At 64.8% G+C, this 43,894-nt stretch carries 43 protein-coding genes and 1 pseudogene (1 of these 44 only partly in view); 21 read left to right on the forward strand and 23 right to left on the reverse strand.

Annotated features, from left to right (window positions below; translation table 11 throughout):
- From F4U95_RS10395 to F4U95_RS10410, 4 genes are all read right to left on the reverse strand, one after another.
- Window positions 1–306, reverse strand: partial view of a MipA/OmpV family protein gene (locus F4U95_RS10395; protein WP_246171554.1) — the beginning only. Its footprint begins 519 nt before the window's first position; the window shows 306 of its 825 coding nt (coding positions 1–306); the start codon lies at window positions 304–306; the stop codon falls past the left edge of the window.
- 107 nt (window positions 307–413) lie between these two features.
- Complete coding sequence (locus F4U95_RS10400) at window positions 414–767, reverse strand: DUF2141 domain-containing protein (RefSeq protein WP_150425652.1); 354 nt, start codon at window positions 765–767, stop codon at window positions 414–416.
- 80 nt (window positions 768–847) lie between these two features.
- A complete protein-coding gene (locus F4U95_RS10405) occupies window positions 848–1,576 on the reverse strand; it encodes a sterol desaturase family protein (RefSeq protein ID WP_150425617.1) in 729 nt (242 codons plus the stop codon).
- Window positions 1,577–1,670: 94 nt separating this feature from the next.
- Window positions 1,671–2,561 (reverse strand): prephenate dehydratase, encoded by an 891-nt coding sequence (locus F4U95_RS10410; RefSeq protein ID WP_120250863.1) that lies wholly within the window; start codon window positions 2,559–2,561, stop codon window positions 1,671–1,673.
- A 173-nt stretch (window positions 2,562–2,734) separates the two neighbouring features.
- Between F4U95_RS10410 and F4U95_RS10415 the strand changes: the two genes are divergently transcribed.
- Together F4U95_RS10415 and F4U95_RS10420 are read left to right on the forward strand one after the other, a co-directional pair.
- On the forward strand, window positions 2,735–3,361 hold the full coding sequence (locus F4U95_RS10415) for a c-type cytochrome (RefSeq protein ID WP_120250864.1): 627 nt from the start codon (window positions 2,735–2,737) through the stop codon (window positions 3,359–3,361).
- Window positions 3,362–3,394: 33 nt separating this feature from the next.
- A complete protein-coding gene (locus F4U95_RS10420) occupies window positions 3,395–3,973 on the forward strand; it encodes a GNAT family N-acetyltransferase (RefSeq protein WP_150425618.1) in 579 nt (192 codons plus the stop codon).
- Window positions 3,974–4,132: 159 nt separating this feature from the next.
- On the opposite strand, the gene F4U95_RS10425 is transcribed toward F4U95_RS10420, so the two are convergent.
- Window positions 4,133–5,449: a hemolysin family protein gene (locus F4U95_RS10425; protein ID WP_120252169.1), complete on the reverse strand. Its 1,317-nt coding sequence runs from the start codon at window positions 5,447–5,449 to the stop codon at window positions 4,133–4,135.
- A 152-nt stretch (window positions 5,450–5,601) separates the two neighbouring features.
- On the opposite strand from F4U95_RS10425, the gene F4U95_RS10430 reads away from it, so the two are divergent.
- Window positions 5,602–6,282, forward strand: coding sequence for a YiaD family glycine zipper/OmpA-like lipoprotein (locus F4U95_RS10430; protein WP_150425619.1), 681 nt, complete (start codon window positions 5,602–5,604; stop codon window positions 6,280–6,282).
- 77 nt (window positions 6,283–6,359) lie between these two features.
- Here the strand turns inward: F4U95_RS10430 and F4U95_RS10435 are convergent, their stop codons facing one another.
- From F4U95_RS10435 to F4U95_RS10470, 8 genes are all read right to left on the reverse strand, one after another.
- The gene (locus tag F4U95_RS10435; RefSeq protein WP_120250867.1) at window positions 6,360–6,977 is read right to left on the reverse strand and encodes a MarC family protein; all 618 of its coding nucleotides are present in this window, start codon (window positions 6,975–6,977) and stop codon (window positions 6,360–6,362) included.
- Entirely contained in the window at window positions 6,974–7,648 is a 675-nt protein-coding gene (locus tag F4U95_RS10440) for a YybH family protein (protein ID WP_170267486.1), read from the reverse strand. The genes F4U95_RS10435 and F4U95_RS10440 overlap by 4 nt, the downstream gene beginning before the upstream one ends.
- A complete protein-coding gene (gene folD / locus F4U95_RS10445) occupies window positions 7,645–8,538 on the reverse strand; it encodes a bifunctional methylenetetrahydrofolate dehydrogenase/methenyltetrahydrofolate cyclohydrolase FolD (RefSeq protein WP_150425620.1) in 894 nt (297 codons plus the stop codon). The genes F4U95_RS10440 and folD overlap by 4 nt, the downstream gene beginning before the upstream one ends.
- Complete coding sequence (locus tag F4U95_RS10450; protein ID WP_150425621.1) at window positions 8,535–8,861, reverse strand: DUF167 domain-containing protein; 327 nt, start codon at window positions 8,859–8,861, stop codon at window positions 8,535–8,537. The genes folD and F4U95_RS10450 overlap by 4 nt, the downstream gene beginning before the upstream one ends.
- Before the next feature lie 12 nt (window positions 8,862–8,873).
- Window positions 8,874–9,188, reverse strand: coding sequence for a YggT family protein (locus tag F4U95_RS10455; RefSeq protein WP_120250870.1), 315 nt, complete (start codon window positions 9,186–9,188; stop codon window positions 8,874–8,876).
- A gap of 105 nt (window positions 9,189–9,293) precedes the next feature.
- Window positions 9,294–9,860, reverse strand: a complete 567-nt coding sequence (locus tag F4U95_RS10460; RefSeq protein ID WP_150425622.1) for a DUF1993 domain-containing protein — start codon at window positions 9,858–9,860, stop codon at window positions 9,294–9,296.
- A gap of 9 nt (window positions 9,861–9,869) precedes the next feature.
- On the reverse strand, window positions 9,870–10,787 hold the full coding sequence (gene argB / locus F4U95_RS10465) for an acetylglutamate kinase (RefSeq protein ID WP_120250872.1): 918 nt from the start codon (window positions 10,785–10,787) through the stop codon (window positions 9,870–9,872).
- Between the two features lie 25 nt (window positions 10,788–10,812).
- Window positions 10,813–11,445: a queuosine precursor transporter gene (locus F4U95_RS10470; protein WP_120250873.1), complete on the reverse strand. Its 633-nt coding sequence runs from the start codon at window positions 11,443–11,445 to the stop codon at window positions 10,813–10,815.
- A gap of 114 nt (window positions 11,446–11,559) precedes the next feature.
- Here F4U95_RS10470 and F4U95_RS10475 point away from each other — a divergent pair, with 114 nt between their 5' ends.
- On the forward strand, window positions 11,560–13,689 hold the full coding sequence (locus F4U95_RS10475; RefSeq protein WP_150425654.1) for a prolyl oligopeptidase family serine peptidase: 2,130 nt from the start codon (window positions 11,560–11,562) through the stop codon (window positions 13,687–13,689).
- 36 nt (window positions 13,690–13,725) lie between these two features.
- Here the strand turns inward: F4U95_RS10475 and F4U95_RS10480 are convergent, their stop codons facing one another.
- From F4U95_RS10480 to F4U95_RS10495, 4 genes are read right to left on the reverse strand one after another with little or no spacing between them, the layout of a single operon-like run.
- Entirely contained in the window at window positions 13,726–15,249 is a 1,524-nt protein-coding gene (locus F4U95_RS10480; RefSeq protein WP_150425623.1) for a Ppx/GppA family phosphatase, read from the reverse strand.
- Window positions 15,246–17,387: an RNA degradosome polyphosphate kinase gene (locus F4U95_RS10485; protein WP_120250875.1), complete on the reverse strand. Its 2,142-nt coding sequence runs from the start codon at window positions 17,385–17,387 to the stop codon at window positions 15,246–15,248. Before F4U95_RS10485 ends, F4U95_RS10480 begins: the two co-directional genes overlap by 4 nt.
- Before the next feature lie 3 nt (window positions 17,388–17,390).
- Complete coding sequence (locus tag F4U95_RS10490; protein ID WP_150425624.1) at window positions 17,391–18,029, reverse strand: P-loop NTPase family protein; 639 nt, start codon at window positions 18,027–18,029, stop codon at window positions 17,391–17,393.
- Window positions 18,026–19,291 (reverse strand): heavy-metal-associated domain-containing protein, encoded by a 1,266-nt coding sequence (locus F4U95_RS10495; RefSeq protein ID WP_150425625.1) that lies wholly within the window; start codon window positions 19,289–19,291, stop codon window positions 18,026–18,028. The genes F4U95_RS10490 and F4U95_RS10495 overlap by 4 nt, the downstream gene beginning before the upstream one ends.
- Window positions 19,292–19,484: 193 nt before the next feature.
- On the opposite strand from F4U95_RS10495, the gene purM reads away from it, so the two are divergent.
- The 6 genes from purM to nadB all read left to right on the forward strand — a co-directional run bounded on the left by purM (window position 19,485) and on the right by nadB (window position 25,176).
- Window positions 19,485–20,579, forward strand: a complete 1,095-nt coding sequence (gene purM, locus F4U95_RS10500; protein ID WP_150425626.1) for a phosphoribosylformylglycinamidine cyclo-ligase — start codon at window positions 19,485–19,487, stop codon at window positions 20,577–20,579.
- Between the two features lie 102 nt (window positions 20,580–20,681).
- On the forward strand, window positions 20,682–21,632 hold the full coding sequence (gene purN, locus F4U95_RS10505) for a phosphoribosylglycinamide formyltransferase (RefSeq protein WP_150425627.1): 951 nt from the start codon (window positions 20,682–20,684) through the stop codon (window positions 21,630–21,632).
- Window positions 21,633–21,716: 84 nt separating this feature from the next.
- Complete coding sequence (locus F4U95_RS10510) at window positions 21,717–21,950, forward strand: hypothetical protein (protein ID WP_150425628.1); 234 nt, start codon at window positions 21,717–21,719, stop codon at window positions 21,948–21,950.
- 63 nt (window positions 21,951–22,013) lie between these two features.
- Window positions 22,014–22,304 carry a terminase small subunit gene (locus tag F4U95_RS10515; RefSeq protein ID WP_150425629.1) on the forward strand — a complete coding sequence of 97 codons (291 nt, stop codon included), beginning with the start codon at window positions 22,014–22,016 and terminating at the stop codon, window positions 22,302–22,304.
- A gap of 234 nt (window positions 22,305–22,538) precedes the next feature.
- Window positions 22,539–23,468, forward strand: a complete 930-nt coding sequence (locus F4U95_RS10520; RefSeq protein ID WP_150425630.1) for an ABC transporter ATP-binding protein — start codon at window positions 22,539–22,541, stop codon at window positions 23,466–23,468.
- Between the two features lie 103 nt (window positions 23,469–23,571).
- The gene (gene nadB / locus F4U95_RS10525; RefSeq protein ID WP_120250881.1) at window positions 23,572–25,176 is read left to right on the forward strand and encodes an L-aspartate oxidase; all 1,605 of its coding nucleotides are present in this window, start codon (window positions 23,572–23,574) and stop codon (window positions 25,174–25,176) included.
- A 116-nt stretch (window positions 25,177–25,292) separates the two neighbouring features.
- Here nadB and F4U95_RS10530 read toward each other — a convergent pair whose 3' ends face one another.
- Complete coding sequence (locus tag F4U95_RS10530) at window positions 25,293–26,135, reverse strand: alpha/beta fold hydrolase (protein ID WP_150425631.1); 843 nt, start codon at window positions 26,133–26,135, stop codon at window positions 25,293–25,295.
- A gap of 191 nt (window positions 26,136–26,326) precedes the next feature.
- Here F4U95_RS10530 and F4U95_RS10535 point away from each other — a divergent pair, with 191 nt between their 5' ends.
- Window positions 26,327–27,478, forward strand: coding sequence for a serine hydrolase (locus tag F4U95_RS10535; RefSeq protein ID WP_150425632.1), 1,152 nt, complete (start codon window positions 26,327–26,329; stop codon window positions 27,476–27,478).
- A gap of 1 nt (window position 27,479) precedes the next feature.
- On the opposite strand, the gene F4U95_RS10540 is transcribed toward F4U95_RS10535, so the two are convergent.
- A complete protein-coding gene (locus F4U95_RS10540) occupies window positions 27,480–28,280 on the reverse strand; it encodes a transporter (RefSeq protein WP_150425633.1) in 801 nt (266 codons plus the stop codon).
- A gap of 137 nt (window positions 28,281–28,417) precedes the next feature.
- On the opposite strand from F4U95_RS10540, the gene F4U95_RS10545 reads away from it, so the two are divergent.
- Genes F4U95_RS10545 through polA form a run of 4 tightly spaced genes read left to right on the forward strand, consistent with a single transcriptional unit; the run spans window position 28,418 to window position 33,752 of the window.
- A complete protein-coding gene (locus F4U95_RS10545) occupies window positions 28,418–29,683 on the forward strand; it encodes a glycosyltransferase family 4 protein (RefSeq protein WP_246171556.1) in 1,266 nt (421 codons plus the stop codon).
- 7 nt (window positions 29,684–29,690) lie between these two features.
- On the forward strand, window positions 29,691–30,212 hold the full coding sequence (locus F4U95_RS10550; RefSeq protein WP_150425635.1) for a sigma-70 family RNA polymerase sigma factor: 522 nt from the start codon (window positions 29,691–29,693) through the stop codon (window positions 30,210–30,212).
- Window positions 30,199–30,927 (forward strand): anti-sigma factor family protein, encoded by a 729-nt coding sequence (locus F4U95_RS10555; protein ID WP_246171557.1) that lies wholly within the window; start codon window positions 30,199–30,201, stop codon window positions 30,925–30,927. Before F4U95_RS10550 ends, F4U95_RS10555 begins: the two co-directional genes overlap by 14 nt.
- Window positions 30,928–30,968: 41 nt before the next feature.
- Window positions 30,969–33,752 carry a DNA polymerase I gene (polA, locus tag F4U95_RS10560; RefSeq protein WP_150425636.1) on the forward strand — a complete coding sequence of 928 codons (2,784 nt, stop codon included), beginning with the start codon at window positions 30,969–30,971 and terminating at the stop codon, window positions 33,750–33,752.
- A 148-nt stretch (window positions 33,753–33,900) separates the two neighbouring features.
- Here polA and F4U95_RS10565 read toward each other — a convergent pair whose 3' ends face one another.
- The 3 genes from F4U95_RS10565 to F4U95_RS10575 form a co-directional block, all read right to left on the reverse strand.
- The gene (locus tag F4U95_RS10565) at window positions 33,901–34,194 is read right to left on the reverse strand and encodes a TFIIB-type zinc ribbon-containing protein (protein ID WP_150425637.1); all 294 of its coding nucleotides are present in this window, start codon (window positions 34,192–34,194) and stop codon (window positions 33,901–33,903) included.
- Window positions 34,194–34,904, reverse strand: a complete 711-nt coding sequence (locus F4U95_RS10570) for a Bax inhibitor-1/YccA family protein (RefSeq protein WP_150411911.1) — start codon at window positions 34,902–34,904, stop codon at window positions 34,194–34,196. Before F4U95_RS10570 ends, F4U95_RS10565 begins: the two co-directional genes overlap by 1 nt.
- Window positions 34,905–35,170: 266 nt before the next feature.
- Entirely contained in the window at window positions 35,171–35,935 is a 765-nt protein-coding gene (locus F4U95_RS10575; RefSeq protein WP_150425638.1) for a MerR family transcriptional regulator, read from the reverse strand.
- Between the two features lie 99 nt (window positions 35,936–36,034).
- Between F4U95_RS10575 and cysS the strand changes: the two genes are divergently transcribed.
- The 4 genes from cysS to F4U95_RS10590 all read left to right on the forward strand — a co-directional run bounded on the left by cysS (window position 36,035) and on the right by F4U95_RS10590 (window position 40,858).
- Window positions 36,035–37,537: a cysteine--tRNA ligase gene (cysS, locus tag F4U95_RS10580; RefSeq protein WP_150425639.1), complete on the forward strand. Its 1,503-nt coding sequence runs from the start codon at window positions 36,035–36,037 to the stop codon at window positions 37,535–37,537.
- A 20-nt stretch (window positions 37,538–37,557) separates the two neighbouring features.
- A complete protein-coding gene (locus F4U95_RS25115) occupies window positions 37,558–38,124 on the forward strand; it encodes a hypothetical protein (protein ID WP_246171558.1) in 567 nt (188 codons plus the stop codon).
- Window positions 38,125–38,178: 54 nt separating this feature from the next.
- Complete coding sequence (locus tag F4U95_RS10585; RefSeq protein WP_246171559.1) at window positions 38,179–40,452, forward strand: CHAT domain-containing protein; 2,274 nt, start codon at window positions 38,179–38,181, stop codon at window positions 40,450–40,452.
- Between the two features lie 76 nt (window positions 40,453–40,528).
- Window positions 40,529–40,858 carry a GNAT family N-acetyltransferase gene (locus tag F4U95_RS10590; RefSeq protein WP_150425640.1) on the forward strand — a complete coding sequence of 110 codons (330 nt, stop codon included), beginning with the start codon at window positions 40,529–40,531 and terminating at the stop codon, window positions 40,856–40,858.
- Window positions 40,859–40,955: 97 nt separating this feature from the next.
- Here F4U95_RS10590 and F4U95_RS10595 read toward each other — a convergent pair whose 3' ends face one another.
- Window positions 40,956–42,824, reverse strand: a complete 1,869-nt coding sequence (locus F4U95_RS10595; RefSeq protein WP_150425641.1) for an ABC-F family ATP-binding cassette domain-containing protein — start codon at window positions 42,822–42,824, stop codon at window positions 40,956–40,958.
- Window positions 42,825–43,257: 433 nt separating this feature from the next.
- Here F4U95_RS10595 and F4U95_RS10600 point away from each other — a divergent pair, with 433 nt between their 5' ends.
- Window positions 43,258–43,767 carry a hypothetical protein gene (locus F4U95_RS10600; RefSeq protein ID WP_150425642.1) on the forward strand — a complete coding sequence of 170 codons (510 nt, stop codon included), beginning with the start codon at window positions 43,258–43,260 and terminating at the stop codon, window positions 43,765–43,767.
- 44 nt (window positions 43,768–43,811) lie between these two features.
- Window positions 43,812–43,894 (forward strand): annotated as a pseudogene (locus F4U95_RS10605) (IS5/IS1182 family transposase); the annotation flags it as partial.

Consider the following 43,894-nt stretch of genomic DNA (forward strand, 5'->3'; position numbering starts at 1 on the left):
GCGGATCGCCTTGCGGCTCGTGCGGTCCAGCCGGACGTTGACCACCGGCCCCAGTTCGAAATCGACGCCCGTACCGGTCGGATCGGGAATGGCATCGACATAGAGCGCCGTGCCGCGCGTCCAGAAGGCGAAATCATGCACCTTGCCGCGTGCCTGCACCAACGGCATCACACGATAATCGTCGGACCCTTCATAGCTGGGGATGGCGGCGATCCCGGCGCCGATGGTCAGCGTGCTATGCTGCTCCTCTTCCTGCGCCATGGCGGGCGCGACAAGCAGTTGGGCCACGACGAATGTCGCGGCCAATCGGCAGCGGAAATGATCCATAATAGCCCTGTTTATGAAGATGCGTTCAGGGCCTAGAATGTTTCGAGGGGCTTAGCGGTTCCCCCGCCCCACAAGACGGCGGCGCATCACAGGAAATATTTCAGCGTGATCGCCTGCTCCACCGGCGCGCCCACGACCGGAAAACTGGCCGATTTGAAGCTGGGCGCGCCAAAGCGCAGCACAGGATTGCGGGAGAAACCCACGCCCTCGCGCGGAATGCCGGCAAAAGTATCCAGCTTCCCATTGCCATTTTCGTCATGGATGATCGCGATGGCATAGTCGCCCGGCGCCAGCGCGCCGAGCGGGATCGGCCCGTTTTTCACCGGCACGGCGAAATGGCGCTTCTCCGGATCCTTGGTGCAGTCGGGAAAGAAGGCCGCCGTGCGGGTCACGCACACCAATATCTGCCCCTTGGCCGATCGCAGCCCGTCCAGCGTCATGCCGATCGGCTGCGACTGCCCCGCCGGCGCCGCCGCCGTCAACCCTGCCAGCGCCACCACAGGCACCCAAAATCCAGCCTTCACCCGCGCCCCTTCCTGAAATCGCCCAGACCTTTATCGGTGCCGCACAGCCGGTCCCAGACGCGGAAATAAAGCCCGTAATTGCAATTATACTGATCATGATGCCGCTGATGATGGGTCGCGGTGATCAGCCACCCACCCAGCGGCCCGCGCACCATCCAGCGCGGGAACATCTCCCACCCCATATGATTGCTCACCCCCATGACGGTCATGATCGTCAGCACAGCGCCCAGCACGCCGACATGGATCGGGATCAGCAGCACCAGCACGGGAATCACGAACGCCCCGGTCAGTGCCTCCCAGGGATGGAAACTCATCGCCGCCCACGCCGTCGGCGGCCGGCTGGCATGATGCACCGCATGGGCGACACGAAACAGGCGCGGCCGGTGCATCCAACGATGCGTCCAGTAAAACCAGGTGTCATGCAGCGCGAGATAGAGCAGCAGCGACACCGGCAACCACCAGAGCGGATAATCGCCAACATCCTCATAGATGCGCGTCCATCCCCGCGCCTGCCAGCCCCAGGCGACCACGCCCGCCGGCACGCCATAGATCAGCGCGGACAGCAGCGACCAGCCGATCTCCCGCCCCATCTGCTTTTCCAGCCCGCGATACAGGCCCGGCTGTTTGATCCGCGTCGCCAGCGCAAAACCCCCGCTCGCCAACAGATAGCGCCCGCCGACAATGGCACTCATCGCAAGAGCGGACAGGATGATGGCTGCGACCATGGCAGGGGCTATAGGCGCGGTTACGCCACTGCGAAAGAAGAAGAAGCCCGCAAATCACACTCTGGACCCCGGCCTTCGCCGGGGAACGGACATATCAGGTCCGCGGTCGCGCCTGCCGATAGCTGCCCAGCTGCCGTACCCATTTCGTATGGAATTCCAGCTCCGCCAGCGCGCGGTCGACCGCCGGGTCGCCCGGCATCCCCTCGATATCGCAGAAGAATTCGGTCGCGGCGAAACTCGCCCCGCGCTGATAGCTTTCCAGCTTGGTCATGTTGACCCCGTTGGTCGCAAAGCCGCCCATCGCCTTGTAGAGCGCGGCCGGGATATTCTTCACTTCGAACAGGAATGTCGTCATGACCGGCCCGACATTGGCGGTCGGCAGCTTGGGATCGCGCGCCAGCACCAGGAAGCGCGTCATATTGTCGTCGCTATCCTCGATATTCTCGGCAATCAGGCGCAGGCCATAAAGCTCCGCCGCCAGATAGGGCGCGATCGCCCCTTCGCCGGGCGTGCGCGTCTCCGCCACCAGCGCCGCCGCGCCCGCCGTGTCGGCATAGGCGACCGGCTGGATGCCCCGCTCGCGCAGATAATGGCGGCACTGGCCCAGCGCCTGCGGATGGCTGATCGCGCTCTTCACCGGGCTGTTGTCCGGCGCCATCAGGCAATGGCGGATGCGCAGAAAATATTCGTCGATGATCGACAGGCCCGATTCGGGCAGCAGGAAATGCATGTCCGCCACGCGCCCGTGCAGGCTGTTTTCGATCGGGATGATCGCCCGCGCCGCCAGGCCGCTGCGCACCGCGTCGATCGCATCTTCGAACGCGAAACAGGGCAGCGGCACGCAATCGGGGGCGTAGCCGAGCGCCGCCAGATGCGAATTGGCGCCGGGCGCGCCCTGATAGGCGACGGCGCGGGTCGGATCGATCGCGGCCTTGGCGGCAAGGTCGGCGACGATCGCGCGGGCGGGGGCGGGATAATTTTCCATGATTGGCTGCGCGCTTAGGATTTCCCCCGTCCCCGCGCAAGTATTGGCACACCCTTCCATGACAATAGGGATGAACCCGGCTTGCGCCTGCGCGTATCCCCCATTATGGCAACCCACAAGAGGGGGCGCGGAAGACAGCCGCCATAACAATAAGGCAAGGGAAGTCTGGCGAGATGAGCGATCGTTTCAATACCGCAGCGGGTTGGGCGTTGTTTGCAGGGATCGTAGCGCTAGGCGGCGCGATCGTAAGCTCCAAGATTTTCCACGAAGAACGGCCCGAAAAGATGGGCTATGCCATCGAAGGCGTCGAAGCAGAGGGTGAAGCCGGCGCGGCCAGCGGCCCCGGCCTCAACACCCTGCTCGCCAGCGCGGACGTCGCCGCCGGTGAGAAGGTCTTCGCCAAATGCGCCGCCTGCCACACCGTCAACCAGGGCGGCGCCAACGGCATCGGTCCCAATCTCTACGCCACGGTCGGTGAGGAAATCGGCCATGGCAAGGCCGGCTTCGCCTTCTCCGAAGCACTCAAGGGCAAGGGCGGCAGCTGGACCTTCGAAGCGCTGGATCACTGGCTGAAAAGCCCGCGCGAATTTGCCCCCGGCACCAAGATGACCTTCGCCGGCCTCGGCAATCCGGCCGATCGCGCCAACCTCATCGCCTGGCTGAATACGCAGGGTTCCAACCTGCCCCTGCCGGCCGCCGATGCGGCCCCGGCCGCTGCGGAAGGCGCGAATGCCGCCGAAGCCGGCAACGCAGCCAATGCTGCCGCCCCGGCCGAAAACGCCGCCAACGCCAGCGAGTAAGCAGCGATTTCTCATTCGATCGAGATACGCGATCTGACGGGCGCGGCACTGGTTGCCGCGCTCGATTCATTGGCGCAACTGCGCATCGCCGTCTTCCGCGACTATCCCTATCTCTACGAAGGCAGCGGCGGCTATGAGCGCGGCTATCTGACCGCCTATGCGGAAAGTCCGGGCGCGCTGATCGCCGGCGCCTTCGCGCAGGTGGACGGGCGCGAACAGCTGGTCGGCGCCGCCACCGCCGCCCCCATGGCCGATCACGCCGCCGCCTTCGCCGAACCCTTCCGCGCGCGCGGCATGGACATCGGCAATATCTATTATTTCGGGGAATCGGTGCTGCTGCCGCAATGGCGCGGCCATGGCGTCGGCCACGCCTTTTTCGACCGCCGCGAAGCCAAGGCCCGCGAACTGGGCTTTGCCATGGCCAGCTTCTGCGCCGTGATCCGCCCCACCGACCACCCGGCCCGCCCTGCGGACTACAGCCCGCTCGACTCCTTCTGGCACAAACGCGGCTATGCGCCCGTCGATGGCCTGATCGGCCATTTCAACTGGAAGGAACCGGGCGAAGAGGCCGCCAGCGACCACGCCATGCAATTCTGGGTGAAGACGCTTTAGAATCTTCGAAAGGCCCCACGGCCTTCACGCTAGACTTTTTTGGCGGCATGGAATTGGCTCAGAGCGGCGTCACTCCCGCCAAGCCTTACACGAACCAGCATTGGCTTGTCCGTTCCCCGGCCTGTGCCGGGGAACGATTCATATCATGGCATCTTGCTATTACCGCTCCGCCACCAGCAGCTTGTCGATCTTGCGCCCGTCCATGTCGACGATTTCGAATCGCCATCCCTGATCGTCGATATAGTCGCCGACCTCCGGCAATCGCCGCATCAGCCACAGCGCATGGCCCGCCACGGTCGCATAGTCGCGGTCCTCCGACAGGTCGATGCCGATCCGCTCGGCCAGCTGGTCGATCGGCATCTGCCCCGACACCAGCAGGCTGCCATCCTCCCGCTCGACCATGTCCGGCTCGTCATAGGCGTCGCGGTCCGACGCGAAATGGCCGGCGATCGCCGACAGCAGATCCGCCGGGGTCACGATCCCTTCGAAATGGCCATATTCGTCATGCACCATCACCATCGGCACGTCGGACCGGCGCAACACTTCCAGCGCGTCCATTGCATCGACCTGATCGGGCACGACCTCCGCCCGGCGCATCAGGCTTTCCAGATTGAGCGCCTCGCCCCGGAACAGCGCGGTCATGATGTCGCGCGCCTGGACGATGCCGATAATATCCTCCACCGACCCGCGCCCCACCGGCAGGCGGGTGTGCGGCGTTTCCAGCAAGCGGCTGCGGATGGTGGCTTCGTCGGCGGCGATATCGATCCAGTCGACATCCATGCGCTGCGTCATCACCTCGCGCACCGGCCGGTCGGCCAGCCGCACGACGCCCGAAATGATCGCCCGCTCGCTTTCCTCGATCACGCCGGACTTGCTTGCCTCGGCGACGATCAGGTGCAGCTCTTCGGCGGTGACATGGCTTTCCGATTCGCGGTCCAGTCGCAACAGCTTGAAGATCAGGCTGCTCGACCCGTCCAATATCCACACGATCGGGGCGGTCAGCTTCGCCAGCCATTGCATCGGCACGGCGACCAACACCGCGATCGGCTCCGGCGCGCGCAGCGCGAACTGCTTGGGCACCAATTCGCCCACGATCAGCGACGCATAGGTGGTCAGGCCGATCACCAGCGCGAAACCGGCATTTTCCGCCAGATTGGGCGCCAGGCCCAGCATCTGCATGCGTTCGCCCACCGGCCCGCCCAGGCTGGCACCCGAATAGGCGCCCGTGCCGATGCCGATCAGGGTAATGCCGATCTGCACCGTGGACAGGAACCGCCCAGGATCGGCCGCCAGCGCCAGTGCAGCCTTCGCCCCGCTACGCCCCGCCTTCTCCATCGCCTGCAAGCGCGGCTTGCGCGCCGATACGATGGCCAGTTCAGACATGGCAAAGACACCATTGAGCGCAACAAGCGCCAGGATGATGACAAGGTCTGCCCATGGGAAGGGCGTCGGATTGAGGGGGGGGATCGTGGCCATGGTGGTCAACTACCTCCTATAACCGCTATTCTTTCAATTTCACAACATCGCCATCATCATCGGTTCAGTTCGCATGTGGAACAAACGCTTTCGTTCGGCCATTAAGGGTTAGATTCGGCCCCGAACGGACGAAAAGACAAGGGAACAGGACCATGAGGATTTCTCACCACATCATCGGCGCTGCCAGCCTGGCCGCCATGCTCGCCACCACCGCCTGCACCACCGACCCCGAAACCGGTCAGCGCAGCATATCGAAGGCGGCGATCGGCGGCATCGGCGGCGCGCTGGGCGGCTATCTGCTGGGCGATCTGGTCGGCGGCCGCAACGACCGTACGGAGAAGATTCTGGGCGCGGGCATCGGCGCGGTCGCTGGCGCGGGCATCGGCGCCTATATGGACGCCCAGGAACGCAAGCTGCGCGAAGAAACCGCCGGCAGCGGCGTGGACGTGATTCGCGACGGCGACAATCTGCTGCTGCGCATGCCCTCGGGCATCACCTTCGCCTACAATAAGTCGGACGTTCAGCCGCAATTCCAGCCGACGCTGAACGACGTCGCCTCGGTTCTGTCGCAATATCCCAAAACCTATATCGACGTGTACGGCCATACCGACAGCGATGGCGCCGACGCCTATAACCAGACCCTGTCCGAACGCCGCGCCCAGTCGGTCGCTACCTATCTGGTGAGCAAGGGCGTCCAGTCCGCCCGCATCGGCACCCGCGGCTTTGGCGAGACGCAGCCGATCGCATCCAACGCGACCGAAGAAGGCAAGGCCGCCAACCGCCGCGTCGAAATCAAGATCGCCCCGGTAACGGAAGCCGATGTGAAGGGGTAATGCTCCTTGATTAGCCCCTCCCCTTCAGGGGAGGGGTTGGGGTGGGGGCGAGTGAAACGAGCGCTAGGCCCACCCCATCAAAAACTCGCCTTCAACCCGTCGATCACGAACTGCGCCGCCAGCGCCGCCAGCAGCACGCCCAGCAGCCGGGTAATCACCGCCTCGATCTTGCGCCCCAGCAGCGCCATCAGCGGCCCCGCCGCCAGCAGCGACCCCAGCATCAGCAACAACGTCACCAGCATCGCGCCCAGCACCACCATGCGCTGCGCCATGCCATCGGCGCGCGACATCAGCAGCATGACCGTCGCGATCGATCCCGGCCCGGCAATCATCGGCATCGCCATCGGGAACACGGAGACATCCTCCACCTCCGGCGTTTCGGCGATCTTCTGCGCCCGGTCCTCGCGCCGTTCGGTCCGCTTCTCGAACACCATGTCCATCGCGATCAGGAACAGCATGATGCCGCCCGCGATGCGGAAACTGTCGAGCGCGATGCCCAGCGTGCCGAGCAGCTGCTTGCCCCACAGGGCGAACACGAACAGGATCGCGGCGGCGATGCAGACGGCCCGGATCGCCATCGCGCGCCGCTGCACCGCATTGGCGCCCGTGGTCAGGCTGGCATAGATGGGCGCGCAGCCCGGCGGGTCGATCACCACGAACAGCGTGATGAACGCGGAAATGAACAGTTCGATCATGATCCGGCCTTCACTCTATCGTCGATCACGGTTTGATAATCATTGCCCGTCCACATCCGCACGCTGACATGGCGGCTGCCGTCGGTCGCCACATCGGCGCTCCAGACCAGGCTTTCGTCGGGCGGCGGTGGAGGCGCATCGCCCTTCTTGGGTTTGCCAGCGGGCGGCGACGCTATCGGCGCGCTCTCCGACCGCTTGCAGGTCGCGACCTTGCCGGTCAGAAACTCCGGCGCCTCCCGCGCGACGCTCAGCGTGTCGCCATGGTCCATGATCCACTGCCAGCGCCCCTTCTTGTCGCGCCGCCAGATGGTCGTGAAATAGCCGACCGATCCGTCCGGCCGCTTCCAATTGCCGGTGCTGGCGGCCAGATCGCCACCGCACGACACATAGACGATGGACGGTGCCCAGCTGACCGATGCCGCCGGGTTGGCCTGTTTCCTCAGCCAATCCTTCGCCACCACCTTCTGCGGCACGAACATCACGGCGTCGTCTGCGGCGGTCTGGGCGAAGGCGGTCCATTGCCCCTTGTCCTGCGCCAGCCGGTTGAAGGCGATCTCCGCCGCGATCACGCTGCTGGGATCGGGCTGGAAGCGCAGTGGTGGGCGCGCGGAAACGGGCGCGGCGATCAACATCGCCGCACCGAAAATCAGCAGCGTCCGCCGCGCCTTCACAGGTCCGCCGGCTTGGCCAGGCCAGCGCGCGCATGCGCCGCGACCAGCGTGTTGCGCAGCAGCACGGCGATGGTCATCGGCCCGACGCCGCCCGGCACCGGGGTGATGGCGCGGACATGGGCCAGCGCTTCGGCGGTAGCGACATCGCCCACGATCCGGCTCTTGCCATCCTCGCCATCGGCGATGCGGTTGATGCCGACGTCGATCACCGTCGCGCCCGGCTTGATCCATTCGCCCTTCACCATTTCGGCGCGACCCACGGCAGCGACGACGATGTCGGCGCGATGCACGACGCTGGCCAGGTCGCGGGTACGGCTGTGCGCGATCGTCACCGTCGCGCTTTCGGCCAGCAACAGCTGCGCCATCGGCTTGCCGACGATGTTCGACCGGCCCACCACCACGGCTTCCAGCCCCGACAGGTCGCCCAGTTCATCCTTCAACAGCATGATGCAGCCCAGCGGCGTGCAGGGCACCAGCGCCTCCTGCCCCGTCGCCAACAGCCCCGAATTGACGACATGGAAGCCATCGACATCCTTGGCCGGGTCGATCGCCCCGATCACGGCGGCCTCATCGATATGCTTGGGCAGCGGCAGCTGAACCAAGATGCCGTCGACCCGCTCGTCCTGGTTCAACTCCTCGATCAGGTCGAGCAGATCCTCTTCGCCGATGCTGTCCGGGCGCTTGAACTCGAAGCTTTCCATGCCGACAGCGACCGTCATCTTGCCCTTGGACCGGACATAGACGCTGCTCGCCGGATCTTCGCCCACCAGCACAACCGCCAGCCCCGGCTTGCGACCCGTCGCCTCGACGAAGCCGGCGACGCCGTCGGCCACCTTGTCGCGCAGGGTTGCGGCAAAGGCCTTGCCGTCGATGATCTTGCCGATGGTCATGTCTGTTCTACCCATGTTGCAATAAGGGCGGTCAGGCGCGCCTGTGCCCCGCCGCCGCCGATAATCCGCAACCGCTTTAGCCGGTTGGTATCGCCCGATTCCAGCAAAATCGCGCTGCGCGGCCAATCCAGCCGTTTCGCCAGCAACGCGATCAGCGCATCATTGGCCCTGCCTTTTTCGGGCACCGCCCGCACGCGAGCGGACAGCCATCGCGTACCCTGCGCATCGGTCCAGTCACCGCCGACAGCCTCTTTCGCCGATCCCGGCGTCAACCGGACACTCAGCAGCAGGTCGTCACCACCCGCACTCCAGACAGCGTTCAGGCCAGACAGCGCTCAGGCCACCGCCCGCATCAGCGCCGCGAACAGATTCTCACGCACCGGCCCTTGCAGGATGATGATCGCCAGCAGCACCACCATCGGCGCCAGATCCAGCGCGCCCAGATCCGGCATGAACTTGCGCACGGGGCGATAGAGCGGCTCGGTCATCCGATCGAGCGCATAGAGGCCGTTGCGGACATATTCGTTGGAGGTGTTGATCACGTTGAACACGATCAGCCAGCTCAGCACCGCCTGCACGATGATGATCCACCAGATCGCTTCCAGCACGATATAGACGATGCCGTTCAGGGCGTTGAGAAATTCGAACAAGCTACCGGCCTTCCATGCTGCGCTGCCGCGAATGTGATGCTGTATCTAGCGGTGGGGCGCCGCCGGGACAAGCATCCGACGCACGCTTATTCTACCAACGACAGGTCAGCCCGTCGGCATCGTACCGGGACGGATATGGCCGAACATATGCGCGACATAATCCGCCTTGCCCAGCGACACGCCCTGCGCGCGCAGGATCGCATAAGCGGTCATGACATGGAAATAGAATTGGGACAGCGTCCAGTCCCGCGCATATTCTTCCGCGGTCAGGTCCAGGATGATGCCGTTGGGCAGCGCATGCGCGATCGCCGTACCGGCAGCCCCGTCCAGCGCATCGCCCGACAGGCTTTGCAGCAAGGCGACGGCCTCATCGATCCGCGCCTTCGCCGTCGCGATCGATCCGGGATACTCCCCCGCATCGCGCCCTTCGTTCAACAGCGCGTCCAGATAGGCGGGAAACGCCTTGCCCTGCAATCGATGCACCGCCTCATGCGCCTGCACGCAGGCGAAGCGGATTTGCGTCGCCAACGGATACATGTCGGGCGCCAGCCGCGCCGACAGCAACACCTCGGCGTCGGCGGCGGACAATTGCCCCTGCGCCTTGTCCAGCCAGCCCGACAGCGAACCCAGCATCTGGATATAGGTCGGAACGATCAGCGCGGTCAGCGTCATATGCAGCCCTTATTTCCGCACCAGCGTACCGGCACCCTGATCGGTAAAGATTTCCAGCAGCATCGCATGCGGCACCCGGCCGTCCAGGATGACGGCGGCGTCCACCCCGCCTTCGACCGCGCGGACGCAGGTTTCCAGCTTGGGGATCATGCCGCCGCTGATCGTGCCGTCATTCTGCAATATCTCGATCGCGGCCGGGTCCAGGTCGCTCAGCAACTGGCCCTGCTTGTCCAGCACGCCCGCCACATCGGTCAGCAGGAAGAAGCGCGACGCCTTCAGCTCCGCCGCGATCGCACCCGCCATCGTGTCCGCATTCACATTATAGGTATGGCCATCGATGCCGATCCCCACCGGCGCGACCACCGGAATGATGCCAGCCTGCGCCAGCGTATCCAGGATACGGCGATCGACCGCCACCGGATCGCCGACGAAGCCCAGGTCGACATTGCGCTCGATCCCCGAATTGGGGTCCGCCTCGCGCTTGCCCGCGACCTTCTCGCACAGGACCAGGCCCCCGTCCTTGCCCGAAATGCCGACAGCACGGCCACCCGCACCAGCGATCCAGGCAACGATTTCCTTGTTGATGGAACCGGCCAGCACCATTTCGGCGATCTTGGCGGTTTCGGCGTCGGTCACGCGCAGACCGCCGATGAACTGCGATTCGACGCCCAGCTTCTTGAGCATCGCGCCGATCTGCGGCCCGCCGCCATGGACGACGACGACATTGATGCCCACCGCCTTCATCAGCACGACATCCTCGGCGAAATCGCGCGCCGCTTCGGGGTCGCCCATCGCATGGCCGCCATATTTGACGACGAAGGTCTTGCCGGCATATCGCTGCATATAGGGCAGCGCCTCGACAAGGGTTTCTGCCTTCGCGAGGAGCGCGGGATCGGGAGCGTGCTTGCTGTTCATGCGCGCGCGCATACGGCCTTATGGCCGCTACCGCAAGTTAACGGTCGAGCTTGCGCCCCAACGATACCGCCAGCGCGATGAGCGGCGGCACCAAAATGATCGACAGGATCACCTTGGCAATCATCTGCCCGACCATCAGGTCCATGATCGGCCGTTCGCCCAGGAAAGAAATGGTGATGAACAGCAGCGTGTCGACGATCTGCGATACGACGCTGGCGATCATGCCGCGCAGCCACACCAGCTTGCCCTCGCCCCGCGCCAGCTTGGAGAAGATGAAGACGTTCAGCGTCTGGGACGTGCCATAGGAAATGAGGCCCGCCAGCATCATCCGCGATCCTTGCCCCACCACGATCGGAAAGGCGTCGACCGCCGGCGGATACATGCCCGGATCATGGGGCAGCGCGATGACGATATGGATCAGCGCCGCCGATACCAGCAGCGGCACGAAACCCAACCGCACCAGCGCCGTCGCCGTCTTTTGCCCGTGAAGCTCCGACACCGCGCTCGACAGGATCACCAGCAACAGGAAGGCGAAGATCCCCGCCTCCACCGCCAGCGGCCCGAGCGCCACCTGCTTCACCCCCAACACACCGGCCATGCAGACCATGCCGCCATAGAGGATGGAGAAGACGAAGAGCGAACGGCTGATGGGCGCGGGCGAAGCAGTCATCGGCTGCCCTTACCGACATTTATGCGGCGGGGGAAGATGGCGGACGGCACGATAACGCGGCTGGTCCGATTTGCCCTTGGCGGCCGCTTGACGCTTGGCCTATCCCTCCACCCCATGAAAAAATCGCTGACGCTTCGCTCCGCCCTCATGGCCATCGCCATTGCTTCCACCCCCGCCCTCATCGCTGCCGCGCCGGCCACGACCGACGACCCCTTCCTCTGGCTGGAGGATATCGAAGGGGCCAAGGCGATCGCCCAGGTCGAACAGTGGAATGGGCAGACCGACCGGCTGCTGCGCGCCGCGCCGACCTTCGAACAGGATCGCGCCCGCGCCCGCGCCATCCTGGACGATGAAAGCCAGATCGCCCTGCCCGACCGGGTGATGGGCGACCGCGTCACCAACCTGTGGCGCGACGCCAAAAATCCGCGCGGCCTCTGGCGCTCCAGCGACCTGGCCTCCTATCTTGCGGGCAAGCCGAACTGGAAGACGATCATCGACGTCGATGCACTGGGCAAGGCGGAGGGCAAAAGCTGGGTCTGGCACAATGCCGACTGCCTTGCCCCCGATTATAGCCGCTGCCTCGTCTCGCTCAGCCCCGGCGGCACCGACGCCGATGTTGTGCGCGAATTCGACCTGACCACCGGTCAGTTCGTGAAGGATGGCTTCGCCCTGCCCGAAGCCAAGAGCAATGCCGCCTGGGCGGATCGGGACACGCTGCTGGTCGCGACCGATTATGGCGCCGGCACGCTCACCGATTCGGGCTATCCCCGTCAGGTCAAGCGCTGGAAGCGCGGCACGCCGCTATCGGCCGCCACGCTGGTCAAGGAAGGCGTCGCCGCCGACATTTCCGTCCGTCCCCGCGCGGAGCAGGATGGCGAGCGCCGCTGGACCTTCATCGACCGGGGCCTCAGCTTCTATGCCAGCGAGCTTTATGTAGAGGGCACAGGTGGCAAGCTGGTCCGCACGCCCCTTCCCGAAACTGCCGATTTCCGCGGCCTGTTCGACGGCCAGATGATCGTGCTGCTGAACGATCCGCTGGGCAACATCCCCGCCGGATCGCTCGTCTCCTGGCCCATCGCGGACGTCGCGGCGGGCAAGGTCGGCGCCCCGCAACTCGTGCTCAAACCCACCGCGACGACCGTGGTGGAGGAAGTGCGCGCCACCGACCATATCCTCTGGGTCAAGCAGTTGGACAATGTATCGGGCGCGCTGCTCGCCATGACCCGCGACGCTGCGACCGGCCGCTGGACCAGCCGCCCGGTCCCGCTGGCCGACAAGGCGACGGTCCATCTGGTCGGCACGGCCGACAGTCAGGACATGGTGTTCGCCTCGGTCGAAGGGATGCTGACCCCGCCCAGCCTGATGGCGGCCGGCGCATCCGGCCCGGCCCGCACCGTGCAGCAATTGCCTGCCCGCTTCGACGCCAGCCAGTTCACGGTCGAACAGCGTTTCGCCACGTCGAAAGACGGCACCCGCATCCCCTATTTCCTCGCCCGCAAGAAGGGCGTGAAGGGCCCGGCCCCTGCCTTCATCCATGCCTATGGCGGCTTCCGCGCGGCGCAGACGCCCGCCTATCTCACCACCGAACCCTATCGCGCCGGGCCGCTCGGCCTATTCTGGGTGGAGGATGGCAATGCCTATGTCCTCGCCAACATCCGGGGCGGCGGCGAATATGGCCCGACCTGGCATCAGGCCGCGCTGCGCGAAAAGCGCCAGAACGCCTTCGACGATCTTGCCGCCGTGGCGGAGGATCTGGTGAAGACCGGCGTGTCGATGAAGGGGCGTATCGGCATTTCCGGCCGGTCCAATGGCGGGGTGCTGGTCGGCGCGGCGATGACGCAGCGGCCGGACCTTTATGGCGCCGTCATCGCCGGATCGCCGCTGGAGGATATGAAACGCTATTCGCACCTCTCGGCCGGCGCCTCCTGGGTCGCGGAGTTCGGTGATCCGGACAAACCTTCCGACTGGGCCTTTCTCTCCAAATGGTCGCCCTATCAGAATGTGAAGACCGGCGTGCATTATCCGCCCGCCTTCTTCTACCTGTCGACCAAGGACGACCGGGTCCATCCCGGCCACGCCCGCAAGATGGCGGCAAAGCTGATGGGCACCGGCAGCACCGTCTATTATCATGAATATCGGGAAGGCGGCCATTCGGTCGGCGCCGACCATGCCGAAGACGCCGTGCGCGCCGCCCTGCTCCACGCCTTCCTGACGAAGGAACTGGTGGACGCAAAGAAGAAGTGACCGGAAACGGGGCGGCCTGCGGGTCGCCCCGGCCTTTTACGCCTGCGCGCTCGACAGCTGATATTTCAGCCCCATGGCCTGCGCCAGATTCTTCAGCCGCCGCTCGACCGCCTCACCATAGAGATCGGCGTCGCCATCGCGCAGATGCAGGTCGATCCGTTCACCCTTCAGTTCCAGATGCGACACGGCGAGCGGCCCTTCGACTCCACCCGACAATCGCTGCGCCAGTCGGATCGCCAGCCCCCACAGCGCCCCGCGCCGCAGGATATCGGGCGTGGCGACATGGTCCAGCCCTGCCGGCGGAGTCACCCCGCCGCCGAAATGGCTGTGCAATGCCTGCCCCAGCATCACCCGCTCGGTCGCGGTGATGCCCACCCAATTGCTGTGCAGCGCAATCTCCACGCCCCGCTCCGCCCGAAAATCCGGGTTGGCGCGCCAGCTGACGTCGGCCAGCAGGCAGGCGGCGCGGCGGATACGCCGGGCGGCGGCATCGTCGTCGGGAAATAGCGGCGCGATCCAGCGGTCGATCCGGTCGCCATGGCCGCGAAAGCGCGCCTGCGCCTCCCCTTCCGCCTCGGCCGCGACCAGCAGCGGATCATGCGCGCGGATATCCTGTGGCAACGCCTCGTACAGCAGCCCTTCGCGCAGGCCATAGGCCGACACGATCATCCGGCTCGACTTCAACTGCCGCACCACGATGGACAGCAGCGCCGTCGCATCCGGCAATGTCGGCACGCGCGATCCGGTCATTGCCGGTATCTGTTTCAACCGGGTGCGATCGACATGGCTGACGATCCGGGTCAACTGCTCGGCCCGCGCCGCGCTCATTTCATATTGATGGACGACCGGCAGGGGAAAGCTGGTCAGCTGCATGTCGAACCGCGCCAGCGCGCGCCACGACCCTCCGACCAGATAGAAAGGCAGGTCCGGCTCCACGGCCCAGCCTGCCTTCTCCAGCATCTTGGCGACCGTCCGTTCCAGCGCGCGTGGCCCCTTGGCGCGAATCTGTGGCAGGCGCAGCACGCCCAGCGGCAGCGATATGGTCTGCTCGACCGCGCCATTTCGTACCCGCGCCAGCTCCAGACTGCCGCCACCCAGATCCCCGACGATGCCGTCCGCGCCGGGAATGCCGGACAATACGCCCATCGCCGCGCCGATCGCCTCCTGCGCGCCGGTCAGCAATTCGACGGTCAGGCCCATCTCCTTGGCGCGGGCGATAAACTCCCCGCCATTGGTCGCGTCCCGCACCGCCGCCGTGGCGACGCAGCGTATTTCCGTGACCTTCATCGCCCGGCACAGATGGGCGAAGCGCCCCACGGCGCGCAGTCCGCGATCCATCGCTTCCGGTTCGATCGCGCCGGTCTTGGCCAGTGACGCGCCCAACCCCGCCATCACCTTTTCATTGAACAGGATGAAGGGGATGCGGCGCGGCCCGTCGTAAACCACCAGACGCACGCTGTTCGACCCGATGTCGATGATGGCGGTGCGGGCATGGGCCGGCTCGGGTGATGTCGCCATGCTCTCGGCGACGGCGCGCACGCGGCTCAGCATCGAATTCATGCAGTCAGGCCCCGCAGGCGCAGCGTCGGCACCGATTCCGTATCGAACGCCGCCCCGCGCCCCGACAGGGATGGGTTGGTCATGAAATAACGGTGCAGGTTGAACGGCTTGTCGCCCGGCTCCAGCCGCGTGTAATGGCCATCGCTGTCCAGAGACCAGCTTTGTTCGGTGTCGATCAGATTGGCGACCATCACCTGGTCCAAAATCTGGTCATGCACTGTGGAGTTTTCGATCGGCGCCATGAATTCGACCCGCCGGTCGAAATTGCGCTGCATCCAGTCAGCCGAACTGATGAAGACCTTCGCGCCATTATTGGGCAGCGTCTTGCCGTTGCCGAACACCGCGATGCGGCTATGCTCCAGAAAACGGCCGACGATCGATTTCACGCGGATATTCTCAGACATGCCCGGCACGCCCGGCCGCAGGCAGCATATGCCCCGGATGATGAGGTCGACCTGCACCCCCGCATTGCTCGCCGCATAGAGTTTCTCGATCATCGCCGGATCGACCAGGCTATTCATCTTGGCCCAGATCGTCCCCGGTCGCCCGGCCCGCGCATGCTCGATTTCCGCATCGATCAGGCCGCTCAGCGTATTGCGCAGGTCGCGCGGGCTCATCACCAGCTTTTCCAGCGTCTTGGGCTCGACATAGCCGGTGATGTAATTGAACAGCGCGGCCGCATCGCGGCTATAGGCCGGATCGGCGGTGAAGAAGCTCAGATCGGTATAGATGCGCGCCGTGATCGGGTGATAATTGCCCGTGCCGAAATGGCAGTAGCTGCGAAACTGCTCGCCCTCGCGCCGGATGACCATCGAAATCTTCGCATGGGTCTTCCAGTCGATAAAGCCATAGACCACCTGCACGCCCGCCCGCTCCAGCGCGTCGGCCCACATCAGATTCTGCTCTTCGTCGAATCGCGCCTTCAGTTCGACCACGGCGGTCACGGACTTGCCCGCCTCCGCCGCGTCGATCAGCGCGCGGATGATCGCCGACTGCTTGCCCGCGCGATACAACGTCTGCTTGATCGCCACCACATCGGGGTCGGATGCCGCCTGTTTCAGGAAGGATACGACGACGTCGAACGCCTCATAGGGGTGATGGACCACGATATCCTTCGCCCGGATCGCGGCGAAACAGTCGCTGCCATATTCGGCGATCCGCTCGGGAAAGCGCGGCACATAGGGCTCGAACTTCAGGTCGGGCCGGTCGGCGTCGACGATCCCGTTGAGGTCGCCGATGCCGACGAAACCTTCCACCTCGACCACCACGGCCTCATGGCCCTGGAGCATGTCCTGCAACATCTCCTCGACCGGCTCGGGGATGCGCTCCTCTATCTCCATGCGGATCACCCGGCCGCGCCGGCGCCGCTTGATCGCGCTGCGGAAATGGCGGACCAGATCCTCGGCCTCTTCCTCGATCTCGATGTCGCTGTCGCGGATGATGCGGAACACGCCGCTGTTGCGCACGCGATAGCCGGGGAACAGATCGGCCGAGAAGCGACGGATCACCGCTTCTAATGCCATGTAGCGCGCGGGATCGCCTGGAATGCGCACGAACCGCGCCAGCGACGGCGGGATCATCACCAGCTCGCGAATCGGCTGCTTGTCCGACAGTCGTTCCAGGTCGAAGATGATCGACAGCCCCTGATTGGGGATGAAGGGGAAGGGATGGGCCGGGTCCAGCGCCTGCGGCGTCAGGATCGGGAAGATCTGCGTCAGGAAATGTTCGCGCAGCCACTGGGCGCAACCCACGTCCATCTCGCTCGACGGGCCGATCACCTCGATCCCCACCTGCGCCAGCTCGTCATGCACCGCGCCCCACACCTTCTGCTGCGCGATCATCAACCGCGTGCTTTCCTCGGTGAGCGCCGCCAGCTGCTGCGCCGGCGTCAGGCCATCGGCGGAGCGCAGATCGACATTCTGCAACTGCTGCCCCTTCAGGCCCGCAACCCGGACGGAGAAGAACTCGTCCATATTGGCGCCGGAAATGGACAGGAAGCGCAACCGCTCCAGCAGCGGATGGGCGCGGTTCATCGCCTCCTCCAGCACCCGCTGGTTGAACGCCAGCCAGGACAGCTCACGGTTGAAATAACGGTCGCTGGGCAGCGCCATGCTGGCGGAGGGATCGGCTTCGGCCACGGATTACTCGCGTTGCGGAGGGGGAGGATCGGACGGGACTATAGGCAGAAAGCCTGCGGATTGCAGAGCCTCTTTCGCCATTGCGACAGAAATCTTGCGTCCAGATGACAATGCGGCGCGATCGAGCAGCCCCGTCACCTGCGCGATCGCATCATAACGGCGCTCGATCCGGCGCAGCAGCCAGTCGGGCACATCGGGCGCATAGCTCGCCCCCGCCAGATCGAAGGCGCGGCAAATGAGCGCGCGGGCCAGCAACTCGTCCGGCGCCTCGATCGCGACATGCGGCGCGGCCACCAGCCGTGATCGCAGGTCGGGCAACATCACATCCCAATTGGACGGCGGCGCATCCCCGATCATCAGCAACGGCCGGTGCGCCGTCTGCGCCTCGTTCCAAGCGTGAAAGAGAAAATGATCGTCGCGTGTCTGCGCGTCGTCGATCACCTCGCCGCCACTCATCTGCGCGAAATGGCGGGCCAATATGGTTCGGCCGGATTGCGACGGCCCGGTCAGCACGCTGATCGACAGCGGCCATTCGCGCCACCGTTCCAGATGGGCGACGGCGATGCGATTGGCATCGCTGACCAGGAAATCATTTTCGCTTGATCCCCCATGCCGTTCGAAGGGCAGGCTGATCTGGGTCATTGCGGCGGCGGGGATGCCTGGCGCCGCGTGATCCGCAACGTGTTGCCTGACGCCGCGACGCTGAAGCCGCGCGCCTGCAACCCTGCCCGCAGCATGTCGGCCGTGCCGTCGAAGCTGACCTGCATCACCGACGTGCCCCCCAGCGCCAGGCTGCTCGTATTGGCCAGCCTTACGCCGGGGATCGACCGTACAGTCGATTCGCCCGATCCGACCGACGCGACATCGGGCGTATCGAACTGGATGATGAAACTGGCGCCAGCGGTCGAAACGGTGGGCAGGTCGAGCGCCTCGACCGGCGCCTCGATCGCATTCTCGATCTCCAGCGCAGCGGGATCGACCGGCTCCTCGATCACCAGCGACGGGTCGGGCCGCAGGCGTCCGTCATTGAGCGCACGGATATATAGCTCGTCGATCCGGCGCGCGCCCTCGTCCATCATCTGCGGAATGCCACTATCATTGGACGCGCGCAGCGTGACGCTGCCGATCAGACTGTCGTCAGGACCATAGCGCGCGGTGAAGGTACCGGTGACGGGGCCACCGGGATAGGCCCGGTCCAGCCGCGCGATCGGCACGACCACGTCGGCCGCGCCATATTGGTCCAGCAGCACGCGCCACCACAAGCGCCCGCGCCGCCCGGTCTGCCCGGCGTTCAGCAGGATCGGGTCGGCGATGGAGCCGGCGACGCGCACATAATCGATCGCGCTGTCCCCGGTGCGATAGCGCGCCCAGGCCTTCTGCCACTCATTGGTCCGCTCATAGGATACGGCGGAACCACCATCCCACAGCACCGGAATCACCAGCAAGGGCGGCGACCGCATCACATTGCCGGATACGCCCAGCAACGCGCCGGTCCGCGCCCGATCGAACAGGATGCCCAACGTCGCGACATAGCGGTTGGGGCCGTTCTGCTCATATTCGACCTCGACGCCCGACACCATCGCCTCGATCTGCGAATCGGACAGGGCCGGCGCGCCGGCGCCGCCATGGGTGCGGCTCCACAACATCCGCCATGCCTGCCGCTGTGCCATGCGCCATCCGGCATAGCGCGCCGTGTCGGCATCCTTGGCCTGCACGTCGACCTTGACGCCGCGCACTTCGAAATCGCCGCCGCTGGCGATCGGCGGCACGCCGCGCTCGCCTTCCATCTGTGCGAACAGGGCGGCCGCGGCCAGGCCGATCAGAATCGCGATGATGATCTGGACGGGCCGCGAAAGCAGCCGCACATAGGCTGCCGGGCGGGAAAGGGTCTGGCTCAGGCTCACGGGCGCCCTTTTGGCGAACATTGCCCGCCCTGCCAAGCGCGAAGGCGCGACTTATCCCCACCTTTCGCCGCAGCACAGCTATAGAAAATTTTACTCCCCCCGCCCCTTCCCCGTTCGGATCGCAGGCGTCAGGACAGATGCCAGCAACATCGAAGGTTCCGTTTTCCGCCCCTTTGCTCTAGGGGCCGGAAATATGAGCGACAACGAATCCTACAGCTACGCCAAGGCTGGCGTCGATATCGCCGCGGGCAACGCCCTCGTCCGTGCCATCGCCCCGTTGGCCAAGGCCACCCGCCGTCCCGGCGCCGATGCCGAACTAGGCGGCTTTGGCGGCTTTTTCGACCTGAAGGCCGCCGGCTATGACGATCCCCTGCTGGTCGCCGCTAATGACGGCGTGGGCACCAAGCTGAAGCTGGCGATCGATCATGATCGCCATGACGGCGTGGGCATCGACCTGGTCGCCATGTGCGCCAACGACCTCATCGTCCAGGGCGCCGAGCCGCTCTTCTTCCTCGACTATTATGCCACCGGCAAGCTGGAGAGCGGCGTCGCCGAGCGCGTCATCGCCGGCATTGCGGAGGGCTGCCGCATGGCCGGCTGCGCGCTGATCGGTGGCGAAACCGCCGAAATGCCGGGCATGTACGGTCCGGGCGACTATGATCTGGCCGGCTTCTGCGTCGGCGCGGTGGAACGGTCCAAGGCGCTGACCGGCAACCGGGTGAAGACCGGCGACGTGCTGATCGGCCTCGCCTCCTCGGGCGTGCATTCGAACGGCTTCTCGCTGGTCCGCCGCCTAGCCGCCGACAAGGGCTGGAAACTCGACCGCCCGGCCATCTTCGACAATGAAGTGCTGCTGATCGACGCGCTGATGGCCCCCACGAAGATTTACGTGAAGAGCCTGCTGCCGCTGGTCCGCGCCGGCATGATCAATGCGCTGGCCCACATCACCGGCGGCGGCCTGCTGGAAAATATCCCCCGCGTCCTGCCCGACGGCGCCCACGCCACGGTCGACGCCGACGCTTGGGAACAGCCGCGCCTGATGGCCTTCCTCCAGGCGCAGGGGCATATCGAGCCGGAAGAAATGGCGCGCACCTTCAACTGCGGCATCGGCATGGTGCTGGCCGTGGACGAAGCCCATGTCGCCGCCGTGACGAAATCGCTGGAGGATGCGGGCGAAACCGTCTTCCGCATCGGCGCCATCGGCGAAGGCGACAAGGGCTGCACCGTCAAGGGCAGCACCGAAACCTGGAGCGCCAAAGCCGACTGGTCCGCCACGCATCTGGGCTGACAATTACACAACCTCCGTTCGGTTCGAGCTTGTCGAGAACGGCGCGCAAGGGCTCTCGCCCCTGGACAAGCTCAGGATTCTCGAACCGAACGGAGTTTTGAAATGGCCAAAGCAAAAGTCGGCGTCCTGATTTCCGGCCGCGGCTCCAACATGGCGGCCTTGCTCTACGCAGCGAAGGCTGCCGATTGCCCCTATGAGATCGTGCTGGTCGCCGCCAACGATCCTGAAGCCCCCGGCCTCACCCTCGCCGCCGCAGAGGGCATCGCGACCTTCGGCCAGAGCCATAAGGGCCTCAAACGCGCCGAATTCGACCGCATCATCGACGCACAATTGCGGCAAGCCGGCGCCCATTATGTCGCGCTCGCCGGCTATATGCGCCTGCTCTCGCCCGAATTCGTTGCCGGCTGGGACAATCGGATGCTCAACATCCACCCCAGCCTGCTGCCCAAATATAAGGGCCTCGACACCCACCAGCGCGCGATCGACGCGGGCGACAGCCATGCCGGCTGCTCGGTCCATATCGTCACCGCCGATCTGGACGACGGCCCGGTCCTGGCCCAGACCCCGGTGGCGATCCAGCCGGGCGACACGCCCGACAGCCTCGCCGCCCGCATCCTCATCGCCGAGCATCAGCTCTATTCGCGCACGCTCGCCGATTTCGTCACCCGCGAGCGGCAACCCGACTGGCTGCTGAACAAGGTACGCGAAGCCGCCCTCGCCTTGCCGCAAGCGGACGAGATCGTCTCGCACGGCATGCCCTGCTTCGGCATCGTGAAGGGCAAGAAGTTCGCCTATTTCACCCGCGACCATCATGGCGACGGCATCATCGCCATCCTCGTCAAGACCACCGCCCCGGAAGAACAGGCGACCCTGATGGAGGCCGATCCGGAACGCTATTATCGCCCGGCCTATTTCGGCCCCGACTGGGTCGGCATCCGTCTGGACCTGGGCGACACGGACTGGGACCATATCGCCGACCGCCTGCACGCCAGCTGGCGCCAGATCGCGCCCAAGAAACTGCTCGGCCTGATGGACATCGCGGACGAATTTTAACCACCCATGGCGTGATTTGGCCAGACAGCGATTATTAACCCGATAGCACTAAAGCGGCACTGGAAAGGAAATGCCGTGCGGAAAATGAAGCTGTATCAACGGTCGCTTGTGTACGGGATTGCCTTCATATTATTCGGTGCTGCCTTTGCCGTTCGGTTTCTTGCCCTTCCTGCATGGCTCGATTTGACAATTTACGGAATTTTCGCTGCGCCAGTGATATGGCTGGCATGTCGCGAATTGATCAAACGAAAGGCTGAAAAGCGGATCGACCAAAGCACTGCTTGGCAAACCTTTGTTCGCGACCGCAACGTCGAATAGTGGTTGTAAAACAGCCCTCCAATCCCCTTTCCTACTCGCGGCTTTTCTGATCCATCCTGTCGGATGGACCAGCCCCTTCATCCCCATCCGCCCGTCCCTGCCCGCCGCGCCCCGCGCGCGCGCTGGACACCCACGAAACAGCGGCTCTTCCTCGCCGCGCTGCTCGAATATGGCAGCGTCCACCGCGCCGCGCAGGTGGCGGGCATGTCCCGCTCCAGTGCGCATCGTCTACGCGCGCGCCTCTCCGGCAGTGCGTTCGACCGCAGCTGGGCCAACGCCATGGCGCTGCACGCCGCGCGCATGGCCGACCCCTTCGCCCCGGAACCGGCCCGCCGCCCGACACCCCGCCGTTGACCCTGTCGCCCCCCGGCCGCGATCCGGTCGCCTGCCTGTCGCGTCGATGGCGCGTTGCTGGCGCGCGAATGTCGCGTCACCGTCGCGCGCCTGTCACCTTGCCGTCGCCCACCCGTCGCAATTGCCCCAAAACGCCTTCTTGCACCCCCTGCAACGGTGTGAACTTCGCTTGTCGCGTCGCTCTGCGCCAATCCGCCCCTTCCCTTCCCCGCTGCCGATCCCCATAGAGCAAGCATGACCGACAGCCCCGCCCCCGCCGCGATCGAGATCCGCAACCTCACCAAAGTCTATAAGGGCGGCAAGCGCGCGCTCGACGGGATCAACCTGTCCATCCCGCGCGGCCAGATATACGGTCTGCTCGGCCCCAATGGCGCGGGCAAATCGACCACGATCAACATCCTGGCCGGCATGGTGAACAAGAGCGAGGGCGACGTCAGCATCTGGGGCTTCGACATCGACGCGCACCCCCGCAACGCCAAGAACTCGATCGGCATCGTGCCGCAGGAAATCGTCTTCGACCCCTTCTTCACGCCGTTCGAAACGCTGGAGAATCAGGCGGGCTTCTACGGCGTGCCCAAGGACCGCCGTCGCACGATGGAATTGCTGCGCGCCGTCCATCTGGACGACAAGGCCCATGCCTATGCCCGCACGCTGTCGGGCGGCATGAAGCGGCGCCTGCTGGTGGCCAAGGCGATGGTACACAGCCCGCCGATCCTGGTGCTGGACGAACCCACGGCCGGCGTCGACGTGCAACTGCGCCAGCAACTCTGGGCCTATGTCCGCGAGTTGAACGCGCTGGGCGTCACCATCGTGCTGACGACCCATTATCTGGAGGAAGCCGAAGAATTGTGCGACCGCATCGGCATCATCAACCATGGCAAGGTCATCACCGACAAGCCGACCCGCGAACTGCTGGCCATGGCGCAGGAAAAGGTCGTGCAGGTGACGGTGGACCGCGACCTGACGGTGGCTCCCGACGCGCCTTGCTTTGAAAAGGTCGAACTGTCCGGAGATCGCACCCTGACCATCACTTATATGAAAGACCGCGCCAATGCCGGCCAGGTGCTGAGCGCGGTACAGGCCAGCGGCCTCGCCATCGTGGACGTCGTCACCCGCGACCCCGATCTGGAGGATGTCTTCCTCAACCTGACGGCGGCGGCCTAACCACCTCCGTTCGGTTCGAGCTTGTCGAGAACCCTGGCGCCAGAGTTCTCGACAAGCTCGAACCGAACGGGATACGGTAAAAACCCGGATAATCGAGAAGCCTATGCCCACCATCACCCATGACGTCATCATCATCGGTTCCGGCGCGGCGGGGCTGACGGCCGCCATCAACCTGGCGCAGGATCGCAAGGTGCTGGTGCTGGCCAAGGGCGCGCTGGACGGTGGCTCCACCAACTGGGCGCAGGGCGGCATTGCCGCCGTACTCGACGCGGGTGACAGTTTCGAGGCACATGTCGAAGATACGATGGTCGCAGGCGCCGGCCTCAACGATCGGGAAACGGTCCAGTTCGTCGTCTCCGAAGCCCCCGCCGCGATCGAGCGGCTCGCCGACCTCGGCGTGCCCTTCAATGGCGGCGAAGCCTTCGGCAAGCGTTGGGATCTGACTCGCGAAGGCGGCCACAGCCACCGTCGCATCGTCCATGTCGACGACGCCACAGGCCATGCGGTGCAGGTCGCGCTGCTCAAGGCCGCCCGCGCCAACCCCAACATCACCCTGATGGAGGATATGGTCGCCATCGACCTCATCACCTCCCGCCATGGGGAACGCTATTCGGGCGACGGCCATGTCTGGGGCGTCTATGCCTTCAACCGCCGCACCGGCCATGTCGACGCGCTGCTGGGCCGCGCGACGATCCTCTGCACCGGCGGCGCGGGCCGCACCTATCTCTTTTCGACCGCCCCGCGCGGCGCGACTGGCGACGGCATCGCCATGGCCTGGCGCGCAGGCTGCCGCGTGTCGAACATGGAAATGAACCAGTTCCACCCGACCTGCCTCTATAATCTGGAAATCAAAAATTTCCTGATTACAGAAGCGGTGCGCGGCGAAGGCGGCCATCTGAAGCTTCCCCCCGGCGTGCCGGGCGGCGGCGAGCGCTTCATGCCCCGCTTCGACCCGCGGGAGGAACTCGCCCCGCGCGATATCGTGGCCCGCGCCATCGACCATGAAATCAAGCGGCTGGGCCTCGACTATGTCCATCTGGACATCAGCCACAAAGACCCGGCCTTCGTCCGGCATCATTTCCCGACCATCTATGCCCGGCTGCTGGACTTGGACATCGACATAACCAAGGAGCCGATCCCGGTCGTCCCGGCGCAACATTATACCTGCGGCGGCGTGGTGATCGACCTGGACGGCCGCACCGACCTGCCCGGCCTCTATGCCGCCGGCGAAGTCAGCGAAAGCGGCCTGCACGGCGCCAACCGGCTCGCTTCCAATTCCCTGCTGGAATGTTTCGTCTTCGGCGAGGCAGCGGCCAAGCATATCCGCGCCAACTGGGACGACCTCCCCGCCCCGCCGCCGATCCGGCCATGGGACGAAAGCCGCGTCACCAATGGCGACGAAGAAGTCATCGTCCAGCACAATTGGAAGGAAATCCGTCGCTTCATGTGGGACTATGTCGGCATCGTCCGCACCACCAAGCGGCTGGAACGCGCCCAGCACCGCATCGACCTGCTCTCTAAGGAAGTCGATGAATATTACGGCAATTTCCGCGTCACGCCCGACCTCATCGAACTGCGCAACCTGCTGGAAGTCGCGCGTCTGGTGGTCCGCTCCGCCCTCCACCGCAAGGAAAGCCGGGGCCTCCATTACACGCTAGACTATCCCGACACGCTGCCGGACGCGGTCGACACGGTGTTGGCGCCATAAAAAATAGCGCGGTCATCCGGGGGGACGCCGCGCCATGAGGTTGGGGAGGGACGCGCTGGAAGCGCTTCCGGAAATGCTTTCCTACTCGCCCTCTCGCCGCCATGGTTTGATCCGTGTCAAACGGTCAGAAAATCCTTCAGCACCGCGTTGAAGCGGGCAGGCTGATCGGCCATCACCATATGGCCGCTCGGCCCCAGCGGTTTCAGCACCGCGCTCTTCTTGCCCGCGTAGGCGCTCTGGAAACTGCGTGTGATCGACGCCGCCTGCTGCGCATCGCTCCCCACCGCATAGACCACCTCCAGCGGCACGGTCAGCCGCGACAGTTGCGGGCCAAGATCGGTATTGGCCAGGTCGCGCAGCGCGTTGGCGATGACGTCGGGGTCGCTGCCCTTGGCCCCCGGCGCCTGCGCGACGATCTGCGCCAGATAGCGACGCCCCGCCTGGGTGCCCGTAAAATAACCGCTCAACTGATCGGCCAGATAGCCCATGCCGCTGGCCGTTCCGCCGACCATCGCCGCGCCGGCCGGCAGCATGTCCACCACCATCACCCGGCTCGCCAACCCTTTCAGGCCCAGCAACATGGCCAGCGTACCGCCCATGCTGTGCCCGACGATCGCAGGACGCTTGAGGCCGGCGGCGGAGACATAACGGGCGATCTCGTCCGCGATCGGCTGAAGCAGCGCACCGCTGGCATTGCCCTCCGGCGCCAGCCCGGCAAAGCCGCGCACATGCACCAGATGATAGCGGTAGCCCGGCACCCCGCCCAGCACTCCGTTCCAGATGCCGGGGCCACTGGCGAGGCCGGGAATCAGGATCACGTCGCGCCCCGTGCCCCGCACATTCATGGCAATCCGGCGCGATGCGAAGGGCGCCGCCCATGCCGTGCCGCCCTGCGCCACCATGCCCGCCGCCATAGCGCCCAGCAGCAGCGCCCGCCTATCCAGTCCGTTCGTCGTCATAGGCCCGCTATTGCCCGCCCGCCCCTGAACCGCAACAGAATGACGCCGCAACGGAATGATCTTGCTCCACATCAGACGGTTGCATCGTTCATCCTCCTTACATCGCATTTGTGGAATCATTCGTCGCATGGGTCTTGCCGGACGATCGGCGGACCGCCCCTATTGTGCCTTGAGAGAGTGCGGGGACGCTAATGAGATCGAATGAAAACCGGGCGGTTTCGGCGCGTCTGGTCCTGTTGGTTGCGGCATTGTCCGCCTGTGTGAGCGCACCCGAGCCGCCCCGTGCGCAGGCGGCGGCCGCCATACCGCAAAAGCCGATCCCCGGCCGGCCGCAACCGACCACCAATACATGGCCGATCCGCCCCGTCGCCAATCCGCCTTTGCCCTATCGCGATATCGACCAGAATGAGACGCCGCCCCCCGCGCTGGTCAGCGTCGTGCGCAACCTTGGTCAGAGTTTCCGGGGCAAGGTCGGCATCGCCGTCCGCCGCATCGGTGCGGACTGGACCGTGGCATGGAACGGCACCTCGCTTTTTCCGCAGCAGAGCGTGTCGAAACTCTGGGTGTCGATGACCTTCCTCGACGCGGTGGATCGCGGCAAGCTGCGCATCACCGACACGACCACCATCACTCGCAACGACCTGACCCTGTTCCACCAGCCGACCGCTGCGCTGGTGGCGCAAAATGGCGGCTGGACGACCAGCTATTCCGACCTGATGCGCCGCGCGATGACGCAGAGCGACAATACCGCCAACGATACGCTGCTACGTGCGGTAGGCGGGCCGGAGGCGGTCCGCAGCTTCCTGGCGCGACGGATGATCAAGGATATCCGCTTCGGTCCGGGCGAACGGCTGCTGCAATCGGCCACCGCAGGCCTGGACTGGCGACAGGATTATGCGATCGGCCGCAATTTCTACGCCGCCCGTGCGAAACTGCCGATGGCGGTGCGACAAAAGGCGCTCGACAATTATCTCGCCAGCCCGCCCGACGGCGCGGCCCCTTCCTCGATCGTGCAAGCGCTGGCGAAGCTGAAGCAGAATGACATGCTGTCGCCCGCCTCCTCGCGCCTTCTCCTCTCGATCATGTCGGAGGCCAAGACCGGGCCGCAGCGGATCAAGGGCGGCGTCCCGCCGGGCTGGTCCTATCTGCACAAGACCGGGACCGGTCAGGATCTGCCGCCCCGCTCCACCGGCTTCAACGATATCGGCATCATGACCGCGCCGGACGGCACCAGCTATGCCGTAGCGGTCATGATCGGATCGACCACGGTCGGCATCCCCGAACGCTGGGCGCTGATGCAGGCCGTGGCCAAGGCGGTCGTGGCCAACCACGAACCGCGCTAAGTTAGAAGCGGCGCACGACGCCGAAATAGACTTCCCCGTCCGGGCTGTCCGCATTCAGCCCGGCATTGACGCCGATGTCGAACTGCATGTCGTCGCTGGGTTGCCAGCCGAAGGACAGGCCGGCCAATGCCTCGGTAGCATGGCCAGTCGGATCGTCGTCCCGCATCAGCGAGGCTTCGATCGTGCCGGAAAGCTTGTCGCTCAGGTCGAAGCCCAGCCCGGCGACGCTGCCATAGGCGACATGCCACCCGGACCGGTCCTCATCGACCGCCGCGTCGATCTCCGGCACCAGTTCCAGCGACAGGCCATGTCCGATGTCGACACTGACCGGCAGCAACAGCCCAGCCCCCCAATCGCCATCGCCGATGGCCGATCCCCCCGCCGGCAAGGACGCATAGGGCATCACCGCCACCGAAAAGCCCGACCCATCCGGGTTGCTCAGGTTCCGACGCAGCGCCACCCGCACGTCCCCGATACCGCTATCGCTGTCCACCGCTCCACTCATCCTGTCGCGCGTGCGCACATGGCCAAAGGCGGTCCATCCGACCTGCGCCTCCAGATGATCGGCCAGACCCAGCCGCACCAGCATATCGCCGGCTTGGAGCGTGTCGGTGCGACTTTGCCCATCCTGCTCCCGCGTCCAGTCACCCAGCCCCACTTCGACCACGACCCGCCCCTTGTCGACCGTACAGGCCGGCGTGCCCAGCCCCGGCCGGTCGGTGCACAGATCGCGCGGCTCTTCCGCCTGCGCCAGCGCCGCTACCGGCATCAGCGCGACCAGCAGCATCCACATCCGCTTCATCCCATTCCCCCTCTTGTTGCCGATGACATAGCAGGAAACCGACCGGACATAATCGCGTTCCCGCGCGCAGTCGTGTGAAGAGGCTGTCACAACCATATCTGATGGAATAATCACCGGCCGGCAGGCGTATGCCGGACATGAATGCCATCTTCCCTGCCCCGACCCGTTCCACCGTCGTGCCCATCCGCCCGGATGCGCACCGCACCCGCCCCATCCGCATCGCGCTTTTTTCCGGCAATTATGACTGTGTGCGCGATGGCGCGAACCGCGCGCTCAATCGGTTGGTCGATCATCTGTTGCATCGGATCGGCGCGCAGGTCCGCATTTACTCGCCCACCGCCCCGCAACCCGCCTTTGCCTCGGTGGGTGAGGTCCGTTCGGTCCCCTCCCTCAGCCTGCCCGGCCGCCCCGAATATCGCCTGGCCATCGGCCTGACGCGCGGGGTACGTCGCGATCTCGACGCTTTCGCGCCAGACATCGTCCATCTCTCCGCCCCCGACCTGCTCGGCCGACAGGCGCAGAAACATGCACGGGCGTGCGGCATCCCGGTCGTCGCCAGCCTGCATACGCGCTTCGAAACCTATCTCGATTATTATCGCCTCGGCTTCCTTCGCGGCACGATGGAACACTATCTCGACCGTTTCTATGGCGACGCCGACTGCATTTTGGCGCCCACCCCACCCATCCGGGACGAGATGGCAGCACGCCATGGTACCGCGCGGGTTTCCGTCTGGGGACGTGGCATAGACCCGACCCAGTTCGCACCGACACTGCGCGACCCTGCCCTGCGCGCCGCGCTCGGCTATACGGATCAGGATGTGGTGCCGCTTTTCTTCGGCCGGCTGGTGCTGGAAAAGGGATTGGGCGTTTTTGCCGACAGCATCGCGGCGATCCGCGCACGCGGGCATGACGTGCGCCCACTCATCGTCGGCGAAGGCCCGGCCCGCTCCTGGTTGGCCCAGCGCCTGCCCAACGCCAATTTCATGGGCCATCTGAGCGGCGCCGACCTTGGCCGCGCGGTGGCGAGCGCAGACCTGCTCATCAACCCCAGCGTCACCGAAGCGTTTGGCAACGTCAATCTGGAAGCCATGGCGTCTGGCCTCGCCGTGCTGTCCGCCGATGTGCCCAGCGCCGCCAGCCTGATCGAAGCGGGCCGCACAGGCCTGTTGCTGCCGGCTACCGACGCGGACGCCTATGCCGATGCTGCGGCGATGCTGATCGGCGCTCCGGCTCGGCTGGAGACTATGCGCCAGGCGGCGGCGGACACCGCCAGCCGGCACCGCTGGGACGATGTATTGCAATCGGTCGTGCGCGCTTATGCCGGCTTGCTCGGCATCCCCGTTCCGGCCGATCGGCAGGCGCCCATGATCGCCGCTTGCTCCGCCCGCGCGGGCACGGGATAAGCCGCCGATGGACGAAGCGCACGACATGGAGGCCGATCTGCTGGCGATGCGCCGCTATGCCCGTTCGCTCGCCCGTGACGATGTGGATGCCGACGATGTCGTGCAGGACGCGCTGCTCCGCGCGATCGAGCGCAAGGCAACCTATCAGCCGGAACGCAGCCGCACCCGCTGGCTGCTGGCGATCGTCCACAATGTCTTCGTGTCGGACAAGCGACGTCAGGCCGCCGAAACGCGGCGCAACGACCGATTTGCAGAAACTCTTTTGTCCAGCGTCGATCCTCAACAGGAAGAGCATGTGCGGCTAGCGGAAATCGCACAGGGCTTCGCCGCCCTGCCCGACGCCCAGCGCGCGGTGCTGCATCTGACCGCGATCGAGGGGATGAGCTATCAGCAGGCGGCAGACATATTGGGCGTGCCGATCGGCACGGTGATGTCGCGGCTATCGCGCGCACGCGCCGCACTGCGCGAAGGGGAAATGGGGAAAGTCCATCCGCATCTGCGGCTGGTGGGAGGACATGATGACCAATAACGTGAACGCGGTGGAGATCGACGCCTATGTCGACGACCAGTTGGACCTGCCCCGCCGTTTCGTGGTGGAAACGCACCTGTCGCGCCACCCCGATCAGGCCGCGCAGGTCATGGCCGACCTCTCGACCCGCAGCGCGCTGCGGCTGATGGCGCCCCATCCCAGCACCGCGCCGCAAGCCGTGCGTGACGCTGCCGCCCAATTGCAGGCCGCCCCGGCCAAGCCACGCTGGCGCCGTACCCTGCCTCTGGTGGCCCCGCTGGCGGCAGCGGCCGGGCTGGCACTGGTTTTCCTGCGCCCCTCAGGCCCGCCCGACTATGTCGACTATGCCGTCAACTCCCACCGCATCGCCATGATGCGTGCGGCCATGGTGTCGCAGGTCGAAACACCCAAATATGACGCCCGCGAAATCGCGTCCAACACCCGCATCGCCATGCCGCATCTGCCCGACGACTGGCGCGTGACCGACGTTCAGCTTTTTCCCACCGAGCGCGGCCCGGCGCTGGTGATTGCAGTCAAGACGGAGGGGGGGCAGAATTTCTCGCTCTTTGCGCTGCGCGATCGCAGCCGCGCGCCCGAACGCCCCGACGCGGTGCAGGAAGGCGCGGAATCGGTCGCCTATTGGCGGCGCGGCGACATGTCCTATGCCCTGACCGGCAGCGGGGAGCCGCGCCTGATGGACGCCACGGCGGAGGCATTGACGCGCGACTGGTCCTGAAGGCTGGAGGGGGCGCTCTTTACCCGCTATCCCCTCCCCCCATGACCCAGAATCACCTCTATCTCGTCGATGGCAGCGGCTATATCTTCCGCGCCTATCATCAGCTTCCCCCGCTCACCAACCAACATGGCCAGCCCGTGGGCGCGGTCTATGGCTATACGACGATGCTGTGGAAACTGGCCGAGGAACTGGGCAAGGCGGAAGGCCCGACCCATCTGGCCGTGGTGCTGGACAAGGGCTCGCACACCTTCCGCAACGATATGTACGACCAGTATAAGGCGAACCGCCCGCCCGCGCCGGAAGACCTGATCCCGCAATTTCCGATGATCCGCGACGCGACCCGTGCCTTCTCCCTCCCCTGCATCGAAGAAGCCGGGTTCGAGGCCGACGACATCATCGCGAGCTACACCCAGGCGGCTGTGCGCGCCGGATGGCATGTCACCATCGTCAGCTCCGACAAGGATCTGATGCAGTTGATCCAGCCCGGCGTCGATATGTACGACACGATGAAGAATGAACGGCGCGGCGCCGACTATGTCGTCGGCAAGTTTGGCGTGCAGCCCGAACAGCTGGGCGACGTCCTCGCGCTGATGGGCGACAGCGTCGATAACGTCCCCGGCATTCCCGGCATCGGCCCTAAGACGGCGGCGAAGCTGATCAGCGAATATGGGTCGCTGGAAGCCGCATTGGACGCAGCGCCTTCGATGAAGAAGTCGAAGATGCAGGAAAATCTGATCGCTCATGCCGACATGGCTCGGCTGTCCCGCAGGCTGGTGGCATTGCATGACAGCATGGACCTGCCCGAGCCGCTGGACGACCTGACGCTCAAGGGCATTCCCAAGGAACCCTTGCAGGAATTTCTGTCGCACCATGGCTTCAAGACGCTGCTCAACCGCCTCGGCGCGCCGGCCGCTGCCGTCGCGGTGGCTGCGACCAGCGCCGTCGGCGTAGAGGCCGCCCCCGCTGCCCCGGCGCCGGTAGAAGAACCGGCGATCGACCGCAGCCTTTACGAAACGGTGGTGACACAGGAAGCGCTCGATCGCTGGATCGCCGCCGCCTATGCAGAAGGGCTGGTTGCGGTCGATACGGAAACCGACATGCTCGATTGCGTGTCCTGCCAGCTGGTCGGCATCAGCCTCGCCACCGGGCCGAACAAGGCCTGCTACATTCCCGTGGGCCATGGCGGCACGGACATGTTCGCGGAACGGCCCGAACAGCTGGACAAGGCGCTGGTCATCGCGAAGCTGAAGCCGTTGCTGGAGGACGACGCCGTTCTCAAGATCGGCCAGAATCTGAAATATGACCTGACCGTGCTGCGCCGTCACGGGATCGAGATCGCGCCTTATGACGACACGATCGTCATGAGCTTCGACCTGGACGCCGGCCAGTCGCTCGCCGGCCACGGCATGGACGAAGCGGCGAAGACGCACCTCAATCATATCTGCATCAGCTTCAAGGAGGTAGTCGGCACCGGCAAGAGCCAGATCGGATTCGCCGAAGTGCCCCTGCCCCGCGCCACCGAATATGCGGCCGAAGATGCGGACGTCACTCTGCGCCTGTGGAAGCGATTCAAAGGCCGGATCGCCAATGAAGGCGCGAACCGCGTCTATGAACTGGTCGACCGCCCGCTGGTCGGCGTGATCGCGCAGATGGAGCATCGCGGGATCAAGGTGGATCGCGAGCATCTGTCGCGCCTTTCGGCCGAATTCACCGCTGGCATCGCCGCGCTGGAAACGGAAATCCACGAGATTGCCGGCCAGCCTTTCGCGATCGGTTCGACCCAACAGCTGGGCGCGATCCTGTTCGACAAGATGGGATATAAGGGCGGCAAGAAGGGCAAGTCGGGCGCCTATTCCACCGACGTCACCATCCTGGAGCAGCTGGCCGCCCAAGGCGCGCCGATTGCCGGCAAGGTGCTGGAATGGCGGCAACTCTCGAAGCTCAAATCCACCTACACCGACGCGCTTCAGGCGCAGATCAACAAGGATACCGGTCGCGTTCATACCAGTTACTCGCTGACCGGCGCGCAGACTGGCCGCCTGTCCTCGACCGATCCCAACCTCCAGAATATCCCGATCCGCACCGAAGTCGGTCGCCAGATCCGCCATGCCTTCGTCGCGGAACCGGGCAATGTCATCCTGGCGGCGGACTATAGCCAGATCGAACTGCGGCTGGCGGCGCATATGGCCGATGTGCCGGCGCTCAAGGAAGCTTTCGAGGCGGGTGAGGACATCCACAACCGCACCGCGCAGGAATTGTTCGGGGAGGTCAATCGCGACACGCGCGGGCGGGCGAAGACGATCAACTTCGCCATCCTCTACGGCATTTCGCGCTGGGGGCTGGCCGGGCGGCTGGAGATCAGCGCGGACGAGGCGCAGGACATGATCAGCCGCTATTATGAGCGCTTCCCCGGCATCAGCGTCTACATCAACGAGACGATCGAGAAGGCGCGGGAACGCGGCTATACCGAGACGCTGTTCGGCCGGAAGACCTGGTTTCCGCGCATCAAGGCAGCGGTCCAGCACGAACGGCAGGGTGCCGAACGCGCGGCAATCAATGCGCCCATTCAGGGCACCAGCGCCGACATCATCAAACGGGCTATGGTCCGCATGGGACCGGCGCTGGAGGCGGCGCGCCTGCCTAGCGTGAAGATGCTGCTCCAGGTGCACGACGAACTGGTGTTCGAACTGCCCGAAGGTGACGTGGAAGCGGCGAGCGCGGTCATTCGGCAGGTGATGGAAAGCGCAGCCGAACCGATCGTAAAGCTGAGCGTCCCGCTAGGCGTGGAGATCGGCACCGGCCCAAGCTGGGGCGCGGCGCATTGATGAAGTGAAGAAGAAGAGAGAGATGCCAGCCTTCGCTGGCATGACGAGGTTGGTCACATAACCCTTATCTACACCGTCATCCCAGCGAACGCTGGGATCTCCCTTTTCGCCAACAGAAAAGGCCGATCCCATCGGGACCGGCCTTTTCTCAATCGAACAGTTCTTCCAGAAAGCTCTTCTTGCGCTTTTTCTGGTAACCGCGTCCGTCGTCGCGATAGTCGCGGTCCGGTCGGTAGCTCTGCTGCGCAAAGGGTGCGGGCTGCGGCGTGGGTGCGTTGGCCTGCCCCGATCGCTCAATGATCTTGTCCAGTTCGCCCCGGTCCAGCCAGACGCCCCGGCATTGCGGGCAATAGTCGATCTCCACCCCCTGCCGATCCGTCATCGCCAATCCGACATGACAGACCGGGCAGAGCATCGCGGACACTTGTGCAGGATCGCGCATTATTCGCGTTCACCCGTCAGGCTGAGCAGCATCTGGAACAGGTTGACAAAGTTGAGGTACAGCGACAGCGCACCCATGACCTGCATCTTCCCGGCGACCTCGTGGCCGGCATAATAGAAATATTCCGACTTGATGCGCTGCACGTCCCAGGCGGTGAGGCCGGTGAAGACCACTACGCCGATGATCGAGATGACCATCGCCATCGCCGAGGAGCCGATGAAGATGTTGATCAGGCTGGCGACGATGATGCCGATCAGGCCCATCATCAGGAAGCTGCCCATCTTCGTCAGGTCACGCTGGGTGGTATAGCCCCAGAGCGCCATGGCGAGGAACATGACGGCGGCCGAGAAGAAGGCCTGCGCGATGCTGCCACCGGTGAAGACCAGGAACACGCTGCCCAACGACACGCCCATGACGGCGGCGAAGGCATAGAAAGCGGTGCGCGCGCCCGATGTCGTCATCTTTTCCATGCGGAAGCTGAAGAAGAAGACGAAGGCCAGCGGCGCGAAGATCGCCACCCATTTGAGCGGCGTGCCATAGATGGCGGCGGCCAGCGCGGGCGTATTGCCGACCAGAGCGGCGACCAGCCCGGTAATGACCAGGCCGATACCCATATTGCGGAAGACGCCCAGCATGTGCGCGCGCAGGCCGGCATCGGTCTGCGCCGTCTGGCTGGCACCATAGCCCGGCATGCGAACGGGATTATTCATCGGAAACACTCGCTCCATTTAGAATGGCCAAAAAGTTGGTTCGAGTGGCCCGGTGCGGTCTCCTGCGGCAACGAGAGGGGGCAAATCGCCGCAAAAACCTGCACCGGGCACACCCGATGCGGTCCGACATCGCGACAGGGATCAGGGGGAAATCCATGTCGCCAGAGGGGCCCGGCCCGCATCGATAATATCGGATGCCCAATGCCTGGCTGCAAGGGATCGGTCCTTGTGCAACATTTTATTACAAACGCCCGATCCCCATATGGTCAGCGTGCTTTGCCGGCGTTCCCCACTGCCGTGATGAAGGCCCAGACATCGGCAGAGAAAGGCGGGGCCTGATCCGCTTCCCATTCGCCGATATTGTCATAGAGGCGCGTGACCCCCTGTGTCATCGCCGGCGTCGCGACGGCCATGAACGGGGCAAGCAATCTTTGCCATTCGTCATATAATGCCCGCGCTTGGGCCGACGCTGGATCGAGCGGCAATGCCGCGGCAATATGCGTGGTCAGTTCCGACCATTGCGCGCCATAGGCAGCCTGATCGAAATCGGCGGGCAAGGCAGTCTGCGTATCGGCAAAGTCGGCTTCCGCCTGTGCGCTCATATAGAGGTCCGTCACGCTCTTCCATTTTTCCTGATCCATCATTGTCTCTCCGGTTCGGATCAGCGAGCAAAGGGTCGCAGCATCGAGCGACTCGCCACGGTCGATGCGAGACAAGGCTGTGGCGAGATGGGCGCGCGCTTGCGCCAGCCCCTCCGCCTGTTCATCGAGCGCGGCGATCTGCGCGCGCAGAAGCGGCGCCAGGTCGATCGGGCGATCGTTCAACAGTTTTTCGATCTGGGCCAGACTGAAGCCCGCACGCTTCAGCATGACGATCCGGTGCAGCCGCAGAAGATCGCTCCGCCCAAACATGCGCCGGCCCGACGCCGTGCGTAATGGCGCGACGAGGCCGCGCCCTTCATAGAAACGTAGCGCCCGGCTAGTGAGTCCGGTGGCGCGGACGACGGCGGAGATATCCATCAGATCGGTCATGCAACCGGGATAGCGGTTGACGCTGGGTCAAGTTCAAGCGCTTTTTTGCGTGCCCTGCCCCGTTGACGCCCGCCCCGCTTCGCGACATGGCTTGCCACTATGTCCGACGACCAGCATATCCCCGCGCCGCTGCGCCTGTTCAACAGCCTGACCCGCACGATCGAGCCGTTTGCGCCGATCGAGGAGAACCACGCGCGCGTCTATAGCTGCGGCCCGACCGTCTATAATTATGCCCATATCGGCAATCTGCGCGCCTATGTCTTCACCGACACGTTGCGCCGAACGTTGTTGTGGAAGGGGCTGGCCGTGACCCACATCATCAACATCACCGATGTCGGCCATCTGACCAGCGACGCCGATGCGGGCGACGACAAGATGGAGGCCGCGGCCCGGGCCAGCGCCAAGAGCATCTGGGACATCGCGGCCCATTATACGCAAGCGTTCAAGTCCAACATCGCGGACCTCAACATCATCGCGCCCAGCGAATGGACGGTCGCAACCGACTATGTGCCGCAGATGATCGCTTTTGCCGAAAAGATTGCGCCGGATCATTGCTACGAACTGGACAGCGGCCTCTATTTCGACAGCAGCAGCGTGCCCGATTATGGCGCGCTGGCCGGTGGCCGCGATGACGCCGCGCACGCCCGGATCGATCCGGTCGCGGGCAAGCGCAACGCATCCGACTTCGCGATCTGGCGCAAGTCACCGCCGGGCGAACAGCGCCAGATGGAATGGGACAGTCCGTGGGGCAAGGGTGCGCCGGGCTGGCATTTGGAATGCTCGGTCATGTCGCAGGCCCGCCTTGGCCAGCCGTTCGATATCCATACCGGTGGCATCGACCATCGCGAGATTCATCATCCGAACGAAATCGCCCAGAATCAGGCCTATTGCGGTTGCACCGATACGCAGCCCGGCTTCACCGGGTCGCGCTGGTGGATGCACAATAATTTCCTGGTGGATCGTCAGGGCAAGATGTCGAAGTCGAAGGGCGGCTTCACCACGCTCTTCTCTCTGATCGACGCGGGCGTGCATCCGATCGCCTATCGCCTATTGTGCCTTGGCGCCCATTATCGCAGCGAACTGGAATTCAGCGCCGACAATCTGGCCGCAGCCCTCACCCGGCTCAAGCGGCTGGTGATGGGCGTCGAGGGTTTGAAGGCGCGCGCCGAGGGTGTGACGTGGCAATCGCCGCGCATCGATTATCTGCGGGCCAATCTGCACCCCAAGCTGGCGCCGTTGCTGGAGCAATTCGACGCCGCGATCGCCGACGACCTGATGACGCCGCGCGCGCTACCTCTGCTGGAGGAAGCCATTGGCATGAAGAAGGTGCCGGTGGACGAGAAACTCTGCCTGATCGCCGCTTTCGACCAGGCGCTAGGCCTCAACCTGCTGACGCTCAGCCGCGCAGACCTGCGTGTCCAGCCGAAGGAGGCGACGATCACGCCGGACGAGATCGAGGCAGAACTGGAACGCCGTACCGCCGCCCGTGCCGACAAGGATTTTGCCCTGTCGGACGACATTCGTGACGCCCTGCTGGCGCGTGGGGTCGAGGTGATGGACGGCGATCCGCTGCGCTGGGACTGGCGGCTGACGCTGGCCTGAGTGGTCATGGTGGGGGCAAGATGAGACTTTCCACTATTGTTTCGGCGGCCTTTCTGACGCTGGCTCTGCCGGCGCCGTCGATCTTTGCCGCAACGCCCGCCGGCTTTTCGACGACCGATCCCCGCCATGCCCGGCTCTACGTGCTGGAGCACCAGGCGTTCGACCTGTTCAACAGCGACGATTATGCGCTGTCCATGTCGCAAAAGACCCGCGACGCCTGGAACCGCCTCCACGCCGCCGCTATCCGGACCAAGGTGGATGGCAAGGCTCATCCGCTGGCTGGGGTCGCGCTCATCAACCTGTCCTCCATGGACCAGATCGACGGCAGGAATAGCGACGCGCTGACCCGGTCGAGCGATGGCCTCACCCTGTTGGCGCCTTATGCCGACGCTTATCCCGTCGCCTGGATGCAAGGCCTGTCGATCAAGGGCTTCATCCAGGCTGCCCTGGGCGACGTCACTGGGGCAGCCGATACGCTGGCGCAGGCCAGTACCTATATGGACGGCTATATTGCCCGCACGCCGCCCGATCAGCAGGATGAATCGACCCAGATGCTGCGGTCGAACATCGCCTTCTCCCACGCCTAGGCCCTGACCCGGCTCGGCCGCAACGATGAAGCGGCCGAAGCGCAAAAGGCTAGCATGGAGGCCCGCATTCTGGCCGCGGGGCCGAACAGCGCCGATACGATCGGCTCCTATTACAGCTATGCCCAGATGCTCGCCCGCGCCGATCGCGACACGGAAGCGGAAAAATATGCGCGCATGGCGGTCGAGATCGCCACCGACCATGTCGACCGCAAGCATCCGAGCTATGCCCGCGCGCTCGAGGCATTGGGCCTGCTGCTATCGCGCACCGGTCGCCGTGCCGAGAGCCTGGACTATCTGCAACGCGCCATCGCCATCAAGCGCGAGACGGTGGGCACCAGCAGCCTCTATTTCCAGTTCGGCCTGCAAAATCTGGGCACGGTGATGCTGCCGCTGGAGCGCTATGCCGACGCGGAAACGCTTTTCATGGAAGCCGAGCGCGGTTTTCGCGGGCTGGAGGGGGAGAATAGTCCGCAATCCGCGCGCGCCCTCGCCTTCGCCGCATCGGCCGCGTTGGCGGAGGGCCATCGCGATCAGGCGATCGGCCGGATGGATGACGCATTGGCGCGCGTCCATGCCGCGTCGGACAAGGACCGGGACATCGGCCAGCGCGTCTATCCCTATCTGATCCCGGCATTGATGGCGACCGACCGCAGAGGGGAGGCCCGTGCCGCCGCCGATGCCTTCGCCGCCGAAACCCGGCAGCTCGACAATGCCCCCGCCATCCCGCTGGCGCAGGCGGCGATGCTGCTCGCCTGGACCCGGCAGGATGATGCAGCGTTGGCGCCAGCGGCGCGCCAGCTGGTCGGCCTGCTGCGCGACAGTGCCAGCGTCAATGACGATGGCGAACTGAACGAGGAACAGCGCGCGGCGCTCGACACGATCCTGGCGATAGCGGCGCAAGCCCAGGATGTGCCGCTGGCGCTGGACGCGATGGCGATCCTGGCGGGATCGCGCATCGCCCGGGCCAATCGGCTGGTCGCCCAACGACTGGTCGCCGATCCGGCGCTGGCCGCGCGCGTCCGCAGCCTCCAGGACCGGACGAAGACGTTGCAGGCCGCCGACAGCCGCCTGCTCAAGGCGCTGGCGATCGACAGCGGCGTGGCCGAAGCGCGCACCGAACGGGCCGATTTGGCCACCACGATAGAGGCCGAACGGGCCGCCATCGCCCGCGACTATCCGCGCTGGGTGGAGGCGCATGGTGGGGAGCGGCCGGATATCGATGCCCTGCGCGCCAGTCTTGGCAAGGACGAGGCGCTGCTGGCGGTGATGCCCGCCTTTGACGGGGTCTATCTGCTCGCCATCGGCGCCGATACGCAGCGCATCGAACGGGCGCAGATGGACCGCGCCGGGCTGGTGGCGCTGGTCGGGACATTGCGCGGATCGCTTACGCCGGCGGGTTTCGATCAGGCCAGTGCGCATAGCCTCTACAGCCAGATCTTCACGCCCGGCATCCTCGCGACATTGGGCAGGGCCAGCAGCCTGCGCATCGTGCCCACAGGCGCCTTCGCCTCCCTCCCATTCTCCATGTTGCCGCAACGGCCGGTCGAAACGGTAACACGCGCCACGCCCTGGCTGATCCACCGCTTCGCGATCGAGGTGCAGCCGGGCTTTTCCATCAGCGGTAGCCAGCGACATCAGTTCGCCACGCGCGACCAGCGCTTCCTGGGCGTCGGTGCGCCGCAATTGTTCGGCGACGTGCAGGCGGCCGATGCCCCGCGCCGTGGCGGCACGCGGGCGCTGTCCCAATTGCCGCCGCTGCCCGGATCACAGGCCGAGTTGCAGGCGGTGGCGCATCGTTTCGGCGCGGCACGGACCACATTGCTGGTCGGCGCGGACGCCAATGAGCGGGCGCTGCGCACGCGCGACCTGTCCGGCTATGGCGTGATCCTGTTCGCGACGCACGGACTGGTGAGCGGCGAGATGGAGGGGGTGACCGAACCGGCACTGGTCCTGTCCCCGCCCGGCGCAGACGACCGCCAAGATGACGGCCTGCTGACCGCGTCGGAGGTGGCGACGATGCGGATCGGCGCCGACTGGGTCATCCTGTCCGCCTGCAACACGGCGGCGGGCGACAATAGCCAGTCGCCGGCCTATTCGGGCCTCGCCCAGGCGTTCCGCTATGCCGGGGCGGGATCGCTGCTGGTATCGCACTGGCCGGTGCGGGACGATGCCAGCGCCTTCGTCACGCTGGAGACGGTCAAGGGCGCCAATCGCGGCCTGCCCCGCGCGGTGGCGCTGCAACGGGCGATGCTCAAGCTGATCGGATCGAAACATCCCAATGCGGTGCAGCCCTATATCTGGGCGCCGTTCATCCTGATGGGCCGGTGATAGGGAATAGTCCTTATAGGTTTCCGTAGGCGGAAGGCGGATAGGTCGGGGCGACCTGGACGCAAAGGACTTTCCCATGATCGCGCTTGAAAGCCGCTATGGCTTTCGCGTCGCCTTCGCACCGGGCGGGGACGATATCATCGCCGCCGCCACGCTGGCCGCCGACCAGGAGGGCGGCACCGGGGAAGTCGCCAACTCCATCCTGCCCGATCACAAGGGCAAGGGGATCGGCTGGACCCTGCTGGACCATGTCGCGCAGGAGGCGCGCGGATGGGGCATCGGCCGGCTCCAGTCGATCGAGAGCCGGGACAATCACGCCGCCATCGCCCTGGAACGGGAAATGGGGTTCAGCGCCCGCGCCGTGGAAGGCGACCCGGCGCTGGTGCTGCTGGAACGGGTGTTTTAGAGAATGATCCGATCAGATTGAATCGGATCATTCTCTAGAAGTCTTTTGTTTCCGCATTTTGCGAGCCGTCAGCTGTGCCAGCTGACTGCAAAATGCTCTAGCCCGCTTCCAGCGCGGCGCCAGCTTCCATCCAGACTTCTTCGGCGGCGGCCAGCTTCTTTTCGACTTCGGCGCGCTTCACCATCAGCTGGCTATTGGTCATTTTCGCCTCTGCCCCGGTCGCGGTCTTGGGGTCCGACAAGGCGGCGTCGATCCGGCCGCGCTCGGTGGCCAGCGCCGTCATCTCGCGCTCCGCCTTGTTGACTGCGTTCTTCAACACCTTCTGCTTTTCGCGCCATTCGGCGGCGGCTTTCTTGTCCGCCTTCCTGTCCACCTTGGGCGCGTCACCGCTGCTGCTGTTGCCGTCCGTCTTGCGCAGGATGATGTCGGTATAATCGTCAAGGCTGCCGTCGAACGGCTGGGCGGTGCCATTGTCGACCAGCACCAGACGATCGGCGACCAGTTCGATCATGTGGCGGTCATGCGACACGATCACCACCGCGCCGCTATAATCGTTGAGCGCCTGCACCAGCGCCTCTCGGCTGTCGACGTCCAGATGGTTGGTCGGTTCGTCGAGGATCAGCAAATGCGGCGCGTCGCGGGTGATAAGGGCAAGGGCCAGACGGGCGCGCTCGCCACCCGACATGGAGCCGACCTTCTGCACCGCCCGCTCGCCCGAGAAGCCGAAGCGACCCAGTTGCGCCCGCACCGCACCGGGCGTCGCGCCCTTCATCACGCGGGTCATATGCTCCAGTGGCGTGTCCGTGACGTCCAGTTCTTCCACCTGATATTGGGTGAAATAGCCGACATTCATCTTGGCCGAGCTTTGCATCGTCCCCTCCATCGGGGCGAGTTGCGCGGCGATCAGGCGGGCCAGCGTCGTCTTGCCGTTGCCGTTGCGGCCGAGCAGCGCCAGACGGTCGTCCGGGTCGATGCGCAGGTTGATGCGGCGCAGGATCGGCGTTTCGGTGTAGCCGACCGACGCCATGTCCATGGTGATGAGCGGCGGGCGCAGTTCGGCCGGGCTGGGAAAGCCGAAATGCAGCGTCGGATCTTCGATCGCGGCGGCAATGGGCTGCATCCGGGCCAGCGCCTTGGCACGAGACTGGGCCTGCTTTGCAGTGGACGCACGGGCGCTGTTGCGGGCGACATAATCTTGCAACTTCTCGCGCTCCGCCGTCTGCTTGGCGCGGGCGGATTCGAGCTGGGCCAACCGCTCGGCGCGCTGCCGTTCGAAGGCGTCGTAGCCGCCGGGATAGAGGGTGACCTTCCCCCCTTCCAGATGGAGGATATAGTCCACGACATTGTTGAGCAGGTCGCGTTCATGGCTGATGACGACCACGGTGCCGCGATAGGCTTTCAGGAAATTCTCCAGCCAGAGCGTGGCTTCGAGATCGAGATGGTTCGATGGTTCGTCGAGCAGCAGCAGGTCGGGGTTGGAGAAGAGCAGCGAAGCGAGCGCCACGCGCATTTTCCAGCCGCCCGAATAGCTGTCGAGCGGACGCCCCTGCATTTCTTCGTCGAAGCCAAGGCCCACGAGGATGCGGGCGGCGCGGGCCGGCGCGGTATAGGCGTCGATCGTCGTCAGCCGCTCATAGATATGGCCCAGGCGATCGGGGTCTTCGGTATGCTCCGCCTCCGCCATCAGTTCGGCGCGTTCCTTGTCGGCCTCCAGCACGGTGTCGAACGGGGTCGCGGTGCCCGAGGGGGCTTCCTGCGCGATATAGCCCAGCCGCGTGTCGCGGGGCATGTCGCACGACCCTTCATCCGGGTCGAGCTGGCCGATCATCACCTTCATCAGCGTGGACTTGCCCGCGCCGTTGCGGCCGATGAGGCCGACACGGCTGCGCGGCGGCAGCGCGGCGGCAGCGCGATCGAGAATGGTGCGGCCGCCCAGGCGCACGGTGATGGAATTCAGGTTCAGCATGGGCGCGCCCTTAGCAGAGGTACGGCGGGGCGCAAAGGCGCAGGGGAGCGTTTTACAACAGGGTCAGCGGTTGCGAAGTTCACACCGTTGATGCTGACGCAAAAACGTGGGCAAAAAAGGGTGCCGTGGATTTCGCAATAGGAAAAATTTTGCAAAGTCAGGCCCGTGCCGGTGCGAAGGCGACGCGGGGTGGATGAAGCCGACGGTGGGAAAGAGCCGGCCGGAGGATGACATGGAATGGGGGTGTAGGACAGGAGGGTTTTGGACTGTAGGGGAATGTCCGGTCTTGGGCGTGAACGCGCTAAGTCGGACATCATGCCAAAGCCTACCATAGCCTATTCATTGGTCATTTGGCTCCGCGAAAAAACGATCGTGGTCGAGGTTGCAAAAGGTATCCGCCAAAAGGAAGAAAGGCTATGATAGGACATAATCTATGACGGTTTCGGTCGATCTTATGCGTGCACGGCTTCGCTTTCTTGAAGAGCGGCACTCAGAGTTCAAGCGGCGTACCGAAGCGAACGGTGGCAGCCTTCCACGAAGCGACTGGTGGCGGTTCGAATATGCCGCCAACCCTTATCTGCTAGGCTGCCCGGACGATCGTCTTGCGATCCGCTTCCATGACGTATTCACCAACCAAACCGAATTAAGTCGCGAGGCGTTGATTGGCATTCTACCTGTCGATGACGGCAACCAGTTCATACGGAAGTTCACACACCTGCTAGAAGAATATGCCCTTCGCGGTGGCCTACCGAACCTAAATGATATTCCGAAAGATAATGTCGATTATTTCGCCAATGGCGGTCCCATTGCAGCACGCATCTTTGCCAATTATGTTGAACCCACACTTCCGTTTTTAGTTAAGTATGGAAGCAGGCAATTTCTTGAACCAATGCTGCATGAGGGCAAGATACGCATATGCCCGGCTAGGGTCAGGACCCATTGAAATGGGAGGCTCGATATGATTCAGGCTCCGCAAGGAGACTGAGTATGAGCGACCTGTACTGGCTGACGGATGAGCAGATGGCACGGCTTGAGCCATTTTTCCCCAAGAGCCATGGCCGCCCCCGGGT

It is taken from the genome of Sphingobium limneticum, assembly GCF_008710165.1.
GTDB classification, from domain to species: Bacteria; Pseudomonadota; Alphaproteobacteria; order Sphingomonadales; family Sphingomonadaceae; genus Sphingobium; species Sphingobium limneticum.

What these genes read in the sequence shown, in the direction of transcription:
- F4U95_RS10400 (WP_150425652.1), bottom strand. Translation starts at nt 767, where the DNA reads ATGACGCTGGACGGGCTGCGATCGGCCAAGGGGCAGATATTGGTGTGC.
- F4U95_RS10405 (WP_150425617.1), bottom strand. Translation starts at nt 1,576, where the DNA reads ATGGTCGCAGCCATCATCCTGTCCGCTCTTGCGATGAGTGCCATTGTC.
- F4U95_RS10410 (WP_120250863.1), bottom strand. Translation starts at nt 2,561, where the DNA reads ATGGAAAATTATCCCGCCCCCGCCCGCGCGATCGTCGCCGACCTTGCC.
- F4U95_RS10415 (WP_120250864.1), top strand. Translation starts at nt 2,735, where the DNA reads ATGAGCGATCGTTTCAATACCGCAGCGGGTTGGGCGTTGTTTGCAGGG.
- F4U95_RS10425 (WP_120252169.1), bottom strand. Translation starts at nt 5,449, where the DNA reads ATGGCCACGATCCCCCCCCTCAATCCGACGCCCTTCCCATGGGCAGAC.
- F4U95_RS10430 (WP_150425619.1), top strand. Translation starts at nt 5,602, where the DNA reads ATGAGGATTTCTCACCACATCATCGGCGCTGCCAGCCTGGCCGCCATG.
- F4U95_RS10435 (WP_120250867.1), bottom strand. Translation starts at nt 6,977, where the DNA reads ATGATCGAACTGTTCATTTCCGCGTTCATCACGCTGTTCGTGGTGATC.
- folD (WP_150425620.1), bottom strand. Translation starts at nt 8,538, where the DNA reads ATGACCATCGGCAAGATCATCGACGGCAAGGCCTTTGCCGCAACCCTG.
- F4U95_RS10460 (WP_150425622.1), bottom strand. Translation starts at nt 9,860, where the DNA reads ATGACGCTGACCGCGCTGATCGTTCCGACCTATATCCAGATGCTGGGT.
- argB (WP_120250872.1), bottom strand. Translation starts at nt 10,787, where the DNA reads ATGCGCGCGCGCATGAACAGCAAGCACGCTCCCGATCCCGCGCTCCTC.
- F4U95_RS10470 (WP_120250873.1), bottom strand. Translation starts at nt 11,445, where the DNA reads ATGACTGCTTCGCCCGCGCCCATCAGCCGTTCGCTCTTCGTCTTCTCC.
- F4U95_RS10475 (WP_150425654.1), top strand. Translation starts at nt 11,560, where the DNA reads ATGAAAAAATCGCTGACGCTTCGCTCCGCCCTCATGGCCATCGCCATT.
- F4U95_RS10480 (WP_150425623.1), bottom strand. Translation starts at nt 15,249, where the DNA reads ATGAATTCGATGCTGAGCCGCGTGCGCGCCGTCGCCGAGAGCATGGCG.
- F4U95_RS10490 (WP_150425624.1), bottom strand. Translation starts at nt 18,029, where the DNA reads ATGACCCAGATCAGCCTGCCCTTCGAACGGCATGGGGGATCAAGCGAA.
- purM (WP_150425626.1), top strand. Translation starts at nt 19,485, where the DNA reads ATGAGCGACAACGAATCCTACAGCTACGCCAAGGCTGGCGTCGATATC.
- purN (WP_150425627.1), top strand. Translation starts at nt 20,682, where the DNA reads ATGGCCAAAGCAAAAGTCGGCGTCCTGATTTCCGGCCGCGGCTCCAAC.
- F4U95_RS10510 (WP_150425628.1), top strand. Translation starts at nt 21,717, where the DNA reads ATGAAGCTGTATCAACGGTCGCTTGTGTACGGGATTGCCTTCATATTA.
- F4U95_RS10515 (WP_150425629.1), top strand. Translation starts at nt 22,014, where the DNA reads ATGGACCAGCCCCTTCATCCCCATCCGCCCGTCCCTGCCCGCCGCGCC.
- F4U95_RS10520 (WP_150425630.1), top strand. Translation starts at nt 22,539, where the DNA reads ATGACCGACAGCCCCGCCCCCGCCGCGATCGAGATCCGCAACCTCACC.
- nadB (WP_120250881.1), top strand. Translation starts at nt 23,572, where the DNA reads ATGCCCACCATCACCCATGACGTCATCATCATCGGTTCCGGCGCGGCG.
- F4U95_RS10530 (WP_150425631.1), bottom strand. Translation starts at nt 26,135, where the DNA reads ATGACGACGAACGGACTGGATAGGCGGGCGCTGCTGCTGGGCGCTATG.
- F4U95_RS10535 (WP_150425632.1), top strand. Translation starts at nt 26,327, where the DNA reads ATGAGATCGAATGAAAACCGGGCGGTTTCGGCGCGTCTGGTCCTGTTG.
- F4U95_RS10540 (WP_150425633.1), bottom strand. Translation starts at nt 28,280, where the DNA reads ATGAAGCGGATGTGGATGCTGCTGGTCGCGCTGATGCCGGTAGCGGCG.
- F4U95_RS10545 (WP_246171556.1), top strand. Translation starts at nt 28,418, where the DNA reads ATGAATGCCATCTTCCCTGCCCCGACCCGTTCCACCGTCGTGCCCATC.
- F4U95_RS10550 (WP_150425635.1), top strand. Translation starts at nt 29,691, where the DNA reads ATGGACGAAGCGCACGACATGGAGGCCGATCTGCTGGCGATGCGCCGC.
- F4U95_RS10555 (WP_246171557.1), top strand. Translation starts at nt 30,199, where the DNA reads ATGATGACCAATAACGTGAACGCGGTGGAGATCGACGCCTATGTCGAC.
- polA (WP_150425636.1), top strand. Translation starts at nt 30,969, where the DNA reads ATGACCCAGAATCACCTCTATCTCGTCGATGGCAGCGGCTATATCTTC.
- F4U95_RS10565 (WP_150425637.1), bottom strand. Translation starts at nt 34,194, where the DNA reads ATGCGCGATCCTGCACAAGTGTCCGCGATGCTCTGCCCGGTCTGTCAT.
- F4U95_RS10570 (WP_150411911.1), bottom strand. Translation starts at nt 34,904, where the DNA reads ATGAATAATCCCGTTCGCATGCCGGGCTATGGTGCCAGCCAGACGGCG.
- F4U95_RS10575 (WP_150425638.1), bottom strand. Translation starts at nt 35,935, where the DNA reads ATGACCGATCTGATGGATATCTCCGCCGTCGTCCGCGCCACCGGACTC.
- cysS (WP_150425639.1), top strand. Translation starts at nt 36,035, where the DNA reads ATGTCCGACGACCAGCATATCCCCGCGCCGCTGCGCCTGTTCAACAGC.
- F4U95_RS25115 (WP_246171558.1), top strand. Translation starts at nt 37,558, where the DNA reads ATGAGACTTTCCACTATTGTTTCGGCGGCCTTTCTGACGCTGGCTCTG.
- F4U95_RS10585 (WP_246171559.1), top strand. Translation starts at nt 38,179, where the DNA reads ATGGAGGCCCGCATTCTGGCCGCGGGGCCGAACAGCGCCGATACGATC.
- F4U95_RS10590 (WP_150425640.1), top strand. Translation starts at nt 40,529, where the DNA reads ATGATCGCGCTTGAAAGCCGCTATGGCTTTCGCGTCGCCTTCGCACCG.
- F4U95_RS10595 (WP_150425641.1), bottom strand. Translation starts at nt 42,824, where the DNA reads ATGCTGAACCTGAATTCCATCACCGTGCGCCTGGGCGGCCGCACCATT.
- F4U95_RS10600 (WP_150425642.1), top strand. Translation starts at nt 43,258, where the DNA reads ATGACGGTTTCGGTCGATCTTATGCGTGCACGGCTTCGCTTTCTTGAA.